This is a genomic window from Mesorhizobium sp. CAU 1732, assembly GCF_039888675.1.
In the GTDB taxonomy this organism is placed as follows: Bacteria; Pseudomonadota; Alphaproteobacteria; order Rhizobiales; family Rhizobiaceae; genus Aerobium.
In genome coordinates, this window is record NZ_JBDQQR010000004.1 from 339,746 (window position 1) to 396,765 (window position 57,020).

Consider the following 57,020-nt stretch of genomic DNA (forward strand, 5'->3'; position numbering starts at 1 on the left):
CAGCAAGGACGACCTCGTCCTGAAATGCTTCGCCCGCAGCTACGAACGTGTTTCTGCAGCCCAAGCGCAAGCGGCGACGTCGACAGGCGTATGGCGTGACCGGTTGAGTCAGGCCGTGTCCGACCTTCTCGCGATCCAGTTCGATGCGCGCTTTCCGCTGCTGCGCACCACCGCGATGCAGGCCCTGCCCCCGGAGATGCGCGCGGACGCCATCGCCGACGCGACCCGGATGGCAAACAGCTTTGCCGTGATGCTTTGGCGGGGCGTGGCCGATGGCTCGCTGCGCCCGGTCAACCCCGGTGTCGCGAGTCACTGTCTTCTCGCTCTTGTCAACTCCGCCTACGACTTCCATCAGTGGGCAGAGGCCATGCCGTCGACCGAACGAGCGATGGAGGTCTATGCCTCCACGCTGGCATTCGGTCTGTTTGACGACAGACAGGGCTGAAGCCACTTCTGGGATCATTCGGCCGCGTCGCGCATGCCGCCGTCGGCAAGCTGGCCGGCTGGCAGGGCAACCCGCTCGCCATGACTGAACCTCAGCGTGCCGTCATCGACCTTGCCCCGCTTGAGTGTCTTTCGATCCCAGAAATAGTCCTGCTCGTGTATCCAAGGGAACGCCTTGCCATGCTTGGGCAGGCGCGCGGCGGCACGCACGACGTAGCCGGATATGAATTTCAGGGCACTGTTGACATTTTGAAGGTCTGTTTCGGTCGCGGGCGGCACAACCTGGCTATACCCCTTCCGCTTCATGAAATTCAGCAGGCGGCACGCAAAGTCGGCCACGAGGTCGACCTTCAGTGTCCAGGACGCATTCGTATAGCCGGTGAAGTACACGAGGTTCGGGAGGTTCGAATACATGAACCCCTTGTAGATCAGCAATTTCGACCGATCGACAGGCTGGCCATCAACCTCGACGTTCATGCCGCCGAGCGATTCCATCACCAACCCTGTAGCGGTGACGATGATGTCGGCGTTGATCTCGCGCCCGTCCTCCATCTCCAGGCCGGTAGCAGTGAAGCGACGGATGTGCCCCGTCACCATTGACGCGCTGCCATCGGAGAGAACCTTGAAAAAATCGCCGTCCGGAACAGCGCAGATCCGCTGCTGGCCAGGCATGTAGCTTGGTACGAAATGGGTCTTCCAATCGTAATCCTTGGGCAGCGCCTGGGCCACCGCGCCGATCAGCATCTTGCGCGTGCCTTCCAGGTTCGCGGCCATCCGCTTGCGCCTTTGCGCGCCGCCTAAAATCGTGCGCCATCTGGTGATCGAGTATGCCAGCTTGTCGGGGAGCCAGCGACGCAGCCTGTTGGCGAATACATCTTCGCCGGGGCGCGAAACCACGTAGGTCGGCGAACGCTGTATCTGGTAGACATGGGCAGCCTTGTCAGCCAGCGTCGGCGTCAAGGTAACTGCTGTCGCCCCCGATCCAATGACGGCAATTGTCTTGCCCTCGTAGTCGAGATCTTCCGGCCAGAACTGGGGATGAACGAGGGTGCCACGGTAGTCGGAATAGCCGGGCCATTCCGGCAGATAGCCCTCATGATGCCTGTAGTATCCGGCGCATGAAAACACGAAGCGGCTGGTAAGGCGCTGAACCTCACCCTCATGTTCGACGTCCAGGGTCCAGAACTGATCGGCCGAAGAATATGACGCAGCCTTTACGGCATGACCGAAACGGATATGCCTGACGAGATCGTTTTCTTCGGCAGTCTGGCGAATGTAACGCAGGATGGCGTCACCGTCGGCGATGGCCCTCGCCTCGGTCCACGGCTTGAACGCATAACCCATCGTATGCATGTCGCTGTCCGAACGAATGCCGGGATAGCGAAACAGATCCCAGGTGCCACCGATACGCGACTTGCTTTCCAGAATGGCGAAAGTCCTGCCCGGGCAACGCACCTTCAGGTATCGCGCGACCCCGACCCCCGACAGCCCGGCTCCAATGACCAGCACATCAAACTGCGGCTTCGACATAAAAACCCTCTCCCATCCAGCGCTGCATGTTCTTCGTATCAAAAACATACTCGAAACTCAAATTATGTTTGAACAGTCGGCGGTTTTTTGTTTCTGTCGCTCATGCACCCATCCACGACCTGAACAAAACACTAAGGAGGAAAAAACATGCCGAGACTGCAGACCGGCGAATTTTCGCTGCACTATGAAATCTCTGGAGAAGGCAATCGGCAAGATATTGTCCTCATCAGCGGCATAGGCACCCAGCTTACCTGGTGGAGCGAGAGCTTTGTCGCTGCACTGACAGACCGCGGATTCAGGGTGATCCGCGCGGACAATCGCGACGTCGGCCATTCCGACGGTTATGACCACCTTGGCATACCCAACATTCAATCCATGATTTCCGATCGAATTGCGGGCCGGCCGTTACACCCTCCCTATCGTCTCGAAGACATGGCTTCGGACATCTGCGCTCTCATCGGCGGACTGGGCATCGAACGCGCACATATCGTTGGCGGATCGATGGGAGGAATGATCGCGCAACTCTTTGCGCTCAACCATCCGGAGAAGGTGGCCTCGCTGGTATCCATCATGTCGACGACTGGAAACCCGGCATTGCCCGCTGCGACGCCCGCCGCTCAGGCAGTGCTTTTGCGCGCTCGCCCATCGCCACAGGCCGATCGCGAAGCGTATCTGCAGGCAGCCGTCGAATCTGCGCTCGTTCTGGGAAGCCCTGCCTACCCGGAAGATACTGGCAAGCTCCGCGCCAATGCAGAAGCAACGCTGGACCGGGCCTATCGTCCTGCGGGCTTCGCTCGTCACTATGCGGCAATTATTTCCTCGACAGACCGGCGCGATCGTCTTCAGGGACTGAATCTTCCTGTGGCGGTCATACATGGCGGAGAGGACCCGCTGGTGCGACCTGAGGCCGGCCGCGATACGGCGGCCAATATTCCCGGCGCAGAATATGTTGAGTTCGAAGGGATGGGTCACAACATCCCCACTGCGCTCGAAGGCGAGATCGCAGACGTGATCGCCCGCACCGCCGCACGCGCCTAGCCACGCTGCGAGGCATGCGGGACTACGCGTCCACGAGTGGATGGTGGCATGCCACCATCTGCCCCTGGCGCACGGCCCGCATCAACGGCACCTCGGCAGCGCAACGTTCCGTCGCTTTCGGGCAACGGGTGCGAAAACGGCAACCGCTTGGCGGATTCATTGGCGACGGCAGTTCACCTGGAATCAAATGAACCGGGCTCGGCTCGATATCCGGATCAGGCCGCGGCACGGCACTGATGAGCGCGCGCGTGTATGGATGCGCGGGCCTGTCGTAAATGGCATCAGCTTCGGCAAGCTCGCACATTGCGCCCAGATACATCACCGCGACGCGGTCCGACACATGGCGCACGACGGCGAGGTCGTGGCTGATGAACAGCATGGTCAGACCAAACTCACGACGGATGTCTTGAAGGAGATTGAGTATCTGCGCCTGGACCGACACATCCAGAGCAGACACCGCTTCGTCGCACACCAGAAGTTCGGGGCTGAGGATGAGCGCGCGTGCGATGGCAATACGCTGGCATTGCCCGCCGGAAAATTCGTGCGGTTTGCGCTCCAGAGTCTGCGCGCCGTTCAGCCCTACGCGCTCGAGCATACTTGTCAGCCGCGCATCGCGCTCGGCGCGTGTTTCGCGAATGCCTGCAATTTCGAGGGGGGCGGCCAGGATCTGGCGGATGGTGTGGCGCGGATTCAGTGCTGCAACTGGGTCCTGAAACACGATCTGAAACCGCCGCCTTGCCTGCTGCAGGGCCCGACCGCGCAGACTGGTCAGTTCGGTCTCGCCCAGCGTCACCTTACCCTCGCGGGGACGGGGAAGCTGCATGATGGCGCGCGCCGCCGACGACTTGCCGCAGCCCGACTCTCCGACCAGACCGAGCGTTTCGCCCTGGTTCAGCTCGAAGCTGAGGTCCGACACGGCCTGTACCTCACGACCGCGTCCCAGCAGATATGTCACGCGCAACTTGTCGACGGTCAAAAAAGGTTCAACGGTTCGCACGGGGGCGTTCATCGAGGCTTCCGTAGTCAGAGGGGATGCCAGCAGGCAAAATGATGGTGGCCGGTGACTTCCAGCGGCGGCGGCGACACGTCACACCTTGCGGAACCAAAGCGGCAGCGCGGGCGAAAACTGCACCCGGACGGGGGATCGACCAGATCGGGAGGTCGGCCGCCGATTGCCTCCAGCCGACCTCGGCTCCCACCATCGATCTGGGGAATGGAAGCAAGCAGAGCCGACGTATAGGGCATGCGCGTATGGCGAAACAGGTCGCGCACCGGCGCGCGCTCTACGATGCGCCCCGCATACATCACCGCAACTTCGTCAGCCCGGGCCGCGACGATCCCCATGTCGTGCGTAATCAGGATCATCGACATTTGCCGTTCACGGACCTGGCGCTGCAACAAGTCGAGAATTTCCGCCTGGACCGTGACATCGAGGGCTGTCGTAGGCTCATCCGCGATCAGCAGGGACGGCTCGCAGGCAATCGCGATTGCGATGGCAACCCGCTGGCGCATGCCGCCTGAAAGCTGATGCGGATATTGATCGACCCGCGCGCCAGGCTGGGGCATGCCGACGGAGGCCAGAAGTTCGATCGCCCTGCTACGCGCCGCGGCCTTGGCCAGTCCCATATGGAACGTCAACACCTCGACGATCTGAGCGCCGATAGTCATGGTCGGGTTGAGCGACGTCATCGGGTCCTGAAACACTATGGCCGCCTGCCGTCCACGCAGCTTGCGCATCGCGCGTTCCGGCAGCCGCGTCAGGTCGCTCCCGTTCAAAATGACGCGACCTCCAGGACCGGTCTCAGCGTTTCTGGGCAGCAGATTCAGGATCGAGCGCGACAATACCGATTTGCCGCTGCCGGACTCGCCGACGATCGCCAGCGTCCGTCCTCTCTCCAGCGCGAAGGACACGCCATCGACCGCCTGCAGCATGCCGCGCGCCGTCGGAAATGCTGTGCGCAGGTCGTGTACCTCGAGCACCGGGGGGTGGTCATCCATCATATTGCTCCGGTGAGTCCACCGGACACGCGCTTGCGCATCGCATCGCCGGCCAAGTTGAAACTCAGCACCGTCAGAAACATCACCGCTGTTGGGATGAGACTGAGATGAGGCGAGGCTTCGAGGTATTCGCGTCCTTCCGAAATCATCCCGCCCCAGCTCGGGGTCGGCGCCTGCACCGAAAGCCCGAGGAAGCTCAGTGAGCCCTCGACGACGATGGCAATGGGAATATCGATCATCACGAAGGCCAGCAGCGGCCAGATGATGTTTGGAAAAACCTCCCGCGTGATGATGCGGAAATCCGATGCGCCGAGTGAACGGGCCGCGATCACATATTCGCGTCCCGTACAGGTCAATGTCGCAGCACGGGTGATGCGCGCCGCTGAGGGAATGAACAGCAGGCCAAGAGACAGACAAACCATGAAGAGGCTGCCACCGTAGAGCACCGAAAAGAGCAGTAGGATGACCAGCCCCGGGATGGCCAACCAGCTGTCGATGGCTATGCCGATGACTTCATCGGCCCAGCCACGGTAGTAACCGGCGACCAGCCCCAGCACGAGGCCGATGCCTACGCCGATGGCTGGTGCGGTGAAGCCAACGGTGAGCGATACGCGCGCTCCGTAGATCACCCGGCTGAGAACATCGCGCCCCAGAGGGTCGGTTCCAAGAATATGGTTTTCTGAGCCGATCGGCACTCTAAGCGCCGCCCAGTCGGATTCATCGGGAGCAGCCAGTCCCAACAAGGGCGCGAAAGCGGCAACGAGGATTACCAGAATGAGCCATGCCGCCGACAGCCAGAAAACGACGCCAAGCTTGCGAGAACGGCGATGCTCGGCGATAGCGCGGGCGTTCCGGTCGGAAGGGGCCGCTTCTCCACTGCGTTCGGCGGCCCGCGACTGAACAAGGTCAACCATGGGCTCGAGCCTCCCTTACACGCGGATCCAGCCAGGCATAGGCCAGATCGACAAGGAAATTGACGATCACATACGTCAACGCGAAGAACGTCACGCAACCTTGAATCACGATAAGGTCGCGCGTGTAGACGGCGTGGATCAATAGCCGTCCGATCCCCGGGATGCCGTAGATCTGTTCGAGGATGATCGTGCCGCCGAGGAGACGCGCCACCTGCAGGCCAAGAATGGTGACCAGGGAAAAGCTGGACGGGCGCAAGGCGTGAGCAAGCAGCACACGCGTGGTGCTCATGCCCTTCGCGCGGGCCAGCGCAATGTAGTTTTCCTGGAGCGTGGTTATCATTTCAGCGCGCAAAGTGCGCATGAGTACCGTCCACTCCACCAGCGCCAGGCTTAGCGCGGGCAGGATCATCGGCTTCAGGTTCGCCCACAGACCTGCGCTAAGCGGCTCATAACCGGTGGCGGGCAGCCATCCCAGATGGAGCGAGAAGAAGTAGATCAGCAGGATCGCCGTCATGAAGCCGGGCATGGAAACACATGCGAACCCGAGCGACGTGATGATCCGGTCGCCCCAGCCGTTCGCGCGCCAGGCTCCCAGAATGCCAGCCGGAACGGCGATCGCGAGAGCCATGACCTGCGCCAGAAGCATCAGCTCCAGCGAGATCGGCACGCGTACAATAATCATTTCCCAGACGGATTCGCCCGTCAGCAGCGACCGTCCCCAGTCACCTTGCGCTAGCCGGGCTAGCCACTCCAGATAGCGTATCACCACGGGCTTGGTGAGCCCAAGCTCCTCACGAATATCGGCGATCTCGGATTCGGAGGCATCCATGCCGCCGATTTGATAGGCCACGTCGCCCGGTAGCACGCTCACTAGCAGGAAGGTGGAGAACGTAACGATCAATAGAACGATCAGCAGGCGCTGAACCCTGCCTAGAAGGTACCGCATCGTCTCCCCTTCCCGCTTCTATCCGGAAATCAATCGCCGAGGCTGACGCGGGTCACATCAATGATGCCCCGCCACGGCTTGGGGAGGTTCTCGACACGCTGGTTCGTGAACACATGATACCGCCCGCCGCCGCGATACATGACCGCGACTTCCTCGTTCATGTGGCTGATGACCTCGCATTGATACTTGAGGCTCTCTTCGCGGGTAGCGGCAAGGCGCATCTTCTCTGCCGCGTCGTCCATCTCCGGCGTCGAGACGCCGCTCTGGTTGGTGTCCGAGCTCGAATGAACGGCGGAGAACAGCTGTGGGGCCATGTCTGCCGAGTCCGGGAACCGCCAGCCCATGATATCGTAGTCGTGGGTGTAGTAACGGCGCATGAGGGTGGATTGATCGACGGGCTCAAGGACGACGGGAATCCCGACCTGCTTGAGCATCTGTTGCATGATTTCGCCGAGTTCGCGCCCGCGTGCCGTGGCGGTGTGGACGAAGTTCAACGAGATCTGCTGGCCATAATCGGCCATGAGCGCCTTGGCCTTTGCCGGGTCGAACTGCCGGTAGTTGTCCGGGCCGCAATCGACGTTCTGACCAAGAGGATGGCTGACCACAGGACGGGTATTTTGCCAAGACACCTGCACAAGCGCGGCCTGGTTCCACGCATGGGCGACGGCTGCGCGCACGCGCTTGTCGTCCAGCGGCGCCTTTCGCGAATTGAGCACGATGGTTTCAGCGCCCGCCCCATCAACGATGTAAGCTTTCAGCTTGGAGTCTTTTTCCGCCTCATGGATTGTCTGGCCACGGTCGGTCCATATTACGTCGATCTCTCCCGACTTCAGCGAAGCGAAACGCGTCTGCGTATCGGGGAGGAAGCGAAAGATTACCGCATCGAGGCTGATTTCGTCCGCCGCCCAGTAGTCAGGGAATCGCTCCGCAACGATGCGGTCGCCCGACGACCAACGCGCCATGCGGAACGGTCCGGTTCCAACCGGATTCCGGTTCTGCTCGCCGCTGTCCACCGCCTTGTGGGAAGGAATGGGACCGCTCATGCCGGTATTGGCGAGCACCAGCGGCAGCGATGGCCAGGGATGCTTGAGATGGAACTCGACGGTGTGCGGATCAACTTCGATCACCTTGGTGATGACCGACAGCGTGGCACGCGAAGACGATTTCTGCTGGGGATCCAGTGCGCGGTTGAAATGATGAGCGACGTCCGTGGCCGTGAAGTCCTCGCCGTTGTGGAACTTCACACCCTCGCGCAATCTGAATGTCCATACGGTCTGGTCGTCGCTGATTTCCCAGCTAACCGCGAGAAGCGGTTCGGGCTCGCCCTTCTCGTAATTGTAGCGCAGCAGCGGCTCCTGGATCGCACGCATGGTGATTTCACCCGCAGGATCGAGCGCGCCGCCATGAACCGTGTCGAACCCGCGCAGTTCGGATTCCAGACCAACGGACAAAGAGCCACCGGCGACGGCAGATGACGGCGCCATGGCGAGTACGCCGCAAGCAAGAAAGCCCGCGCAGAGCTGCTGCGAGAAACGGTTTACGGCTGGCCAGCGAACGCCTGCCCAAGCTGCAGAATGCCTTGACATCAGATAGTCCTCCCAGACTTCCCATTCTCAAACGGGATCATCCCCACGTTTACGCAATCACGCCAGAATTGCTATACCCAATCTTCAAAAAAATATCTCAACACGAAAACCGGCAGCGGATCTAACAGGAATCTCCACTGCGGATCCCGTCCACGCCCTATAATCTTCAATTGATGATGACTATCCAACGCCAAATCTCGTATGCCGAGAGCAGCTCAAAAACATACCATCTCTTCAATCAGAGATGCCGGCGAGGCGGATCACGCGAAGACTAAGGTCAGGCTGCCAGTCCGCCCGCATCAGCCAATCGATCAAGGTGATAGTCGAGATCGCCAAACGTGATCTCGATCATCGTCAATCGCTTGAAGTAGTGGCCGACCGCCAATTCCATGGTCATACCTATTCCGCCGTGGAGCTGGACCGCAGTCTGTCCAATGCTTCGCGCGGATCGGTTTATCTGGACTTTCGCTGCGGACAGGGACCGCTCGCGCAGGGCATCATCGGGCTGAGTGCAGTTCATTGTTGCGAAAAATGCCATCGACCGCGCCTGTTCCAACGCGATGACCATGTCGGCGGCCTGATGCTGTAATCCCTGAAACTTGCCGATGATTGTTCCAAATTGCTGGCGGGTCCGCAAATATTCGACGGTCTGATCCAGGCAGCTTTCCATCGCGCCCACCGCCTCTGCGCAAACGGCAGCGAGCGCCATCGCATGTGCCCGGTCGAGCAAAGCGCCGGCATCGTTTGCTTCCAGCCGCAGCGCCGCCGCGCAAGCGAGCGCGATTTCAGCGCTTCGACGTCCGTCCTGGGTTGGATATCCCCGACGGGTTACGCTTGCCCCCGCTCCTTCAACGAGAAAGATTCCTAATCCGTGCTCCGTCTTGGCAGGCAGGATCAGCCAATCCGCCTCTCCTCCCCACGGCACCAGCGATGCGTCGCCCGACACACGCCATTGACCGTCCGACAAGACCGCCTGCAGCGACGACGACGCCTCCTGTTGAGGGACGACGGCGCAGATCGCGTTGCCTTCCATGATGTCGGCACGCAGTGCAGCGACGACGTCGCTTTCGTCTTCACTGAGCAGTACGGGCGCAAGTACGCAGGTCTCGAGAAATGGTTCGGCAGAAAGCGCGCGCCCAAGCTGCTGCATCACCAGCATCGTGTCCACAGGGCCGCCGCCTATGCCGCCATGCTGCTCGCCGAACGGAAGCGCAAGAAGGCCGAGATTGGCGAATTCGGTCCATAGTTCGGGACTCCAGCCCGGAGCACGGGATGACAAGCGTCGTCGTGTCTCAAAATCCGCATGGTCTGCCAAGAGGCGCGCCAGTGACTCGTCGAGCATCCGCTGTTCGTCGCTTAGATCGAAATTCATGGTCGGCTCACAGTCCCAGGATCAGCTTGGCGATAATGTTCTTCTGCACCTCCGTCGCGCCCCCATAGATGGAGACCTTGCGGAGATTGAAATAAAGCGCAGGTGCAGCATCCGCCCAGGACGGCCCCGGCGTCGATGCGCGTAGGCTCTCATCCCCCTGGGGCCAAGGCAACGCGGCCGTGCCGGCAACGTCCAGCATCAACTCGGAGGTGCGCTGCTGAATTTCCGCCCCCTTTATCTTGAGCACCGAAGAGGCGGGATCGGCCGTCGTGCTGTTGCCACGTTTGGCCTCAGCGGCAAGCAGCCGCAAGGCGGTCAGTTCCAGTGCCTTCAGCTCCACTTCAAGCCCTATGAAACGATCGAGGAAGCGCGCGTGTTCGATCAGCGGCCGGCCGTCTCGAACAGAGGCAGATGCAGCATCGCGGATGAGACGCATACGGCCCTTGGAAATGCCGATGCGGGCGATGCCGACACGCTCATTGCCGAGCAGAAACTTCGCGTAGTCCCAGCCCTTGTCCTCCTGCCCGACAAGCGCATCGCCCGGGATACGCACATTGTCGAAGAACACCTCATTGACTTCATAGCCCCCGTCGATGGTCTGGATCGGCCGCAAGGTGATACCGGGCGTGTTCATGTCGATGAGGAAGAATGAAATTCCTTCCTGCTTCTTCGTCCCCGGATTGGTGCGGGCAAGGACAAAGATCATATTGGCGTACTGGCCGTAGGTGGTCCATGTCTTCTGGCCATCGATGACCCAGCCGTCACCGTCACGGACCGCACGCGTCTTCAGCGAGGCCAGATCCGAACCAGCACCCGGCTCCGAAAACCCCTGACACCACCAATCTTCCATCGACGAAATGCGCGGCAGATATCTCGCCTTCTGCTCAGCGCTGCCGAAGGTGTAGATCACCGGCCCGACCATGTTTACGCCGAAGCTTAGTAGATCAGGCGCAGGCGCGGCCTGGCATTCCTCGATGAATATGTATTGCCGGACGGCATCCCAGCCCGGCCCGCCATATTCCGCCGGCCAGCGCGGCGCACCCCAGCCGCGGGCATGCAGTATCCGCGACCACTCGACAATCATGTCGCGGGTCGGCGATCTGAACTGCTCCATGTGGCGGCGCGTTGTTTCGGGCAGATTGTCCTTGATGAAGCTGCGTACTTCCTGGCGAAAGGCATCTTCATCGGCGGTAAAACTCAGATCCAACTGGCTCTCCGTCAGTTCGAGGTCGTAGCGTGGCGGTCACGTTCCTGCTCGCGCAACTCCAGCCGCGATGTCTTGCCCACGGCCGTTCGCGGAAGGGCAGAACGGAATTCGAGTTGTTGCGGCATCTCTTGGCGGCCCAGACGATCGGCCAGGAATTCGCGCAGCTCTTCCAGCGAGAATTCGGCTGCGCCTTCGCGCAACACCACGAACGCCTTGGCGGCCTCGCCGCGATATGGGTCGGGAATCCCGATAACGGCCACGTCGACAACGGAAGGATGCTCGTGCACGGCCCTCTCGATCGCAACCGGATAGACGTTGAAGCCGGACGAGACGATCATGTCCTTCTTGCGATCGACTATGTAGAAGTAGCCGTCATCGTCCATATAGCCGATGTCACCGGTCATCAGCCAGCCATCCACGAAGGCGTCACGCGTCTCTTCGGGGCGATTCCAATAGCCTCTCGTCACACTGGGGCCGCGCACCCGAAGCTCCCCGCGCTCGCCGGGACCGAGCAGCCTGCGCGGGTCGTCAGCGGCAACAATCTGAATATCGATGCCCGGGACCGGTATTCCGACGGTGCCGTCTTTTCCCGGCGGCAGCGTAGCCGGAATGTTGATGCCGACCGGTGATGTTTCGGTCATGCCCCACCCTCCGCGAATGTTGACCCCCATCAACTCCCTGACACGCCGAGCCACGGCCACGGGCAACGGCGCTCCCCCGGATATCGCATAGTTGATCGATGACAGATCCTTGGTCTCAAGGTCGGGCTGCTGGAGCAGTCCGATCCACATGGTCGGCACACCTCCGAAGGTGGTTATGCGTTTCTCGTGGATCAGATTCAGCGCCTCAGCCGCGTCGAAGCGCTGCCGCAGGTAAATGCCCGCGCCTTCGGACAACCGGCGCAGGAGGCTCGTTGTGAGACCGAATATGTGGAAGAGCGGCGTGTAGACGAGAGCCCGCTGGTCCGGCCCGAATTGCGGCTCGCCGCGAAACAACTCACTGTAGCTCTGAACCGCCGCGGCAATGTTTCGCTGGCTCAGTATTGCAGCCTTGGGCAATCCCGTCGTACCGCCCGTATATTGAAGCAGCGCAATATCGTCGGGAGCGACCGGAACATCCGGCAGCTGCGCGCCCTTATGATCGGCAACGAGATCGGCGTGCCGCACTGCGTGATCCGGCACAGTACCCGTCGGTGTCATCGCATCGTCGCACGTCACAACGACAAGATCGGGAAACTGTTGCTTCAACGTCGCAACTCGCGACAGGTAGCTATCGCCATCGACGCTGACGAGCCAACGCGCGCCACTGTCGGCCATCTTGTGCGTCAGCTCCCGAGGCGCATCGAGCGGCGAGAGATTGACCACAGTTGCGCCAGCAGCCAGCACCGCCAGGAACCATACCGGCTGCCAGTTGGTATTCGGCAGATAGAGTGCAACGACGTCGCCACGCGCAATGCCGCGGGCGCACAGCGCTGACGCAGTTTGCGCGACACGCGCATGCAGATCGGCATAGGTCCACTGCTCGCCGTAGTATTCGATAGCGAGCCTCGACGCGTGATCGACCCAACCCGGCGCCATCAAAGCGTTCAGGGTTCCGACAGGTGGGCGGTAATCGGCGGACACCCCAGATGGCAGCAGATGCGACCACGGCCTCAAGCCCCCATCGCCCTCCATCAGACTCGCCCCCCGGCCGATCCCGAATGCAAAAAACAGCAAATTCCAATAATGGGTATGCTTGCAAATTTGTCCAAACCAATCCTCCCCTCCGGCGCAGTTCAACATACAGGCCGTATCAGGGCCGCAACTTCACTACCCTGACAACCAGACGAAAGCGCATAAAAATTCCTGCCTTCGCCACACCACCTACCCGGCAGGATGACTGCGCGCCATTTGACAAAAACCAGTATTGCGTGCGATTTCCCTTGTCAATCGGCCATACGGTAGATTAGAGCCCCCAAAAATCGCGCCATCCGCACGGCGACGAACGAGACTGCCCTGCCCAAACGAAATCACCCAATGGCGACTGCGTGCACCAATCTGCCAACGGCGATCATGTGGCGCATGACCAACTCAAACCTACGGCAAATCTTCCCTGCTGATAAATATTTGAGTATCAGGTATGTCAATTTTAGAGCGATGCGATTGTCAGGCGGTCTTGATGAAACGATTGCGGCTTCTTTGGGGACACACGCATTCCCGCGCTGTATTTGCCACCACCGTGCTGGCCATTGCGGGCGGTGCTTTTGCAGCATGGTTGAACCTGCCGCTTGCCTGGCTTCTCGGATCAGTCGTTACAGTCGGGCTGGCCGCCGCGCTTGGCATCAGGATCGGGTCCGCTAGCCTCGACCTCCCTCCACTGGCGCGCGCGATAGCCATCCCGCTCATAGGCACTGGTATCGGCGCGGGGTTTACTCCGGCAGTCGTGGCGGAGATGCCACGATGGTGGATCACCATTCTTGCTCTGGTGATCTTCCTGCCGCTGCTACATTACCTTGTCTACCGGCTGCTTTTGCTATCACCGCACATCTCACAACAAACGGCATGGTATTCAGCAGTGCCCGGAGGCCTCGTGGAGTCGATTGAGCTCGGCCAGGCCGCCGGGGGTGACGTGCAGATGATGACCATGCTGCACGTGCTGCGCATGATTGCGTGCGTCATACTGGTACCGCTCGGACTAGCTTTGGTGACGGGATTGGACACGGCCGGCGTGGTGGTGGCACCTGGTTCCGGCAGCGATCTCGTGTGGTGGCGCAACATGTTCGAGTGCATCGCCATAACATTGGTCGGTGTAACGGCGGGCCGGCTGATGCGCCTTCCGGCTGCCAGTTTTTTTGGGCCGCTGCTTGTCAGCGCGGTCTGTCATGCCAGCGGGCTCTCTTCAGCCACGATCTCCGTATGGGTCATAATCGCGGCCCAAATCATCATAGGCGCGAATCTCGGCGCACGGTTCGAGGGCATGCCGCCCCGCAAGCTCATCCTCGCCATTCGGCTCATCATTATCAGTTCGACTGCCACCTACGCGCTCACCGCGTGCTTTGCGTGGATGGTGGCGCGACTGAGCGGGATGGATGTGTACGCGATATTTCTCGCATACGCGCCAGGGGGCATCATCGAGATGTCACTGATAGCCATGGCGATGCAGCTTAATCCGATTTTCGTTTCGACCCATCACCTGTTGCGAATTATGATCGCGATTATAGTCATGCGCTGGGTTAGACCCTGATAAGTCAACCCTGACGCTCCTTTGGCTGACGTCAATTTCAAGCTGATTGTCCTATCCTCGCTTGTGGAGGGGAAAGCGCTCGATCTGCGACGCCGAAGGATCTTGTATCGCATGTCCTGCCGCGCGACGTCGATCTGGAGGACGAGGGCTATGACCTCATGCCCGAGGTGCTGGAATCTGTTGACCGAGGAAATGCTAGCTCAGGTGGATTCGATTAGGTTCGATGCGGGCAATATCGGCGGCAATAGACGGCAATCGGCGGTATTTGGCGCGCCATTTCAGAACAGAACTATGAACGCCGAACACCGCCGTTTCTACGCTAGAAGCGGCGACCAGCGTTCGCAGCAGTTCCGACTTCGATCCCATGATGCGAACCTCGTCGTCGGCGACCTCGACGCGCTGCGCCAGAGCGCGCAGATGGTCGCGTCGGTAGCCGCCATCATCGAGTCGTATCCGTTCGCGGGCTTTGCGGGCGAAGCCCTTGAGCATATCGGGGCTGACGCCCTGATTGCCTGAACTGTCGAGCGCGAGCTGGGTGCGCTCGGCGTCGGCGGCGGCCTGATCCCGCAACGCCTTTAGGCTCACCATGCGCTCTTTCGCCATGGCGTCGTCCTTGTCCACCATGCCCGCTTCGATGGCGTCAAAGAGACGGCCGAGCCGCTGGTCGGCTTCCGTGATTCGCCTTTGAAGCTCGGCAAGATGCTCGCGGCGGCGCTCGGCGCGCTCCTGCCGCCGGTCGATGACGCTGGCGAGGACAGTTTCCAGTCGCTTGGGCTGGAGCAGCCGATCCCAGATATGATCGGCGACCAGATGGTCCAGCTTGTCCATCGGGATCGTGCGGCCCTTGCAACCGGTCTTGCCCTGCCGCGCCTTGGTCGAGCAGGTGTAATAGCGGTATGTCGCTCCCGTGCTGCCTTGGCCGGTGCGCAACGTCATCGCACCTCCGCACTTGGCGCAGAAGCAAATGCCTGTCAGCAGCGTGGGGCCGCTGGAGACACGCGCAGGCGTCACCATGGGATTGCGGGATTTGAGGCGGGCTTGCACCGCATCGAAAATCTCGCGCTCGATCAGGGGCGGCACCGCCATGATGGGGACCTCGCTCTCCGGCTTCTTCTCCCGGTCCTTGTGCGAGCGCGTGTTGAACCTGTGCTCGCCGATATAGGTGGTGCGGGTCAGGATGGCGTGGATTTGCGCCAGCCCCCATCGTCCGCCGTCGCGGGTGAAGAAACGGCGCTCGTTGAGATAGGTGGCGATGGCCTTGACGCCCATCGCGCCGCGCGTGCCGTCGCCTTCAAGGAACAGGCGATAGATCATCCGCACGGTGTCGGCGTGCAGCGGGTCGATCTCCAGCATCTTCTTGGTCTTCGATCCCCGCTGCTCGGCCGCGACGATGCGATAGCCGATAGGCGGCCGTGCGCCGTTCCAGAAGCCTTGCCGGGCGTTCTCGTTCATTGCGCGCAGGACGTGCTTGGCGTTCTCCTTCGACTGGTATTCGTCGAACAGCGCCATGATCTGTCGCATCATCTGGTGCATGGGATCGTCGCCCATCTCCTGCGTGATGGACACCAGCTTGACGCCGTTCTTCGCCAGCTTGCGAACGTAGAACTCCATCTCGAAGTGATCGCGGAAGAAACGCGAGAAGCTATGCACCACGACAATATCGAAGGGGGCGGGCTTGGACGTGCCTGCCTCGATCATGCGCTGAAACTCGGGGCGCTTGTCGTTGGTGGCGGTTGCGCCCGGTTCAACATACGTCTCAACGAGCTGGAAGCCGCGTTGCTCGCAATAGGCTTCGCCCTGCCGCTTCTGGTCAGGGATGGAAATATCGTGCTCGGCCTGCCGGGCAGTCGAGACGCGCAGATAGAGGGCGGCGCGGGCAGTAACGGTTGGGCTGTGCATGTTCATGGCCGATCTCCCATAGCCTTCCTTGGCTTCGGACGGTCGATCAGGGGCAACGCCAGTTCCACGCGGTCATGCACCACCTTGGGCGCGAGCTTGCGGCCGTGGCCCGGCTCAAACCGCACAAGGCCGTAGCTCTCCATGGTTTTCAGGGTGCGTGACAGATTGGAGCCGGCCCGGCCGGTAATTTCCGCCAGTTCCTCCAGCGACGCCGGGGCTTTCTCGGCGATGATGCGCAGCAGCTCGCGGTTCCCGGCCGACAGCACCTTGGCAAAGGATTCGGTCGAGGTGAACCACACCTTCGGATCGCCGGGCGCGGGCTTTTCCTCGCCTTTAGCGATCCGCATGGTGCGGGCCTTCATTTCTTCGTAGTCGGCAATCCCGACTTTCAATGTAGTCATAGGGCACCTCGCTCCTTCAACACCGCGTCAACCGCCTGCCAGAAGTCGGCCAGCAACGTGGCCGCATCCTCGTAGGCGTAGGGCTTCACGGTCTGGAGGCGGTGCCGATGGTCCATCGGCTCGCCCCTCCTGCCTCGGCCGACCGGATGGGCGTTATCGAAGCCGACCAGCCGTTCGCCCGAAGGCCCGTGAAGCGTGAGCGAGTAATCGAGGCCGTGCGGCTTTTCCGGCGATGCCGGAACGCGGGTGACGACGAACTTCGAAACCAGCGGCAGCTATGTGCTTTGTGTGCCCGTATGCCGCCGGAGATCGCCAATCGATGCTGAGCATGGCGTCACCTCCCCAAGCCGGGATGCTGGGCAGCGCCCGGCAAAAAGAGGTTCAAGGATCACCGGAAATATAGAAGCCGCTCAAAGCAGATACCTTGTGCGGCTAACTCGATCATTTTTGGTATTTAGGGGTTGGCGACAGCCGGAGATTCCGCGACGCCTGCCCGTATTGGCACGGACAGGCAGTCATGTTTTCACCTGCTGGAAAACACATGCACTTCGCCATGCGCGGTCTCAATGGTGAACAGGTCGCCGCCCATCTCGGCGTCGCGCGCCATCGCGTCCCAGTTAACATAGTGGCGCAGCGCCTCGGGGATCATGACGCTTTCGGCGGTCAGTTCCTCCATATAGTCGGCGAGGCTGGCGAACTGACCATGATAGCAGTCCTGCAAAGCGGTTTCGGCTTGGTCCATGTCGCCGCTGAACTGCTCCAGCAGGCGCGCGCCGAGTGCGCCATGCTCTGCAATGAAAGCGGCCATCCGCGCCACGCTGTCGATGCCGGCATATTCGGAGATGCTGACGCCCTCGAAGCCCTCACAGTCGTGAATGGCGTATTCCTCCGAGTGCTCGACAGGAGAACGGGCAAGCATCGCGGCAATCTGGTCCCTGATCTGGTAGGCGTCCTGATCCGCGTCGATCCAAGCCCCATGTAGATAGCCATTGTTGTACGCGGCAAGGCAGGCAACATAGATGCGGAGGCTGCTGTCGGCTGCGATGGTCATGTCTCTGTTCCTTCGGGTTTGGGGTTCAGAGCAGCGAAGCGCCGCTCCTGAACCCTTGCCCGTCGGCGAGACCGGGGTAGTAAGGTGCCAGACAACTCTTTGGCACCGTGGAATAAATGGAGGGGACCCGCTTGCGGGGAGCGGGCCGTTTATGCCGCGAAAGGCCGAAGAGTTGTCTTTGCGCTGCGCGAGGACAGCGCCCTTAGAATTAGGTATCAGATGGGACGCGGCGAAAGCCGCGCCGGCCCGCAGGCGAACGCGCTCACAGATTGCGTGGTAGAGAGCTGGACGGTCGCTAGACGAATTCCCGGTGTTTGCTGGCGGTAACCATATCCTCAGGGCTGGTTTTTGTGTATCCGCCGGATACACTGCGAATTATGAAAAAAGACACTGGTATGCGAATCAGGATCGAGCGCGAGCTGCGGGATGAATTCCTTGCAGCCTGTCAGGTTCTGGATCGGCCTGCCGCGCAGGTCATACGGGAGTTCATGCGCGATTTTGTCCGTAGGAACAGCGCGTCGTCGGACGCGCAACCCGCAACGAAACCGAACGTGACGCCGCGCTAATGGAACAGGCACGAATGCCGGTTCCGGCGCAACAGGTGAATGCCCGAACAGGGGCTTGGGGGAAGACATGGCCGAACAGACGCTGCAATCGCTTTTGCAGACCTACCGTGATGCAGCGCGTACCGAGCGGGAAAAGGGAACGTATTTCGAGCGTTTCGCCATCGCTTACCTCACCCATGATCCGATCCAGCTTGAACAGTATGAGCAGGTCCAGACCTTCAAGGATTGGGCCGACGCCAACGGCTGGGATGCCCGCGACACCGGAATCGACCTTGTAGCCAAGCTTCGCGACGAAGACGGCTTCGCCGCGATCCAGTGCAAATTCTATGATGCTGCCTACCGCATCAGGAAAGAGGACATCGACAGCTTCATATCAGCATCGGGCAAAGCCCCGTTCAAACGGCGCGTCATCATTGACAGCACCGAAAAGGCTTGGAGCGAGAACGCCGAAACCATGATCCGTGGACAGGCCATCCCCGTCCTTCGGATCAACCTGTCCGAAATGCAGGAAAGTCCTATCCGTTGGGGAACCTTCGCCGCCAAGGGCGAAGTGGTGCTGGCCGACAAAAAGAAACTCCGCGAACACCAGCAGGACGCCTTGCGTGAGGTGCGCGCCGGACTGGCCGAAGCTGATCGCGGTAAGCTCATCATGGCTTGCGGAACAGGCAAGACCTTCACCAGTCTCAAGATAGCCGAAGACGTTGCAGGGGAAGGAAAGCTTGTCCTGTTCCTTGTGCCGTCCCTTGCCCTGATGTCGCAGACGGTACGCGAATGGACGGCGGACACCGAAACCCCGTTGCGATCCTTTGCGGTATGTTCCGATACGCAGGTCGGCAAGCGTCGTCAGAGCAATGATGACATTGCCGAAATCGACGTACTGGACCTCGCATTCCCTGCCACGACCAACGCCGCCAAGCTTTCCGAAAGCGCGGGCGAGGTCGTGCCGGACAAGATGACCGTGGTGTTTGCGACCTACCAATCTATTCAGGTTGTAGCAGACGCGCAGCAGAAGCATCGCCTGCCGGAATTCGACCTCATCGTTTGTGACGAGGCTCACCGTACCACCGGCGCAACACTGGCGGGTGAGGACGAATCCAATTTCGTCAAAGTCCATTCCAACGACATTATTCGCGGCAAGAAGCGCCTCTATATGACGGCCACGCCGCGCATCTTCGGCGACAACGTGAAGAGCCGTGCCGATGAAGCCGACGCTGTTCTGGCTTCCATGGATGACGAGAAGCTGTTCGGCAAAACGCTGTTTTACCGTGGCTTCTCATGGGCAGTGCAGAACAACCTTTTGACCGACTACAAAGTTGTCGTGCTGGCAATGGATGAAGGGCTTGTCAGCTCGGCGATCCAGAAGCGGCTTGGCGACGGCAGTTCCGAGCTTGTCCTTGATGATGCGACCAAGATCATCGGTTGCTACAAGGCCCTGACCAAAGCCGACATGAAAGCCGATGTCGCCGCCGATCCGCATCCCATGCGCCGGGCATTGGCGTTCTGCAAAGACATCCGCAGCTCCAAGCTGATCCGTGACGAGTTCGGCACGGTTGTCGATGAATATCTCGACTACACCGACGAAGATGACGCCGAAAACAGATTGTCCCTGCGGTGCGAGATCGAGCACGTTGACGGCACGTTCAATGCCAAGTCCCGTGGCGCATTGCTCGATTGGCTGAAAGCCGATGCAGGCGACGATATCTGCCGTATCCTGACCAATGCGCGCTGCCTGTCCGAAGGAGTGGACGTTCCGGCGCTCGACGCCATCATGTTCCTTCATCCGCGCAAGAGCCAGATTGATGTTGTGCAATCGGTCGGGCGCGTGATGCGCCGCGCCGAGGGTAAGAAGATGGGCTATGTCATCCTGCCCGTTGGTGTCCCCGCAGGCGTTCCGCCGGAACAGGCTTTGAACGACAACGAGAAGTATCGCGTTGTCTGGCAAATCCTCAACGCCTTGCGCGCCCATGATGATCGATTCGATGCGACCATCAACAAGGCATCGCTGGGGCAGGATGTCAGCAATGCGATCGAGATCATCGGCGTTACCCAGAATGCCGAATTGCAGGCGGTCACTGCCGTTGTGGAAGACCTGCCGACGCGCTCGAAACTCGAACGGTCGGGCATCGGCACACCGGGGCGCGATCCGATCGTCACCGGCGAGGTGCAGGGCGAGCTTGCTTTCTCCGTTGATGAATTCTCCCGCGCCATCATGGCGAAGATCGTCAAGAAGTGCGGCACCCGCGACTATTGGGAAGATTGGGCGACCAACATTGCCGAGATCGCCAAGAACCACATCAGCCGTTTGAAAGGCATCCTTGCCGATCCGGACACCGAAGCCCGCCGTGCCTTCGATGAATTCCACGGGGAGCTGAAAGACGATCTGAATGACAGCATCACCGAAGATGATGCTGTCGAAATGCTGGCGCAGCACATCATCACCCGGCCGGTGTTTGAGGTGCTGTTTGAAGGCCACCAGTTCACTAGCGAGAACCCCGTCTCCCGCGCTATGCAACGTGTTCTGGACGTGCTGGACGAAGCCAATCTCGACAAGGAATCCAAAGACCTTGAAAAGTTCTATGCCAGCGTGCGGTTGCGCGCATCAGGCATCACCGATCCGCAGGCCAAGCAGCGGCTTATTGTCGAGCTTTACGACAAATTCTTCCGCAAAGCCTTCCCGCGCACGACCGAGAAATTGGGCATCGTCTATACGCCGGTTGAAATCGTGGACTTCATCATCCAGTCGGTGAACGAGGTTTTGCAGCAGGAGTTCGGGCAGACATTCGGTTCCGAAGGCGTCCATATCATCGACCCGTTCACGGGGACCGGTACGTTCATCACGCGTTTGCTGCAATCAGGCCTGATTGCGCCGGATCAGATGGAACGCAAATTCCGGAATGAAATCCATGCCAACGAGATTATATTGCTGGCCTACTACATCGCCGCCATCAACATCGAAGCCGTCTATCACGGCATCATGGGTGGCGACTATGTGCCGTTCGAGGGCATTTGCCTCACCGACACATTCCAGATGTACGAAAGCGATGACCTAATTTCGCACTATATGCCCGACAACTCCGAACGCCGGAAACGGCAGAAGGCGACGGATATTAAAGTTATTGTTGGCAATCCGCCATATTCGGCAGGGCAAGGCAGCGCAAACGACAATAACGCTAATGTAGCCTATCCGACTCTTGATGGTCGCATCCGTGATACATATGCAGCGCGATCCACTGCCACGCTAAAGAACTCACTCTACGACAGCTATATCCGTGCGTTCCGCTGGGCATCCGACAGGATCGGCGATGCGGGTGTTATGGCCTATGTCAGCAATGCAGGCTGGCTAGATGGAAACGCAGCGGACGGGATGCGTTCCTGCCTAAAGGATGAATTTTCCGACGTCTATATTTTCCATCTACGGGGGAATGCACGCACATCTGGTGAGAAACGACGTAAAGAAAAAGGTAATGTTTTCGGCGAGGGAACGCGCACCCCAATATCAATCAGCGTACTTGTTAAGAACCCCGACGCAGAAGAACATGGGCGCATCCATTTCTATGATATCGGTGACTACCTCGACCAGAAGCAGAAGTTAGCCATCATACAGGATTTTGCTAGCATTCGCGGGATAGGTAGTTGGTTAAGTATCGATCCGAACGAACACAATGACTGGATCAATCAGCGCAATGTAAGCTTTGATGATTTTATCAGAATTGGGGACAAGAAGGAGAAGTCGCAGCAAGTTTTGTTTGAAAACTATTCGAGTGGAATAAAGACAAATCGTGATGCTTGGGCATATAATTCGTCCAGAGATTCTGTGGCTCGCAATATGGAGAGGATGATCGATTTTTATAATTTTGAAGTTAGGAGATTCATGAATGCTAATGGCGATAACGATCGCTCATTTAATGAAAGTATCATTGACGAATTTATTGACAAAGATGCATCGAAAATTAGCTGGGATCACGCTCAAAAAATTGGAATTCTTAATAATAATTACGGTGAGTTTCGCGATCAAAATATTCGAGTAAGCTTGTATCGTCCCTTTACAAAGAGCTACGCTTATTACGATAGATTTTTTAACAACCGTGTTTATCAGATGCCGCGTATCTTTCCGATGGGAGAGGCCGAGGCGGAAAATAGCGTAATACAGATTGACGCCAAGTATGACGGTCAGGGGATGATCGCCATAATGAGCAAGCTATTGCCTGACCTGCATTGCAATGGCGATGCTCAATGTTTCCCGCGCTACCTCTACGATGAGGACACGGCGGACGACCCGCAGGGCAGTTTGCTTGCCGGAACCGCACCAGGCGTGCGGCAGCGCCGGAATGCTATCACAGATATGGGGCTGGCCCATTTTCAGGCGGCCTACCCCAATGAAACCATCACCAAGGATGACCTGTTCCACTACGTTTACGGGCTTCTACATTCTGAGGATTACCTCGCCCGCTATGCCGATAACCTGTCCAAACAGTTGCCGCGCATTCCGACGGTCAGGACGGCAGCGGACTTTTGGGCGTTTGTTACGGCCGGCCGGGAGTTGGGCAACCTGCACGCTGACTATGAAAGTGTTGAACTGTACCCGGTCACTTTCAAGCAAGGTGATTTGCGCCTTGCAAACATCCCTGATCCGGAAGCGTTTTATCGCCTTACGAAGATGAAATTCGGCGGCAGCAGCAAAGCAAAAGACAAATCCGTTGTCATCTACAACGCCAACATTACCATGCAGGATATCCCGCTTGAGGCGTATGATTATGTCGTTAACGGCAAGCCTGCCCTCGAATGGGTGATGGAACGTCAGGTGGTCAAGACCGACAAGGCCAGCGGTATCGTCAACGATGCCAATCGCTATGCCATCGAAACCGTTGGCAATCCGGCCTATCCGCTGGAACTTTTCCAGCGCGTCATTACCGTCAGCTTGGAGACGATGAAAATCGTCCGCAGCCTTCCGGCGTTGGATATTAGCGAATGAGTATGTTTGTCGTGTTGGGATCAATACAAATGTAAGCAGCCGCAACAGGCTGCGTCGGGAGGGGCGCGGGGATGGTGCAATCGAAATCAAGAAGGGATGGCGCGCTTGCCATCCTGCCAATCCATTTTGATTTACCGGCCCATGCCATACCCCTCAATACGTTTGTGCGTACCGCCGAACAGGCCGAAGCCATCATCGCCTCTTTGAACAGAGAGCTTTTCGATGGAAAGCTGAAATATGAGATTCTGGTTCTTCCGCCGCAGGAAGGCTCCTTCAAAAGCAGTATCGGCGTCTATTTACTTGGCGGCTGGATCGCTGTTTGGACATTTACGGAAAGCGATATCGGTCAGGCCTTCATCCGTGGTCTGACATTACATGAACCGGCACACTGGGCGGAGCAGGCAGGTTCGGCGATCAGGGAGCAGATCGTTTCTGATGAGGATGACGGGGTCATTGAGGAAGCGGACGAAGCGCCAGAAGACGACGACGCGAAATGCCTTGCCGCCGCTGAATTCCTTGTCGAAACAACAAAATCCTTCCTTCAAACAGATGTCGCCGAACTGGAATCGGTCGGGATAACTACGACGCGCTTCCGCGATGGATTCGCCGCACGGAACGAGTTTTACGAAGCTTGCGCCGCCACACCTGATATCCGTGCAGTTGGGTTCGAGGACGAGCCTGTTTTCCCAATCGACCGAAGCGACTTCGCACGCCTACAGGTTGTTCTCCCGCCGGTGAAGGACGAGAACGACGAGCCGTGGCAAACGGCCATTGTTGACCTCAAGGTCACGTCCCCGAATTGGGAAAGGGAAGATCGCCAGCGTGCTTGGAAGGCGAAGGACGCCAAGGGCCGCGAGCGGCTTTTCCGGATTGAAGATGAGCAGTTCTGGGGTTTGGTGAAAGCCGAACAGCTCAACATCCACATCATGGACACGATCAAGGTGCAGTGGGCTTTTCAGGGAAAAGCCAATTCACCCAAGAATATCAGGGTTCTGCGCGTTCTAGAGTTCAATGGCGATGCCCTGTCTGAGCCTCTGGACGATAATGCTCTGTCTGCGGTTTTGGGTGCATTTAGCGAAATCGACACAGATCAGGGGGACCTTTTCGCAGGCAGAGAGGGTGGCGATGAGTAGCGGACATCATTCGACAATAAAGACCATGGCCGTGCGATCCGCCTCATGAGATCCCCTAGATTTGACATACGTGCGAAGAAGCTGCGAACGATATTTTCTCCACAGAACATCGAAAGGGTCTGGAAAGAGAAAGTTAAAGTCTCAATGCGCGATCAGTTCATGTGCGATGGAATAGAGAATTTCGACTTCCATGTGTCACGCAAAGTAGAGAGCCAAAAACTTTCGCATTTGATATTATCAGGTGATTATGTACCGCAGAAAGCGCAACGGATCCTTGTCGAAAAAAGCAAAGGGCTTTGCAGGCAGCTCGTCATTCCAAGCATACGAGATGCCATCGTCTTGCAGTGCCTATCTGATGCTCTCTATTCTGAAATCAAAGGTAAGGCGCCTACGAGCAAGGCATTCTTTGAACCGAAGGACCACAAGTTCTCGTCACCACCGAGTGGTTACGGGACGTTCGCAGCTTGGTTGAATTTCCAGAAGGAGCTGTTTGAGTTTTCAAAGACGCGCAAGTTCGTCGTCGTAACAGATATCGCCAACTACTACGACAGTATTTCATACGTTCATCTCCGCAACGCCATTGCTTCGATCAGCGGCGTCGATGAATGTGTGATTGATATGCTTATATACGTCCTCAGTGATCTTCTTTGGCAGCCGGATTACACTCCTCGCATCGAGGTTGGGTTGCCCCAGATCAATCTTGATGCACCTCGCTTGTTAGCGCACTGCTTCCTCTACGAGCTAGATTCGTACCTTGCGAGCGATCCCGGACGAGACTTCGTGCGTTACATGGACGACATCGATATAGGTGTAGACACGATCGTCGATGCCAAACGGGCATTGAAGACCGTCGATCTCGTCCTTCAGACGAAGCAGGTTCGTTTGAACAGCGGCAAGACAGTCATTCTTACACGGTCCGAGGCTATCCGACATTTCCGAATTTTCGAGAACGCGCGGCTAGATTCAGTTCAGGCAAGCGTCGATCACCGCGTGAAACACGGACTTCCGCTGGACCGGCAGCGATCTCATGTTGAAGCCAGAATCAGGCAAGGACTTCGTAAAAAATCATTTGACGCAGGGAACGGCGAAAAGGTTCTGAAGCGATGGCTGGGTCTTGCGGCTAAAACCGGCGCTATGGTGAAGCCTGAAGCCCTCGAAGATCTTGTCAAAAGAAGACCATCGGTTCGACAGAATGTTTATTCGTTTATAAGAAGTCGCCCCCTTACTCCATCGATCGCGGGCATTCTAGCAAGGGCAAGTCAGTCAGGTCTTCTTGTTGATGACGCCGCGATGGTGGAGATGTCAAACTATCTTGTCGAAACATTTGTCAAAAACAAGCGATGTCACGCAATGCTTGAGGCTGTCATCGCGAGCAATGATCCACAAAGCTACTTTGGGCTCTATTCAAGGCTTTGGCTGCTGTCGAAATATGGGACGCCCGCGCAGATTCTCACAACTCTTCGAGATGCCCGAAACGTTTGGTCACCGCATGAGCGGCTGGGTCGTCTGGCGGCTTCGTTCATTCCCTTGTTTCACGGTTCGCCCGAAGAGACGCCTCTTAAGCGTCTTCTCGGGGATACCTTAAATTCCGGTGTGCGCGACACATACAAATTCCATATGAAACTTGCGACCGATCTTCCAACATTTAAGTCAATGTTTGACGCGTTAAAGGCACCAAATCCATCCCGTGGAACCGGCATTACGCACGCGAAATTTCTATGCCTCCTATCTGCACTGAAAAATCCTGCCGCACCTGTCGCTCAGATTACAACCTTAAGAGCTAATCACTCCCGAGCCTTCGAGGACGCTTACTACAAAGAGATAAGCAAGCGAGTCGGTGTCTAGACTAGCTCAAATGCGAAGAGAAAGCGGCGGCCACCTGCCGCCGTTGTCACGCTTACCCGATCTCGCCGAAGGCCGTTGGCGCAGCAAAAAAGGCCACCGAAACCACCTGTGCCGATAGTCAGGCCAGTGAGCAAGAAACATCCTTAATTTCAGAGAAGTTACTCCCTGTCAGCGAAGGCACGTTTATAGGGCAATAGCGTAAACGTAGTTGTCATCTTCACCCGGTGCGGCGCACCGAGAGGGATTCGAACTCCGCGCTGACGCGTGCCCGTATCTTTCGCCGAGGCACCCTTCCGCCATACCCGTCGTGGCGATCTCTATCTGCTCGAACCGCAGCGCGATCCCGAACAACACGATGGCTGAAGCTTAGGGTTCTATGCCGTATCTATTGTCAAAATCTTCGAAGGCATCCGCGACAATTGCCTCGATTTGCTGCACCTCTTCATCACGCAGCTTCTCAAACTCGCTGGCGCGGCGGCGCTTGCTGAGAGACCCGCCGTTCTGGCGGATATGCATGATGAGGTCCTGCGCCATGCGGTCAGGCATTTCGACCAGGTTCATGATGGCGGTCAGCGCCTGATCGCGGCATTTTAGGTAGTCGATCTCGCGCGGCAGATCGACCTCTACGGTTTGCTGCACGCAGCTAAACAAGAACTCAGCCTCCTCGGTGCAGTCGAAATAGCGATAGAGGTCCGCCGTGTCATTGGTCACCTCGACATTGTGAGTGGGCTGGGCGCGCCAGTCGATGAACTCCATCAGGAGACCGGAATGCCGCTTCAGGGTCGTGACGTAGTCGTCGATGCGATCCAGCATGACGGCGGAAACGGGAAATACCATGCCTGGCGGGGTGTATTTGCGCTCGGCGAGCACGTGGTGAATGAGACAGCGATGTAGGCGCCCGTTGCCGTCGGCCAGCGGGTGCACATAGACAAACCCGAACGCGATTGCCGCGGCCTGCAGGACAGGATCGACGTCTGAGGTCCGCAGCCTGTTGTTGCATTCATTGAGGCCGCTCATGATCTCGGGAACATCCTGAGGACGGGCACCGATGAACTCGGGCAGCGGATCATGGTTATGGTCCCGCTCGCCCAGAAACACACCCTCGCTGCGATATCCGATCTCGGTGAACCGGTCGTCGCCGATGAGGATGCGGTGCAGGCGGTAGATCTCGGTCTGGTTTAGCGGACGCTTGCCGGCCTCCAAAACAGCACGCCCCCAACGCTCGAGCCGGTTGGCCGGTGCGCCTTCCCCTTCGATTTCAAAGCTCGCGCGGCTGTCGGCGAGAAGGAGAAAGCTCGCGGCCCGGGAAACGACATGTGCGCCCGTTCGGCCGATGGTCTCCTGCGCCTTTCTGGAAAGGTCGAGGGCCAGAAATGCTTCCAGCTTTCTCGTGCGCCTGATGATCGGACAGAACGTACCCGTGCCAAGCAAATTGTTACGCACGCGATGGCGCAGAGACAGCGACGCGGGGCCGGTGAAATAGACTTCGGGATCGAGTGCGTCGACGGCGGTGACTGTGGGGGCGTCGTCGATATCGAGGCGCTTGCCGCTCAGAATTTCATAAAAGAACCACGCGCGCCGCGTCACCGCGCCGGTCGGTGTTCGCTGGATGAAATCTATGAGGTCCTGTTCCGGCAATGCATCGAGGATGCGTTTGAGAACCAGAAGATCGATCGGCTCATGGCGCAGGGCAAAGCCGAGATGGGCGTCCAGGGTGTCGTCCGGTTGATATCGCTTGTCGTAGACTTCCCAGATGCCCTCCTGCCGGCGATTGCCGCGCACATGGCGTTCGGAAATGCAGGCGGGGCTTCTCACGGGCGCCTTCACGTCGAGCACGTGGACGAGAGCGGCCCACCCTGCGAGCCGCGTGCCCTCTGGAACGGGTTCGTTCTGAAAATGGGCAGGAGTCCCGATATCCAGTTTCATGTCGGCTTTCTCTCATGATCGTCGAAAAGCAATCATGCATCGCACATTCTGTCGAAGGGAATTTACAGCTCAAGGATTGAAAATCAATCACCGATGTCGAAAGTCGCTCATGAAAAGAGATAGGTGTCGATAGCAAGACGAAGGGTGCCCGGCGCCATTGACCAGAAAGGAGCCCAAATGTCGTCAAATGAGCTCTCGCGCGAGGGACTGTTCGCGCTGGTTTGGGAAAAGCCGACGCAGGGGTGCCCGGGAACTTGGCCTGTCGGATGTCGCAATCGCTAAGCTATGCGCCCGTCTTCAGGTTCCCAAACCGCCACGAGGCTACTGGGCCAGGGTTCAATCCGGGCAGACGCCGAAACGTCCGCCCCTTGCGGCGTTCCGGGAAGAGGGCGATCGCAGGCGGCGACGACGCTGGATGTTCCTGCTCGCGCTTCCGGCCGGCGCGCTAGCCGACATCGTCGACCGCCGCGGGATGCTGATGGCGGCGCAGCTGCTAGGCCTTCTCGCGGCCGCCCTGCTGGCGATCCTGACCTTGCTCGACCTCGTCACTCCCGAAGTGCTGCGGGCAGGGACCTTCATGCTCGGCATCGCCGCGGCGCTTATGCGGGCGAAGTCAGTACCGACGTGGCACCATTTGATCTGCTGCGCACAATCGGAAACCTTTGCTTTTGCTACCGGGCTGGAGCTGCGCATATCGAACTGATGATGATGATGCTGTTGCTGGATGGCCTGGACTACAGCGCGGCCATGCCGAAATAACCTATATCGCTACGAGGCGCGTGGGCGCTATTCCAATGAAACGTTATGGCCTTTGGAATGCAACAACGCCTCGCCAATGGCCCCGCTCGACGCTATCCTCGCAGGAAACGACCTGACCTCTCATTATCCTAGGGCGTCATGACCAAGTCATTCGATGCGATCATCGTAGGTGCGGGTCAAGCCGGCCCGCCTTTGGCGGGGCGATTGACAGCCGCCGGCCAGACCGTAGCGCTGATCGAGCGAGAACAGGTCGGCGGCACCTGCGTTAATACCGGCTGCACCCCGACCAAGGCATTGGTGGCCAGCGCGAAGATCGCGCATTCGGTTGCCCATGCGCAAGAACACGGCGTCACCGTCGGCGCAACCCCAGAGGTCAACTTCAATGCCGTTTTGCGCCGGGCGTTGGCCATCAGCGCCAATTCCCGCAATAGTGTCGAATCCTGGCTGGGCGGCATGAGTGGGCTGACGCTGGTGCGCGGGCACGCACGGCTTGAATCGCCCAGCCGCGTCAGGCTGGGTGACGACATCTACGTCGCAGGCCAGATTTTCCTCAATGTCGGTGCTCGCGCTGCCATTCCCAATCTGCCAGGACTCGATCAGGTCGACGTCCTGACCAATTCGGATATTTTCAAACTGAACGAGCGCCCTGACCATCTGGTGATCGTCGGTGGCAGCTACATCGGGCTTGAATTCGCACAAATGTTCCGGCGTTTTGGGTCTCGTGTCACAATTATCGAGCGCGGTCCGCGTCTGGCTAGCAAGGAAGATCCCGAGATTTCCGAGGCGATCCGCGAGGTGCTGGAAGCAGAAGGCATTGCGGTGCGCACCAATGCCGAGTGCATCCACTTTTTGCATTCAGAGACCGGTCCTGTCGTGGGGGTGGTTTGTACCTCAGGCGAACCCGAAGTCGCCTGCTCCCATATCCTGCTTGCGGTCGGCCGCCAGCCAAACACCGACGATCTAGGCCTGGACCAGGCGGGGGTGGAATTCGACAAACGCGGCTATATTCGGGTCAATGATCGCCTGGAAACGAGCATTCCCGGCATCTGGGCCTTGGGAGACTGTAACGGGAGAGGCGCCTTTACCCACACCTCGTATAATGACTTTGAGATTGTGGCGTCCAACTTGCTCGAAAGTGGCGACCGCAAGGTCTCGGACCGCGTCATGAGCTACGGTCTCTACATTGACCCGCCGCTTGGCCGGACGGGGCTGTCGGAAACCGAGGCTCTTGCGAAGGGCCACAAAGTCCTGATCGGCAAACGCCCGATGAACCGAGTGGGTCGTGCCGTCGAAAAAGGTGAAACGCAGGGTCTGATGAAGATTGTCGTCGACGCCGACACCCGCGCGATCCTTGGCGGCGCGATATTCGGGCCCGGTGGCGATGAAGCGATCCATTCCATCCTGGGCATGATCCAGTTGGGGGCAACGGTAGATGTCCTCACCAACACCATGCATATCCATCCCACAGTCGCTGAATTGGTTCCGACCATTTCAGGCGAGCTGGCGCCCGTTGCAGATGCATAGCGCGATTTTTTCAGCAATCAACGAGATCGCACCTCGAGACAGGTGCAAGTGCGGCAGAGCGATAACCAATTAGAGGGGCCTCACTCTATCCGGCAGCCCTAAATTCGCAAAGAGGCAGCCGCAGAAGTACTCAGATGTCTGACAATGGGCATCTTGTCGATACTGCTGCGCCCCCTTTTCATTCTTTCGCAGCCAATTTGGGGATGGCCACAAGCAGCCATCACCGTTTATGTCACTGAGCCTGAGGCGCAGATGCGTCGTGCCTATCCGCGCCATGGTTTATCGAACTTCGTCCACGGACTGCGCCGCAAAGAGCGTCGGCTCCGAATTGGCTCCAATTTCTGCCCTCCCTCGCTCTGTTCCATGGTTCAGGAGCGGATCTACCGCAACGGTGCAGAAAGCGCGGACCCGATCGCGATGCTGTTCAACAAGGGCGATTTCATCTACTGCCGCCCACCCGGAACACGTCGTCTTGAAGACGGACATTACATATGGACGGACTTTCGTGCGTCTTACGGCGGTTACCCCGCTGATCGAAACCGGACGGCCCGGGCGGGTGAACCGCTGCCGTGGGAGGTCGAGCTCTACGAGCTGACACGCGGCCTGACGGTCGAGCTTGCCTCTTCAATCCGGTCGGGAAGGGAATGTTGTGACGTCTACAATGACTTCCGGAGACTCTGGAAGGATGCGGGTCTGGACTGTCACTACGGAGCCATCTCGCGGATAGGCCATGGCGGCGGGCTAGATGTGACGGAGCCACCTTCGATCTCCGTCACCGACACAACGGTGATCAGGTCTGGCATGATCCTGCATTTCGAACCGAAACTTGAGCATCAGCGGTTTTCCAGTTTGAAGAGATCGTGGCCATCACCCCCGACGGCGCCGAATTCATCAGCGAACTTTCCCCCGAACGCATGCCTGTTGTCCGTTAGCTACGCATCGCCTTGAACTCAAGACAGGTACGATATTGACGCTGAGAGGCACCGCCTTCATGCTGGTAATATGATGACTCGATCGCCGGCCTACCTGTGACTTCTGACCCGCTAGATCGAATCCGACAGCGTTTCCTTGAAAGGTGCCGGTCTGAACTTCGTCATCTTCGAGAATTCAGATCATCTGGCGCCTATGGTGGCGATGCGGAAGCAATATCGGTCCTGGCGGGGATCGCGCATTCGCTTGCGGGTACTGGCGGAACGCTCGGCTTCCCCGAGATCAGCAACAGGGCATTTGAGATGGAGTCCGTGCTGATCGAAGGACTGGGCGGCGATCAAGCCACTGCGGCGCTGGACCAACTGATCAAGGCATTAGAGATGGCTTCCGACCCCGCGAGATGATCGCGATCAGCCTTGCTTCGAAAAGCCTGTTCGGGTCATCTCGCCCCAATTGTTATCAGCGCGCAGATACTGCCAATATCCCTTGACGCGCCAGAAATTGTTGAGCTGACGATACCCGAAATTCTCGGCAACCGCCGCTAGCGTCAGAATCGCGAGGTCTCGGGGGCGCGGAAAGCGCTTCAGCTCCAACTCCTCCAGGATCAGTGAGGCGACGCTTACGAAAACGCCGTAGACGAAAACGAGCGCGGTGTAGGCAAGCATGTGTTCCGTAGAGAGCACTCCCATCAGCCAAAAGAGCGGCATCAGGATGTAGCCGAGCACTTCCATGATCGGCCCTAGCACGTCAACGACCAGAATGTGGCCGAAACCGAGGAAGCCCACGCGGCCGTATCTGGGATTGAACAGCATGCTCCGATAACGGAAGAACACTTCCAGTGCCCCGCGTTGCCAGCGCGAGCGTTGCCGGGCCAATACAGCCAGTGTTTCCGGCGCCTCGGTCCAGCAGACGGGCTCGGGAATGAACTCGATCCGGTACTCTTTCTTGTTGTCCAGCATGTAGCGATGAAGCTTGATGACGAAATCGAGGTCCTCGCCCATGGAGCCCTTGGTGAACCCGCCGACCGCGATAGCCTCCCTCCGTCTGAATACGCCGAACGCGCCCGATACCAGCATGAGCGTGTTGACGTGACTCCAGGCCAGGCGCGCCATCAGGAAGGCGCGCAGATATTCGACCACTTGAAAGAGCGGCAAAATTTTCTTTGGGAGGCGAACCGTCTTCACACGCCCGCTTTCTATCGTCGAGTTGTTCGCGATGCGGATGGTGCCGCCGACGGCGATCGTTCGTTCCGGGTCCTCAATGAACGGCTGCACGGCTCTCAGCAAAGCATCCGGCTCGAGGATAGAATCGCCGTCGATGACGCAAAAGATCGGTGCGCGCGAAACGTTGATGCCGGCGTTCTGGGCATCGGCCTTGCCGCCATTGGATTTGTCGACAACAAACAGCCGATCGGATCGCGGCGAGGCATAGATCCCTCTGATCGGTTCATGCTTGAGGGTTTCCTCGAAGGGCCGCCGGACAGATACGAGTTCGAAGGCGTCGATCAGCCGCTTCAGCGTCTCGTCCTTGGATCCGTCATTGACGACGATGACCTCGTAGGCGGGGTATTCGAGCGACAGCATGGAATGGACGCTCTCCACTATGTTCATCTGCTCGTTATAGGCGGGCACAACCAGCGAGATCGGGGGCGCAATGTCGCCGTAGCGATACCACAACAGGCTCGAGCGAGCGACGGGCGGGCGCCTGGAGAGTGCGTAAGCCGCAATCACCAGCTGCAGAAGATACACAGCGGTTTGTATCAGCCCGAAGACGATAACGATCCAGGCGATCACGCCTGCCACGTTGAGCAGCAGACCGTACCAACTGTCGGTCATGCGGCCAGCCCCTCTGAAAGGATGAGCGAAGCGGTGCGCTGGCTGCGCGATGTCTCCTCCACTGCCGTCCGCCGAAGCGCTTCCATCCCGGTCGCTCCGATTTCCTTGAGGGATTTGCCCGCTGCGTAGCGGACGGCCCACTCGCCATCCCCAAGTAGCGACGTTAGTGATTCTACCGCTTCTGCGATGCCGATGCGGCCGGCCGCCTCCGCAGCCTCCCTGCGTACCTCCCAATCCCCGCTTCCCAAGCTCGCGAGCACGGTTCCCGCCGCCGCCGGATGACCAGATCGGCCAAGCGCGCGAAGAGCGGCCGCGGCGACTTCCGGCGATCGGTCGCGTGCCAAGACTTCCACCTCGCGCAGGAAACGGTAGTCTTCCGTGAGCGAGAGCGCCTCGATGGCCGCTGCCCTGACGAAGGGCGAGCCGTCCTCCATCAGCGCATTAGCGAGAAGTTCGCCGCTGCGGTCCGCGGGAAGGCTTTCGAACAGATCGATCAGCCGGCGGGAGCGCAAACCTCTCGGACCAATCCGCTCGAGCACGGTCTGCAATGCCGGAAGCGCGCCGAGCGCGTTTAGCGAGATTGAAGCGGCGATGCGGACTTCCCGGGAGCGATCGTCGAGCGCTTCGAGCAGGGCCTCCACGCTGGCGGTTCCCGGAAACGCAGTGAGGATTTCGGCGCTATGAATGCGTTCCGCTTCATTGCCCTTGCGCAGACGTCTGCGGGCAAACTCAGGCAGGCGCGTTTCCCCGAAAACGTCCTCGATTCTCTGGCGTTCATCCCCGCGCAGCAGCGACAGGAATTCGAATCCGGAATCTGCCACGATTGCCGCGGGTATTTCACCGAGTACCGCCATCAGCGCATCCCGTTCGCCATCCTCGCTGAAGCGGATCAACGAGGTCATCAGCTTACGGCGCAGGATTTCGTCGCGCGCGTGGCGTCTTTCGTGAAGGATTCTGAGGACGACCAGCACTATCATGATCGCCAGCGCGCTCGATCCGATGACAATCGACAATGTCCAAATGTAGAAGAGCATGTCAGAACCGGACCGCAAGGCCGAGGCCGAAAATGTTCCTGTCGAACGTTTCGCGGTGTTCGTAGGCGTAGTTCGCCCGCAGGGTCAGCGTATCCGACAAATCGAAGGAAATTCCCGTGAACCCGGTCTTGGTGTCGATCAGCGCTCCTTCAGAAATTTCGGGAGCGTCGCTGTAGCCGGCGAAAAAGCGCAGCCTGTCGGTCGCCGCGAGGTCGGCGCGAATTGCGTAACCGTTGGACGAAGTGCCCTCGTCGTTAGCCGAGTGTATCCAACGGACTTGCAACCCCAACCGTTCGTCGAAGAAGAAATACTGCGCTGCGGGAGAAACCGTGGTCACCGACGTGTCGTGGAAAACGTCGTGCCGGCCATCGAGGGTGAGCAACAACGGTCCCAGTGGGCCAGCAGGAGCGTAGACGCGCCAAGCCGCCCCGCCGCCCACAGAAAAACGCGCTAGGAAATCGGCGTCCGGTGTGCCTGCCACGATGCCGTAGGAGGAAAAATCCTGCGAAAACGCATGGTCGATGCGCGCCTCGATCTGGACGTCGGTTTCGCCATATCGAGTCGCCACCCGAGTTCGGGCTCCAACGGTGGTCCCCGGCTGCAGCGTGTACATGAGGCCGAAAGCGCTGTCCGTCCATGAGGACAGCCCTCCGGTGAGGTCGCTCACCTCGGTGCCGATGTCGACCCGCCACTTCTTCGGCGGCGGCTGGTTCAGGCGCTGCTGAATGTCGGCTGAGGAGGGTTCGAGCACCAACGCCCTGCGGTAGTTGATCCGGGCCGCGCGATCATCGCCAGTCGCGCGTTGCGCATCGCCAAGGCCGAGCAGGGCCTCGGTGTCATCTGGTTCCCGGTCCAGGACGGCCTGAAACTGCGCCTGGGCCGCCCGGACGTCGCCTTCCTGCAGGCTAATGCGGGCGGCAAGTATCCGGGCCTCGGTGCTGTCGGGGTGATCCGCCAACACACGGCCGACAAGAGTCTTGGCCCCAGATCGGTCGCCACGCCACATTGCGACGCGAACAAGCCCCAGACGCGCGTCGAGATAGTCCGGCGCTCTTTCCAGAGCGGCCCGAAAAAACGTTTCAGCGTCGTCGAGTTTCTGCTGGGACCCGGTAACCAGCCCGAGCGCGACCAAGACGTCGGCATTGCCGGGCGACAATGCAAGCGTCTCGCGATATATGGTCTCGGCTTCGGTAAAGCGGCCTTCCTCGCGCAGCTTCCGCGCCTGCTGAAGCGTGATCTCCAGCCGGCTCGGCGCCGGCTTGGCCCGTTTGGCGAGTTGCCTTGCGATGTCTGGTTGCGGTTCGGCCTGCTTGGCCGTTTCCGCAGCCTCTATCGATCCGAGCAGTTGCCTCGCCTCGGCGTTCTCTGGCTGCGCGCCAAGCACCGTTTCGGCCAGCTTTCGCGCTTCGGCGAAATTGCCGCTTCTGAACGCGATCTGCGCCAGGCCGAACCGTGCGTCCTCATAGGATGGTGCTAGCGCGAGCGCTTGCTCGAATGCCTGGCGCGCGGCGGGGTTGTTTGCGAGCGCTAGTCGGGCGAAGCCAAGCTGAACCAATACGTCCGCATTGAGGGGATCAAGCGTCTTGGCGCGATCGAGCAGCGAAACAGCATCTTTAAAACGCTGTTCCATGCGCGCGGCCGATCCTTCGCGAAGAAGTTCTTCGGCCGTCTGCGATGCAGCCTGTTCTCCACCACCGACGGAAAGCAAGCCGGTTAGCAAAGCCAGGGCCAGAACGCGACGCGGCTTCATTATTGTCTCGACGCCTGCCGCGCCAGAAGCTTGGACAGGCGCGCGAGCAATTCCTCGGGGATGAACGGCTTGACGAGATAGTCGTCCGCACCGCGCTCTAGAGCCGACACGATATCCTTTTCACCTTTGCGCGCGGTGAGCATGATGACGGGGATGTGCGCCACGCCGGCGTCGCTCTTCATTCGCGAGAGCACTTCGAAACCGTCGAGGCGGGGCATCATCGCATCGAGCACGACCAAGGAGGGCTGCTCGCTCGCAACCTTGGAAAGAGCCTCATCGCCGTCCATGGCCGTGATCACGCCGAATCCCTTCGCCTTGAGGCGAAAACTCATCAGTTCAATCAACAGCGGGTCGTCGTCACAAATCAGGATTCGGTGCTTGGGGTTCATCGACTCTGGCCTCCGGCATTGGGATGCGCGGGCCCCCAAGACCGCGATCCGTTTCATCCAGCGCGTGGATCATAAGACCGTCGAAGGACGGCCACGCGGCAAGCAGACGCGAGAGTTCGGCTCGCGCAACCGCTAGTTTATCCACATTGTTCATAAAGCTGATTCGCGCTGGATTGACACGCGTTTCACGTTGAAAGGCATATGCCAACGCAGCTCCTCGCGCCGCGACCGGTTCCGAAAACAGCGAAACGGTTGCCGTCCGGTCTCCCATTCTCAGCAGCACACTGCCCGTCTTGGCGCGAACGAAGGTCCGATGCACCTCAATGTCGAGCGGGCCGTTTTCGATGGCGACCCTGACGGGAACGTCGTTGAGCGCTCCCCAGGCGAGCCATGGCTCGCTCAATGAAGTCACTTCGCCTATCTCCGTGCGGTATGCCATGACCGTGAGGTCGGAAATGGCGGGGCGCGCCGCGGCAATCGCTGCGGCACCAGCGTCAGCATCGAGCATCCAGAATGGGACGACAATGGACACCGGCTCGCCCCAAGCCGAGGAGAGTGCCTGGATCGCCTCTGCCCATCGGCTCCAGAAGCTTACGGGATCAAGCGCAAAATCAGCCAGAAGATACGGCTCGATATCGAACTGCAGGCCCGCAAGACGCCCAGCCGGGGGGCCTGCCAATTGATAGCGGCGGATTGCGGCGACGCGCCGCAACGCGTGGCTGAGCCCGTCGGCGGTGACCATTGCCGGATCGCCTTCGACCGCATGGACCGAAATACCGCGCCTGGCCAGGCGGCCCACAAGATCGGCGAGAGCAGTCCCGCCTGTTACCCCGCCATCGTCGATCTTCAGTTGCAGGAAGACGCGGTCGAGCCGCGCAGACACTGCCCATTCTTCAATCTGCACCGGCTGGGCCAGCCATGCCTTGGCATTCCAAAGCCATGTTCCGGTGCGCGAAGTCTGGCTGGTTGTCGGGCCGGGCTCCAAGCTGAGAGAATTCAGTCGGAAGCTGGCCTGGCCTGGCGGGCAGTTGACTACCAAGTCTCGAGGATCGTCCGCTGGGCTCGGAGGGATTTTCAGGCTGACGCCATCGGAGCCGGTCAGCGCCTGCGGTGGCGCAGGCGCATCGCCCCCTCCTTCGACAATTGACAGCCCAAGCGGCTCGCCCGAACCGGCGCCTGCGGCGACGAGCCTTAGGCGCGCCGCGCGCGGAAAATGAGAAGCGCCTGTTTTCAGGACGATACCGGCCGGCGCGATTCCTTCACCACAATGAATTGTCAAACCCACTTTAGACCGCATGATCTGGACCCGCTCCTCGCCGCCGAACAGCTGCGGTTCGAGTTGGTCGAGCAGGTTCGTGCCAAGAGGAAGCGGCGCCGTCGAGGTTTTATCTGACTTGTCATCCGGGACACTGACCGTCTGCGGCACGAAGCGGCCATCGATCTCAGTGCCTTGTATGGTGACGCGGGACGGTGAAGGCCCTCGGACAGCTACGGACCGGCTCCAAAGCGCGGATGGCTCGCCGTGCTTCATTTCGCCGGGTGCCTCAGCCGAGATGTTGGCGGCATGGCTCGGCACCATAGTGAGAGCGATGAGAAGGATTTGTAGTCCATATCTCCTGCTCATGCATCTCATCGTTCAACGGGCCCGTCAAGATAGCGTCGCGCCTGCGCGGCGAGTTCCATCGGATCGAATGGTTTTGCAATGACCCCGATTGCGCCGAGCGAGAGGAAACGTTCGATCTCGTATGCTTGGGTCCTGGCGGTGATGAACACGATTGGAATAGCCGTCGTCTGCCTGGCTGCTTTCAATTGCGCCAAGGTTTCCGGACCGTCCATCCCCGGCATCATGACGTCGAGCAGAATGAGATGGGGCAGCCAGGCAGCAGCGACGGCAAGCGCCTCCTTGCCCGACGCGCATGTCCGGACGTCGAGAGCGGGATCGAGTGTAAGCGACATCGCGGCTACCTCACGTATATCCGCCTCGTCGTCGACGTAGAGCACGCGCAAGGTCGCCATTGGTCTATCCTTTCTGTTCCGGCGCTGCGACGAACTTGCCAGCTCGCGCCGAGGTTAGTTTCCGAACCAGTTCGGCGATAGCGATCTCTGATGTCTTTGTTTTCGTCAGAGCCAGTTCGACCTGCGCCGCCAGATGTTCGTCGATTTCGGACGCAGAAAAAATGACAACTACAGTGTCGCTCGGTATGGCGCTAAGTAGCTCGGCCCCTGACCCATCCGGCAGAGTCAGATCCAGTATCACGAGGTCGAAATGCTTCTGCTGCAGCTCGAACCGGGCCTCCTGCACGTTGCGCGCGGATGTGATTGCGATAGCGTTACCCAGACCGGCCGACATGACCGCAAGAACGCCCTCATCGTCCTCGACATGGAGAACGGTCGGCATACGTCTGAATGATCCCTCGGTGGATTTCTCGACCGCGGCGCGCAGCCGATCCATGTCGATCGGCTTTTCCAGCCAATCGACGATGCCAAGGGCAGAACCGTTTAGGGATTTGCGAGCCTCGTCAATGAAGGCGGAGATGATGATGACGGGCAGGTCCAGGCCCTTGGCGGTGTTTCGCAGGTGATCGTAAAGTGTGAGGCCTGACCGGCCTGCGAGTTTCATGTCTAGGGTCATGGCGACATAGCGATTGCTCGCCAGTAGATTTTTGGCCGTTTCTATATCGGGCGCGATGTCGCTTTGCAGTCCGTCCTGCGCAAGTGCGACCGCGATGATATCGGCAATGTCACTTTCGTCCTCGACAACAAGCACGCGGCGCGGCGCGCTCTGGCCATCCGTCGAAACCGTGTCGCGGGACACTGAACGACGGTCGCTGGCTTCCGGGAGGTCTACATGGAAAGATGTTCCTGCTTCCGGCCCTGTCTCAAATGACACGAGGCCGCCCAACCGCTCGACAATAGCCTTCACGATGCTCAGGCCTAGCCCCGTGCCACCTTTTTGCCGCGAGTCGGACGAGTCCGCTTGCTCGAATTTGCCAAAGATCCTCGACTGGAACGCAAGGGGGATACCAGGGCCTTGATCGACCACGGACACGCGGATCATGTTTTCCTGTCGCGTCAGGCGCACCTCCACTCGACCGTCCTGTGGCGAGTATTTGATCGCATTCGACAGCAGGTTGAGCATCACCTGGTGCAGCCTGTCTGGATCAACTGCAGCCAATGCACCAGGCGCCTGGTCGTCCAGAATGATGGAGACGTTGCGGTCGGCGAGGTAGTTTCCGCTGCTTTCGATCGCCTGCTCGACGAGCAGCCGGAGAGCCATCGGCCGAGGATCGAAAGGCATCCGTCCGGATTCGATCTTCTCGATGTCCAGAATGTCGTTGATGAGCCTGACAAGGCGCTCGCTGTTGGAGTGGGCTATTTTGATCAGCCCGGCAACCTTCTGCGGAATCTCGCCAGCTGCTCCTGCCGCGACAAGTCCCAGCGAGCCGCGGATTGACGTAAGCGGCGTCCTGAGTTCATGGCTCACCGTCGAGATGAAGTCGTTCTTCATCTGCTCGCTACGTTTCCGCTCCGTGATATCGAAGAGCGACCCGTCCCAAACCAATTCACCACGGACATCGATCCGCGGCTCAGCCGCCGCGCGCATCCATACCTTCTCCCCGTTCGGCTTGGTGAATTCGGCCTCCAGCGACCAGGCCTGGCGGGTTTCGGCCGAGCGTATGAGGTGGCGTTCGACCTCGGCCAGTGCCTCACGAGAAATCATGCGCGAGATGGTCCCAGGCTTGTCGACGATGTCCTCAGCCGGGACGCCCAGGACACGTTCCGCGCCGCCGGATACATAGGAAAAGCGCCCGACCCCATCGGGCCCGATAAAAAGCTGGAAGAGGACGCCCGGCGCATTGCTGGCGATGGCCTGCAGCCGGGCCTGACTTTCGGAATAAGCCGACACCGCCCAGCGGCGCTGCTGATCGTTGATGATCAGGAAGCCGAGGAGGAGAACGCCTATGAAATTTGTGGGCACAGTCAACGCGATGAGGTTTTGGAACACCTCATTGCCTGAAGCGTCACCGAGGCCCAGCAAGGCAAGTGGAGGAAGCACTGCGGCCATCGTTGCGAGAACAAGCACGTGTTTCGGTGCAAGGTGCGCGTGCCCTCGAGCGTGTAGCCAAACCCACATTGCCGAAGAGAAGGCGGCCACCAGCCAAATGCCAGCAAGCGCGGGAGCTAAGCCCGCGCCACCCAGACTCATCCGCATGCCGGAAAGCGTGGCGGCCGTAATGATGGCACTCACAGGTCCGCCAATCGTTCCTGAGAACGCCATCACGACATTGCGCCCATCTGCAAAAAAGCCTGGCGCGAACTCGACGGGCGAGACCATGCTGATCAATCCGGTCGCGCCGAAGACCATACCGACGACGATGCTCTTGATCCAAAACGAACGATCTAGACGACCACCGAGAAAGGCGAGGAAAAGCGCGGCGAGAATAACGACCGCCCCGCTTTCAATCATATTGATGACTGACATCATTCCGTCGTCCGTGACAGTTGGAGCAGCGCTTGACGGTACCGTATGTGTGATCGAGTTAACGGTTAAATAAGGATTTGGCACCTCGGTTGATGATTTCGGCACCGGAAACCGTTAGTCTGCGGTCGTCCCAAAGATGCCTTGCTTCTTTCTACATTCAAACAAATACCACGACGCGACAACGATAAGCGCCGCACTCAAGGCAATTGTCATGAATACTTAGTGCGGGCTGGGCATAAGCCAAAACGTTGGTCTCGGTCCTCGGCCGTGACCGTGCTCGAGCAGCCTGCGAGAAGCAAACCGACGACATGAGCGACCGGTGTTGGTCTCATTGTGATGTTCTTTGTTCGCAACATGTAGTGGGTTGTCGACGACTATCGCTTCTTCCGAAATCTGAATTGGCGGATTAGATGCTGCGATGGAGCCGGGCTCAGCCTTGGACTCGTTGTCCACACTGCGGGAGTTGGTGGTCGCGTTGTTTGACCTTGGCCCCCCAGTGCGGATTGCTTCGATACCATTGTTGGCGGTAATCCACGCTGCAACGCAATCCGCGCTGACTGGGGTTCGGTTACGAAAACGAGAACGGCGGACTGCCCCGCCGTTCTCCGATTTTATTGCTCGCGAAAGAAGATCGTCCCGCCTCGGTTCAACTCGTTCTCGTTGACGCACTCAGCATCGCCTCGAAACCCGTATCGTCCGAGTAGTCGATCATGTCGCTAAAGCTTTAGCGACAAAAGCCCCTCGCTTCCGAAAGCCCTATAAACTGCTGCCGTTGACTCAGCGAGAGTAGCGTTCATGGCCTGCACCGGTTCTGCCATCCCCACAAAGTCCACGACGGTTCGCACCGGACGCTGGCCCGCCAGTAAATCGACCAGAATTCGAATAGCATTGGCAACTTTGGCGGGATCCTGCTCAGGTTTTGTATCGAGCATGGCGTCTATGGCTTTCAATGTTTGTTCGGGTGCTTCGGCAAATGCGCCATATCCAGCCAGAGCCACGGTGTCGGCAGGACGAACAAGGTGATCGAGCCAAGTCGTTTTGAAACCACTTGGCTCAACCAGCACCACATCCACGCCGAATTGCGAGAGCTCTGCTCGGTAAGTGTCGCTCATCGTCTCCAAGGCAAACTTCGTGGCGCTGTATCGCCAGGGCGGCATCAACTTCCTCGGTGTGTTCCAGAACGCTGCCGCACAGATCGAAAACCGATACGGGAAAGAGACCGCGCGCATCTGGAAGAAGGCCGTCGTACACACGATTTATCGCGGTCTGCCCGATACCGACACACTGCGAGATATCGAGCATCGCTCTGGCCGCACGTCCGTCATGGTGCGCGGCTTCAACGTCAACATGAATCAGGTGAACGGCTCCGGCGATAGCCTGGCCGAACAATCCCGCCCCCTGCTCCAGGTCGAAGACATTCGCCGCGCAACTGGCGGCGACAAGGGCCTGCTCGACTCCCGCGATCACGGCTTCTTCACGCTCGATATGCCGAACTATTGGGAGCGGCCCGAACTCTCGGGGTGCCTGCGCGATGTGCGCGACAAGCTGGACAGATACGCTTGGCTCGACAATGTTAATCCGGCCCTGTTCGCTCCGCCCCTCAAGAATGCCGATGCCGACATGGAGGCCATCCTCACTCGATTGCGCGGTGAATCAGAAGACGCTTGAGTTATAGAAGTGGTTTCTATGCCTCATAAGGTGGGTTTAGCCTGCGCTGAACTCCTGCCCTTCGGCGAGAATGGGGGTGGCGTGGGCAAGGATCAACGCGGCGGGCGCACAAGCCGAAGCGCGGAGCCTGGGAACCATGCCCTTTTCCGCGCCGGGGGCGAAGCCCAGCCTTCTTGCGCCAGGGATCGAAGCCGCAAGGTCGAGACTTTTAGGCTCGGTTTACGAGAGCCTGACCGTTTTAGCCGATGCGCAAAATACCGCCAATTTTGGGTATTTATGGGTATCTTTGCGGGCATCCCTAGCTAATCGTTGCTGATATGGGTATTTTCGGGTATATTTTTGGGTATGGCACTCAAGATCGATTCCCTGCAACTCACCAATGAAATCCTCGCTCTCGTCTCAGAGATCGACGAATTCAAAGGGGCGTGGCGCGCCCTTGGAACGCTGGCACCGGAGCGGCTATCGGCTCTGCGCCGCGTCGCCACGATTGAAAGCATCGGTTCATCCACCCGCATTGAAGGCGGCAAGCTTACTGACGCCGAAGTGGAGCGACTGCTCTCTAATCTCGACATCAAAACTTTCGACTCTCGTGATGAGCAGGAAGTCGCGGGATATGCGCAGGTCATGGAAACCATTTTTGCGCATTTCGGCGCGATCGACCTCACCGAGAACCACATTACGCAACTCCACCGTGACCTTCTCGCTTTTAGCGATAAGGACGAGCGTCATCGTGGCGCATATAAGACGCTCGCCAATCATGTGAGCGCGTTTGATCCTGACGGAAAGGAAATCGGCGTTATCTTCGAAACGGCAACGCCTTTCGATACCCCCGGTAGGATGCAAGAGCTGATCGATTGGACCCGCAACGCGTTAAATGAGCAAAGCCTCCATCCTTTGCTCGTCGCCGCAATCTTCACAGTGGTGTTTCTGGAGATCCACCCATTCCAGGACGGCAACGGAAGGCTGTCGCGTGCCCTGACGACGCTCCTGCTGATGCGCAGCGGCTACGCCTATGTGCCCTACTCCTCGCTCGAAAGTGTGATTGAGAACAGCAAAGAGGGCTATTATCTGGCGCTGCGTCAAACCCAGAGAACAATTCGAAGCTCGAAGCCAAACTGGCAACCGTGGGTCGTCTATTTCCTGCGCGCATTGCAGCAGCAAAAACGCCGCCTGGAGAAGAAGATCGAACGGGAGCGGTTTGTCCTAGGCTCGCTGCCCGAACTCTCGCTCCAGATCATCGATGCGGTCAAAGAACGTGGGCGCATCACGATTGCGGAAATCGTCAACCTAACCGGTGCGAACCGAAACACGGTCAAAAAGCACCTGGCGAAGCTCGTCGAAGCAAACCAGCTGACCCAGCATGGAGCGGGTAAGGGAACGTGGTATGGTAGACGTTAACAACAAAACTAAAATATGTAATTCAGCGCAAGAAACGCACCATGCCCATATCCCTTGAACAGCATATTGAAACTTAAAGAGCGCTCTTTCCGAACTTAATCCCACGGGTGAAAAAGGGTTTGAGGGGCTGATCGCCGCCGACCTCAACGCAATTACTGGCATTCCGTTTCGGCTTGCCAATAGCGGATATCAGCGTGGAGTCGATGGCAAGCCCGCCTTTGAAGGCGCGGCCGCATTCGAGTGAAAGCTCTACACGAACGACCTGCCGCGAAAGGACGTTCTATCTAAGATTCCAGACTTCGTCCGCCATAACGATCATGCCGATCTTGTCTGGATTTTAGGCGCGACTTGCACGGTCCCGAGCCAGCTCGCAGATGACCTACGTACCGACGGCGCCAAAGAAGGAATCAGCGTGCTGATTCTCGACTGGGTTCCTTCTGAATTTCCACGCCTCGCCGTGGCGCTTGCGATGGGTGGCATCCAGGTTGAGAATTTTCTCAAAGCCAATCTCAAATCGTATGATGCTCGTAAGAGAGTGGTCTGACCCCATAAGGTGGTCCGGTTTCAGTCTTAATGCATGACGGGTTTAACAGCCATCTGGACGGCCGATGATGGAGTTGATCCCCCGTGTGGTGCAGGCCAGAGAACGGCCTCCGGTGCCGGTGGTTTGTATCCGAGCGACGAGTGTGGCCGCTCGGTGTTATAGTATCGCCGCCATGCCTCGATGATGACCTTCGCCTCGGCCAGGCTGTAGAAGATCTCACCATTGAGCAGTTCGTCGCGCAGCTTCGAGTTGAAGCTCTCGCAGTAGCCGTTCTCCCAAGGGCTTCCCGGTTCGATGAACGCAGTCTTTGCGCCGACAGCTACGATCCATTCGCGCACTGCTTTTGCAACGAACTCGGGACCGTTATCCGATCGAACATGGCCGGGAACACCGCGCAGGATGAACAGGTCCGACAGGACGTCAATGACATCGCTCGAGTTGAGCTTGCGATCGATGCGGATTGCCAGGCATTCCCGGGTGAACTCGTCGATGATGTTGAGCATGCGGAACTTCCTGCCATTGTGGGTCCGGCCCTCGACGAAGTCGTAGGACCAGACATGGTTGGGATGCTCCGGCCGAAGCCGGACGCACGATCCGTCATTCAGCCAGAGACGGCCTTTCTTCGGTTGTTTTTGGGGAACCTTCAGCCCCTCCCGCCGCCAGATCCGTTCGACGCGCTTGGCATTCACCGTCCAGCCCTTGGACCGCAGCATCGCAGTGATCCGGCGATAGCCATAGCGGCCGTAGCGTGAGGCAAGACGGATGATGTCGGCGGTCAACGCTTCTTCATCCGGCCTGCCTGTGCGCTTCTTGCGCTGGGTCGAGCGATGCTGGCCGAGGACCTTGCAGGCAAAGCGCTCCGAGACGGAGAACTTCGCCATGACATGGTCGATGCAACGGCGGCGACGGGCGGGGCTTAGTAGTTTCCCGAGGCGGCCTCTTTCAGGATCAGCTTCTCGAGCGTCAGGTCCGACACCGCCTTGCGCAATCGGTCGTTCTCTTTCTCGAGCTCCTTGAGGCGCTTCACCTGGTCGCAGTTCAGGCCACCAAATTCCTTTCGCCACCGGTAATACGTGAACTGCGTCACGCTGATCGAGCGAACCGCTTCGCCAACCGATCGGCCTTGCGACAACAGCACGTCGACCTGGCGCAGATTCGCGACGATCTCTTCGGGCCTGTGCTTCTTCTGGGGCATTCCAACGTCCTCTCCACGGCTCAACAGCCTACTTCAGGGAGGACCACTTTTCAGGGGGCAAACCACGGTTCAAAAGCCTGACGCCGAGGTCCGCCTCCAGTCTCGAAGCCAGTTTGGATGCCTGGCCGGAACTGGTTTTCAGCCGTTCAGAAGCGCTGGCGAACCCCCCGGTCTCCAGTGCCGCGATGAACATCCGGTCGCATTCGAGGCGGTCCATTGCTTCCTCCCTGCGACACAAGGAGTGTCGTGTGGGACTATTATAGCTCGCTCAGGCAGCAGTGACGACGGCAGCCTTCGGCTACGGCGAACAGAACCCTTGCCGCCGCAGCCGGTTCATCGTGCAGCCAAGCCCTCAGCCAACGAGCACGTTGCGGAACTGCCAGGGATCCGATGCATCGATGTTCTCCGGAAAGAACCCGGGCCGGCCGTCCAGCGGCGTCCAGTCGGTGTAGGTCCCGGCCACCTTGCCGAGATAGGGCGTCTGGATTTCCAGGCAGCGACGGAAGTCGAGCTCCTCAACCTCGACGATGCCCGCCGACGGGTTTTCGAGCGCCCACACCATTCCGGCGAGGATGGCGGAGGTCACCTGGAGGCCCGTCGCATTGTGGTGAGGGACGAGCGCGCGGGCCTCTTCAATGGAAAGCGTCGAGCCATACCAGTAGGCGTTCCGGTCGTGCCCGTAGAGCAGCACGCCCAGCTCGTCGACACCATCGGCGATCTCGTCCTCGCCGAGGATGTGGAAGGTCTCCTGCGGCGTTCCAGCCTTGCCGAACATCTCGTGCAGCGACAGTACCGCGTCGTCGCATGGATGGTAGGCGTAGTGGCACGTCGGGCGGTAGGCAGCAGTTCCGTGCTCGTCGCGCACGGTGAAGTAGTCCGACAAAGTGATCGCCTCGTTGTGGGTGACGAGGAAGGCGTACTGGGCTTCGGCGGTCGGGGTCCAGGAACGAACGCGCGTGTCCGCGCCTGGCTGGAGAAGGTAGATCGCGGACTGCGAGCCCTTCCCGTGCCTGCGGCCGTTCTCCGGCATCCAGGTCTCGTGCGTGCCCCAGCCGAGTTCGGCCGGCTGCAGGCCTTCGGCGACGAATCCTTCGACGGACCAGGTGTTGACGAACGTGCCGGCCGGCTTTGGCGACAGCGAACGCTGGGTGTCGCGCTCGGCGATGTGGATGCCCTTGACGCCGACACGCTGCATGAGCGCGGCCCATGCATCCCGCGTCTTGGGCTCCGGACCCTCGATGTCCATGTCCTCAGCAAGGTTCAGCAGGGCCTGCTTGACCAGCCATGAGACGAGGCCCGGATTGGCGCCGCAGCAGTTTACGGCCGTAGGGCCACCAGGGTTTTCCGCCTGCGCCTCGAGGATGATCTCGCGCAGGGCGTAGTTGGTGCGTGCCTCCGGGCCGGCGCTCTCGTCGAGGTAGAAGCCTGCCCAGGGCTCTGCGACGGTATCGATGTAGAGTGCCCCGACTTCGCGGCAGAGCTCCATGACGGCACGCGATGAAACGTCGACCGACACGTTGACGCAGAAACCCTGCCCGCCGCCCTCGGTGAGCAGCGGTGTCAGGAGGTCACGGTAGCCATCGTGGGTGACGGCCGTGTGCACGAAGCGAATCCCATGCGCGTCGAGAAGAGCGCGGTCCGCGTCGTTCGGATCGATGACGACGAAGCGTGAGCGGTCGAACTCGAAATGGCGCTCCAGCAGGTGCAACATTCCTTTTCCGATCGAGCCGAACCCAATCATGACGAGCGGCCCCGTAATCCTGCCGTGAACCGGCCATTCGTTGTTGTTCATGAGACTGTCCAATCTTCAATTATGCGCCTGTTCGGCGCGCTGTTCTTGCTCGGAGCGCAGGGAGCTCGCCAGACGCGGAATCGCGTCGTGGTTGTTGCGCGTTGGCGCGATCGGGGAGTTGAGACACTCGTCGTGACGGGACCGTTTCCGGCCTACGTCGTGCGGTGACCGCCCCACGCCCAAGGCGCGTCGACGGTTCTGATCATCGTGTTAGGGAAGGAGATTGCAGGCGCGGCCTCGATCGACCGCCACCGGCATTGTGCCCCGCAGCCAGGAGCAACGCGTCCCGACCGGGGGCTAGTTGCCCGCGATGGGACACACCCTGAAGAGATTTCCGTTGAGGGGAAAGACGCTGGTCATCCCCCAGAGGTGGGCGATATCGACATGCTTGTCAAGCAGCCGTAGCGGCAGCGATAGGCAGGCGCAGATGAGAGTGCGGAATTCACCTAGCTTGACTTTGCGTCCGGGGTATCCCACGTTCTGCGGCATGTCGACCGATCGCTGCATCCTCCCGCTTGAACGGGCGTTCCCCATCGCGGGCACCTAACCCCCGGCTCGGTCGCGTCGCGCCCCGGCCGCGGGGCATAGGCCTACACGCGCTACGAAACGCGGCGATGTAGGTACGGCGACAAACCAATCCACACAGACAATCTTTAAGCCGTTGGTGCCGTTGTCGCGCCCGCGGTTCGATCATTTTGGAAGAGTTTTGAAAATGGCCACCACCATGGGCCGGCGCAAGCCTGCAATCACCATCACCCGCACCGATCACGAGAAGCTGGTGCGCCTCGCCGAGATACGTGCTGCCAAGGGTTTCGAGACGGCCGAGGAACTTCTCGCCGAGCTCGACCGGGCTCGCATCGTCGATGACCGACGCATTGCATCCGGGGTCGTGCGGATGGGATCCGCAGTGAGCTACAGCACCGATGCAGGCGAAGCCAGAACCGTAACGTTGGTGTTTCCCGGCGAGGCAGACATCGCTGAAGGCAAGATTTCAGTCCTCACGCCGATCGGCGCGGCCCTTATCGGCCTGTCCGCTTCACAGTCGATAGACTGGACGTCGCGCGACGGCCGCATCCACAGGCTGACCGTGGAGAGCGTCGAACAGACGGAAGTCGTCCAGCTTGCACGGCCGCAACCCGAACTGCGGACGGCATGACCATGTCGATGCCGCTCAGCCGCCTCTCGCTATACGGAGGATGTCTCATCGCAGGATCGTAGCCCCCTGTGCCGCATGCATGCGGCCAGGGGTTCTCCACCAGGTCCCGACTTACCGCTCCCAGGCGGAGCAATGGAGAACTACGATGTCAAAAGAAACCTGCATCCTCACCACGAAGGACTTCACGATCGTCGAAGTCATGCGCGACAGCTGCCTCGGCCAGGACGATCCGCTCGTGCCGATCCTCAAGCGGAAGATCGAATCCGCCATCGTCATGTTCCGCGACGACGTTCCGGACGATGTCGCCACCATGAGCAGCCGCGTCACGTTCAGCGTGAACGGGCGCAATCCCGATACCAGGATCATCTCGCACGACAGGATGACGTCCACGGTGGGCATGTTCCTGCCCGTCACCACCTTGCGCGGGCTGGCGCTTCTCGGTCTCGCTGAGGGCGAGCAGTTCGTGTTCACGAATAGCGACGGTGACGAGGAGCGGATCCTGCTCGAGAAGGTCCAATATCAGCCGGAGTCCGCGAGGCGTGAAAAGGAAGCTCTGGAGAGACACTCGATGGGACAGGCCCTAGGCAAACCTTCGCTGAGGTTAATACGCGGAGCTTTCTACGACCGGGCGCCGCTTGTCGCCGTCTCCCCGGACGGGTTCGACAATCCCGGCCCTTCGGCTGCGTGACGGCGTCGCCGTAGCTTCGAGAGGCACACGATGACCGAGTATCTGCTTTTGGCCGTCGCGGCCTTCCTCGCAGGCATGCTGAACACGGTGGCGGGCGGAGGCACGTTCCTGACCTTCCCCGCCCTCGTCTACACGGGCGTGCCTCTGGTGGCCGCCAATGCGACAAGCGCGGTCGCCGTCTTTCCGGGGTATCTCGGCGGGGCGGCGGGTTTTCGCCGGGAGATCAGGGCACTCGACCGCGGCCGGCTGTTGAAGGCTACGGCGGCCACGGCGGCAGGCGGTCTCGTCGGATCGCTGCTGCTTCTCGTGTCGTCCAACGAAGCCTTCGCGGTCGTGGTCCCTTTCCTTCTGGCGCTGGCCACCCTCGTCTTCGCGTTCGGCGACCGCCTCAGGAACCTGATGGAGAAGCACGCCGCCGGAGCGGGTGCCACCACCGGGGCCGTAGGGACGATCGTCGTCGCGGTCTACGGAGGCTACTTCAACGGCGGGCTCGGGATCATGCTGCTTGCGCTGTTTTCTCTGTGGGGAATGCGCGATCTCAACCAAATGAACGGGCTCAAGAACGGCCTGTCGTTCATCGTGTCGGCGATCTCGGTCGCCACCTTCGCGGCCGCCGGTCTGGTTGTCTGGCCACAAGCGGCCGTGATGATGGCGGCCGCGACGATCGGCGGCTACCTCGGCGCACCTGTTGCAAGAGCGCTTCCGGCGTGGATGGTGAGAGCCGGGGTCATCGCCGTCGGCGCCGCGATGAGCGCGGCGTTCTTCTGGAGGCTCGTGGCATGAATGGACTGACGGGATGTTCCGGACGTACGATCAGTGGACCTCGGCGGGGGGCAGGGCCGCATTCGCACGGCCCTGCCCTATCCGGAGCGCTAGCGCCGCTTCGCTCCAAGTCCGGGCTTGGCTATCGCCGACACTGTCGACGCCGCCTGAACCTGCTTCTCCTTGGGCTGCTTTGGCTTACGGCCTTCGCGATTGCCTTTTCTGGTCGCCATTTCGGTATTCCTTCATCCAACGTCCCATCGATCGGGCCGCGTGCGAACGCGCCAAACGCCTGGATGGGAATGCTTCGAACTGTGTAATGGGCAGCCCTGGTCCTGGGTGCTCGCCGCGGACCAGGGCTAGAGGCCTGCTTTGGGCCGCCGCCGGAAAGAAAGTCCGTATGAAGGAATTCTATTCATGGCGCCATCATGGAGAAGATAAAAATAAAGTCAAACGTAATAAGAACACGTCCAAGAGCGGCGCAAGGCCGCACTCAAGCTTTGTCGCTTGAAACATCTATCTGAAGTAATTATATTATTTGCATGTTAAACTTCATTCAACAGAACAACTGGTTCGCTTTCTTGGCGCCATCCTTGACCCGCTCCTAGCCCCGAGCGGCTAGAACGCACGCGTTCGCCGCCTCGGGGCTCACAAGAAGACAATCAAGCATATCGCGACGGCGCGCTCCTCCCGGAAACGCCCCCGACGCCATGCACGCCGTCTGCATTTTCTGGTGCGGACGGCTCGATCAACGCTGTGAATGGAGCGGCAATCATGTCCGAATTGAATCAATCAGGAACCCATCCCGCATCGGGCCTGCGCCCGGGTATTGGCGCGACAGTAGCGGGTATCGTCTCCCGCGCGATGGAGCGATGGCATCGCGGCCAGGCGGCCGCCACACTTCGTCGCCTCGACGACAGGCAGCTCGAAGACATCGGCATCTCGCGGAACGACATCCCCCACGTCGTGGCAGGTCTCGTGCCCTCGAAAATCGAGACCTCAACACAAGATGCCCGGATCTCGGCGCATGCCGCCAGGCTCCTGCGGGCGGCCCGATTGCAGTGAGGGAGACCGAAATGGATATGACGACGAGGACGATCGTGGCCGTTGGCCTTCTGAGCATGATGATCATCGCCTTCCTGGTGATCTGAAGGAGACAACCCTCCGGCGACGGCATCCCATTTCGAGAGGCAGGCAGGTGAAATATCGCCATGTGCACTGAAACGTTCATCAGGATTTCGAGGCTTGTCGGGACAGGCCGAATCCCTCGCCGGAGCGGGCAGCCTCACCCTGAATCCCGCATGTAGCCCTCCTCCGGCACTACCACCGACGATGCGGTTCATTCCCGCGGCGCCACCTCGCCGCACGATGGAGCGTGACATGAGAATATTCCGGACGAAGCACGTATGCCTATCCTGCAACCGATCCCTGCCGAGAGCGGCGTCCCGTTGCCCGTGGTGCATCGATTCGATCGTCGTGCCGGCGGCGCTGCTGGGCCGCCCGATCCCGCACCGCGATCCGCGCGGGCGCGACATGGCACCGAGGCTGTCATGAAGCTCAGCGAACTCCTTGAGGAAGAGGATTTCCTGCTGGGCGCGCCATCGAGGGATAAGCGATCCGCGCTCGAGGCGGTCGCGTCCATGCTGGGCCGCAGGACAGGACGATCACAGGGGGAGGTCCTGAACGCGCTTCTTCGCCGCGAGCGTCTCGGGTCGACCGCGACGGGTGACGGTCTCGCGATGCCGCATGCCGCGCTTGCAGGCATCTGGATGCCTGCCGCGGTGATCGCGACGATGAAGCATCCGGTTGCGTTTGACGCGCCGGACGACGAAGACGTCGACATTTTGCTCGGCCTCCTGTGGCCGAGCGACGTAGGAGGTTTCCTTCTCACCCTGTCGCAATCCAGCCGCCTGCTTCGCCGCCCTGGCTTTCGGGATTTGCTGCGCCAGGCGACTTCCCCGGCCAAAGCCTTGGCCGGGATCGAAGCGATGGAGAGGAACTACGCAGCAGCAGGCCATTTGGCCTCCGCCGGCGCAGTGACCTGATGAGGGTCCTGACGCGCGCGAAGCGGATCGCGCGTCCGGACAGATCAGGGCACTCGGTCGTTGGCGACGATCCCTCCTTCGCCCTCCAGACGGGCGATGCGCTTCGCTTCCGATTCCGTGAATTTGCGCCGTACGCCGATGCCGCCACCGTTCTCTTCAATGAACACCGCGCCCAGTTCTTCCAGGGCTACCTGGAGCGCCGCGATGGTCCTGTCGTCGGGCTCGTCGAGCTTGCGCTCGAAGTCGTGGATGACGGCTTCATCGATACCGGAGTGGATTGTGAGCTTGCCGCGGGTGATCTCGACGAGCGCCCTCGCAGCCCGGCATTGCGAACCAGTGATCATTCTCTTCTCCTTCGGTTCTTATGGCGGGCCAGTCTTCGCCTGCCGCCGTCCCGAAGCAAGGGCGCCGAGGCCGGGTTGCGGCGGTCACGTGTCGCCGGAAGGCTGGCCGTAGCGTGGCAGCGCCCAGTTCCAGTGCAGGGCGCCGAAACGGATCGCGACGGTTACGACGAAACCAGTCACGATCGCGGTCTCGCGTGGCACGCCCGCTCCGGAGAGCAGCACGAATGCTACGGCTCCGGCGAGCGCCGCCGTGGCATAGACCTCGCGGCTGAGTATTGCCGGGCTTTCGCCGCTCAGCACATCCCGGATGATCCCTCCAAAGGTAGCCGTCACGACACCCATCGCGACTGCGGCGACAGGTCCGGCACCGACAGCGAGAGCCTTCTCCGCGCCCAGTATCGCGAAGAGCGCCAGGCCGACCGCGTCGAAGCGGAGCAGCAAGAATTCCCGGGACTGCGGTACATGGGCGAGAAAGAACACGGCGGCCGACGCCGCCACGCAGGCTAGCAGATAGCCGGGGCTGGTCACCCAGAAGACGGGGGTGGCTCCGATAACGGCGTCGCGGTTCGTCCCACCCCCGATCCCGGTCGCCGTGCCGAGCAGCACGAACCCGGCGATGTCCATCCGCTTCCTTGAGGCCGCAAGCGATCCCGTCAAGGCGAACACGACGACTCCGAACCAGTCGAGGAAGACTACGGCAGCGTCGATCATCGTTCCCTCCTTCACACGAGGCCGGGCGTGACGGCATCCGCCGCCAGCACGACGATCGGAGAGCCGGACCGGACGTTGTCGTGAAGGTGGATCACGTCCTGATGCAGCAGCCGCGCGCATCCTGACGAGACCGCCTTGCCGATGGTCCATGCTTCTGCAGTACCGTGAATACGGTAGAGCGTGTCGACGTTGCCCTGATGGATGTAGAGCGCCCTCGCGCCGAGCGGATTGTCGATGCCGGGCGGGCGGCCATGCCGCCACTGTTCCAGCTGAGGCTGGCGATTGATCATGTCCGAAGGATTCGTCCAGACGGGTCATTCGCGCTTGTAGGCGATATGCGCACGACCGGACCACTCGAAGCCCGCACGTCCGATCCCGACGCCGTAGCGCGTCGTCAATCCGCCTGGCTGGATATGGTAGAGGTAGCGGTTGACCGTATCGACGACGACTGCTCCGGGCTCTTCGTTCGATGGATAGTCGACCACTTCCCGGAAGAAGCGCGGATCGAGGCGCGCGAGATTAGCGGCCGGGATCGGGAATGCCTCCTCCGGCATCGCCCGGTACATCAGGAGCGCGTGGTCAGGGTGTTTCGGGCTGGAGGGAGAGCCGGCACTGTGCGTGGCGTGGGAGCCGTAGTCGCGCATCCCGCAAGCGTCAACGCGAGAACGCTGCCGATGGAGCCGAGCACGGCTCGGCACCGCGCAATGGGTGATCTGCTTTCGGGCCGCAGCGTCCTTGTCGTAGAAGATGAAATGCTGATCCTCATGATGATCGAAGACATGCTGGCCGACCTCGGGTGCGCGTCCGTGACCGCTGCCGCCACAATTGATAAAGCCCTCGCCTTGATCGAAGAGCATGTCTTCGACGCGGCGATGCTGGACATGAACCTGAAAGGCGACGACAGCTTGAAGGTCACCGACGCGCTCGCCGCGTGGGGCGTGCCGTTCGTCTACTGCACGGGCAACAACGGCCATGGCATGAGGGTAGATCCCGCCAACACCCCGGTTCTTCGCAAGCCGTTCAGTTTCGAGGAACTGACTGCGATCCTCACGCGCCTTCTCTCTCGCTGATTGCCTGCTAACCATTGTGGAGCAGCGGTGTTTGCCCGACACAGCCCCATATCCCCACGGCCGGAAGTGGCCCGGAGGGTGCGACCATCGGCTCTCAAAAGGACTAATTGACCTGGGTCGATTCGAGCCGTTCAGCATTCCCCACTTAGGATGGCCGCTCATCGCGCGACCGAGCCGACGGAGGCATCGGCTCGGATTTGCCGCGATCAAGCGTTCTACGTCTCAATCGGGTGGTGAGCGGGCGCATCCGTAATTGCGTGCCACGGCAGGACTTTGGGCAAAGCAGCCATTCGCCAGTCAACGCTGCCATGTCGCCGGTGGCCTAAATCGGGTGGCCCGCTGCCTGCCCGGCCGCTAGACAGCCATGACGCAATGTTCAGGAGAACCACGTCATGGAACTGAAAAACAAGTCGATTATCATCACCGGGGCAAGCAGCGGAATCGGCGCAGCGGCGGCTCTACTGTTCGCAGCCGAAGGCGCCAACGTGGTCCTTGGCGCACGCCGGGCGGCGGAACTCGAAACCCTTGCGGGGGCGATCAACCGAGGCAACGGCAGGGCCTTATACCTGGCAGGCGACGTGAAGGATGAGGGCTACGCCGATGCTCTGGTCGATGTGTGCATGAGAGAGTTCGGTGGGGTGGACGGCGCTTTCAACAATGCCGGCATCGTGGGAGAGATGGGTCCGGTCCCCGATATGGCTAACGGCAATTGGAACGATGTCATCGCGGTCAACCTGACAGGCGCCTTCATGGCCGCCAAGGCGCAGATACCGGCCATGAAGAAGCAAGGGCAAGGCTCGATCGTCTTCACGTCGTCCTTCGTGGGCTTCAGCAACGGCGGAATGCCGGGAATGGGGGCCTACGCAGCGTCCAAAGCTGGGTTGATCGGCCTGGTGCAGTCGCTGGCATCCGACCATGCCATAGACGGGATCCGTGTCAACGCGCTGTTGCCAGGAGGCACGATCACACCGAGCGGAGGGGAAGGGAATGCGGCCGCATTGGAGTTCGTCGCGAATCTTCATCCAATGAAGCGGATGGCGACCGGGAAGGAAATTGCGCAGGCAGCTCTCTTCCTGCTTTCCGATCGGTCGAGCTTCATGACAGGAAGCCCGATGATCGTTGATGGCGGTATGTCTGTACGGCTCACATAGCGACCGTACACACTCCCTGTGAATGACTATCATGACCATTCGGGGAGGCGTAAGCGGCGACCTCTATCATGGTCTCCAGCGATGTCTCCTTTCACGCAGGGGCGAAGCTGACCTCTACGGCCGGAATGGGGCGCGTAGCTGTCGAAGTGCAGCGGCCAGCCGAATGGCCGCTTTCCCAACTCCGCCGCCCAGAAGCGGTCGGGCAGAAATCCACCCCCCAACTCGCCATTCTCGAACTGCGTGTACGAACCGGCAGGTGTCGACCCGTTTCGGACATTGGCCTCTCGATTTCAGTTCTCTAAAAGCTGACGCTAGGTTGCGTTTGAGAGAGAGCTGATCGATATCGCCCCCTCCCGGATTGCTTGGCGATTAGCGGTGGGCGGGGACCCTAGTTGTCACCTCGACCAGGGCCGTCACCGGCTGGCCATCGACCAGAATGGGTTGGTGGTGGTCGTCCGCAAGCAGGACGCCGATTACGTGGCTGCCTGCGGGATTGGGGCAATGACCAAAGCGCCCCTTAACGAGGTCACCGCCGAAATCGCTGTTCATGCTGTTATAGGGCCTGCCGGGAATGTCGCAGGTGTTTCCTTCAGGATCGATCTTCATATGGATATGGCCACATCGCGCATTGTTACCACACGCGCCTGCTGGCAGCAGTTCGAAGTTACTTTTCACGATCACACCAATAGCCATCTCTGGGTCTGAACCGAGCTCGATAACCGTCCCGGCTTGCGGCCAGACGACTTCGAGCGTCGGCCGGTCTTGCGCCATGGCTCCGGTGGACATCAAAAACACGGCAGGTACGACAAGCAGGTTGCGCAGCATGATCTTCTCCATCTAATCGGCGCTTAGATGCGCCATTGATCATGGACTTTTGAGTGTCGATCAAGCAAAATAAGCACTGATTAGATCGCATTTACGTGATGAGGGTCGAATGGATGTTCCAAGCTCCGCAGGCAAGACCAAGCCATACCACCACGGCAATCTTTTCGAGGAGTTGCTCCGGGTCGCCATCGAGATCATCGAGGAAAAAGGTGCCGATCACCTTTCTATGAGGGAAGTAGCAAGGCGCGCAGGCGTCTCACCTGGGGCACCCTTTCAACATTTCCAGTCCAAAGGTACACTGCTCACCGCCGTTGCCGAACAAGCCATGCAACGTCTAACCAACTCAGTTTCTGATGCCGAGGCCGCCGCCGGCGACGCCACTCCTTTGCGGCGTCTTGAAGCTATTGGCCAAGGCTATCTGCGCTGGGCTATGTCCAATCCCACTCACTTTGAGGTGATTAGCTCGCGCAAGCTGATTGACTTCGCCGCGTCAGAAACCTTGCGGGCGCAGAACGAAACCATTCGCCGGACCATGGTTGACCTCGTGACCCGCGCCAAGGTCGAAGGTAGTCTGGCACCAGACAGCGACGTTAATCAGGTGGTGCTTGCCGCTCGTGCCTACGTGTACGGTCTAGCGCGTATGGTCGTGGATGGTCATTTCCCTGAATGGCAAGTCACCGAGCAAGCGGACGCAACGGTCCTTGGCGCCTTGCATATGTTTATGACCAGCCTGAGCCGTGAACGCTAAAATGATCCAAGTGCCATGCGACATTGTCTGCTCTCAGCAGTTTCGAGCCGAAAACCGCCAGTCCGCTGTCCACCCGCTTCTACCGTTGACGGCACCTTAAGGGATTGCGGTGGGGAGATGATTTCCCGAGGCAGATTAGGGGCCGTCTGCTGACTGTCCGGGTCCGGCC

General features: G+C 59.6%; 51 protein-coding genes (1 of these 51 cut by a window edge). 20 read left to right on the plus strand and 31 right to left on the minus strand.

Annotated elements, in window-relative coordinates; all coding sequences use genetic code 11:
* Positions 1-445 carry the end of a TetR/AcrR family transcriptional regulator gene (locus AAFN55_RS25440; protein ID WP_347801791.1) on the plus strand. It extends 782 nt beyond the left edge of the window, so only the last 445 of its 1,227 coding nucleotides appear in the window; the start codon falls outside the window, past its left edge; it ends in the stop codon at positions 443-445.
* Between the two features lie 14 nt (positions 446-459).
* Here the strand turns inward: AAFN55_RS25440 and AAFN55_RS25445 are convergent, their stop codons facing one another.
* Positions 460-1,974, minus strand: a complete 1,515-nt coding sequence (locus AAFN55_RS25445) for an NAD(P)/FAD-dependent oxidoreductase (protein WP_347801792.1) — start codon at positions 1,972-1,974, stop codon at positions 460-462.
* 147 nt (positions 1,975-2,121) lie between these two features.
* Here AAFN55_RS25445 and AAFN55_RS25450 point away from each other — a divergent pair, with 147 nt between their 5' ends.
* The gene (locus AAFN55_RS25450) at positions 2,122-3,012 is read left to right on the plus strand and encodes an alpha/beta hydrolase (RefSeq protein WP_347801793.1); all 891 of its coding nucleotides are present in this window, start codon (positions 2,122-2,124) and stop codon (positions 3,010-3,012) included.
* Between the two features lie 22 nt (positions 3,013-3,034).
* Here the strand turns inward: AAFN55_RS25450 and AAFN55_RS25455 are convergent, their stop codons facing one another.
* The 8 genes from AAFN55_RS25455 to AAFN55_RS25490 all read right to left on the minus strand — a co-directional run bounded on the left by AAFN55_RS25455 (position 3,035) and on the right by AAFN55_RS25490 (position 12,816).
* Positions 3,035-4,021: an oligopeptide/dipeptide ABC transporter ATP-binding protein gene (locus AAFN55_RS25455; protein WP_347801794.1), complete on the minus strand. Its 987-nt coding sequence runs from the start codon at positions 4,019-4,021 to the stop codon at positions 3,035-3,037.
* A gap of 14 nt (positions 4,022-4,035) precedes the next feature.
* Entirely contained in the window at positions 4,036-4,944 is a 909-nt protein-coding gene (locus AAFN55_RS25460) for an ABC transporter ATP-binding protein (RefSeq protein WP_347801795.1), read from the minus strand.
* Positions 4,945-5,009: 65 nt separating this feature from the next.
* The gene (locus AAFN55_RS25465) at positions 5,010-5,924 is read right to left on the minus strand and encodes an ABC transporter permease (RefSeq protein WP_347801796.1); all 915 of its coding nucleotides are present in this window, start codon (positions 5,922-5,924) and stop codon (positions 5,010-5,012) included.
* Positions 5,917-6,870, minus strand: a complete 954-nt coding sequence (locus AAFN55_RS25470; RefSeq protein ID WP_347801797.1) for an ABC transporter permease — start codon at positions 6,868-6,870, stop codon at positions 5,917-5,919. Before AAFN55_RS25470 ends, AAFN55_RS25465 begins: the two co-directional genes overlap by 8 nt.
* A gap of 29 nt (positions 6,871-6,899) precedes the next feature.
* Positions 6,900-8,354, minus strand: coding sequence for an ABC transporter substrate-binding protein (locus tag AAFN55_RS25475; protein ID WP_347801798.1), 1,455 nt, complete (start codon positions 8,352-8,354; stop codon positions 6,900-6,902).
* A 379-nt stretch (positions 8,355-8,733) separates the two neighbouring features.
* Positions 8,734-9,828: an acyl-CoA dehydrogenase family protein gene (locus AAFN55_RS25480; protein ID WP_347801799.1), complete on the minus strand. Its 1,095-nt coding sequence runs from the start codon at positions 9,826-9,828 to the stop codon at positions 8,734-8,736.
* Between the two features lie 7 nt (positions 9,829-9,835).
* Positions 9,836-11,035, minus strand: a complete 1,200-nt coding sequence (locus AAFN55_RS25485) for an acyl-CoA dehydrogenase family protein (RefSeq protein ID WP_347801800.1) — start codon at positions 11,033-11,035, stop codon at positions 9,836-9,838.
* A gap of 11 nt (positions 11,036-11,046) precedes the next feature.
* Positions 11,047-12,816, minus strand: a complete 1,770-nt coding sequence (locus AAFN55_RS25490; protein WP_347801801.1) for an AMP-binding protein — start codon at positions 12,814-12,816, stop codon at positions 11,047-11,049.
* Between the two features lie 376 nt (positions 12,817-13,192).
* Between AAFN55_RS25490 and AAFN55_RS25495 the strand changes: the two genes are divergently transcribed.
* Positions 13,193-14,257: an AbrB family transcriptional regulator gene (locus AAFN55_RS25495; RefSeq protein WP_347801802.1), complete on the plus strand. Its 1,065-nt coding sequence runs from the start codon at positions 13,193-13,195 to the stop codon at positions 14,255-14,257.
* 195 nt (positions 14,258-14,452) lie between these two features.
* Here AAFN55_RS25495 and AAFN55_RS25500 read toward each other — a convergent pair whose 3' ends face one another.
* The 4 genes from AAFN55_RS25500 to AAFN55_RS25515 all read right to left on the minus strand — a co-directional run bounded on the left by AAFN55_RS25500 (position 14,453) and on the right by AAFN55_RS25515 (position 17,608).
* Positions 14,453-16,162: a recombinase family protein gene (locus tag AAFN55_RS25500; RefSeq protein WP_347801803.1), complete on the minus strand. Its 1,710-nt coding sequence runs from the start codon at positions 16,160-16,162 to the stop codon at positions 14,453-14,455.
* Positions 16,159-16,557 carry a helix-turn-helix domain-containing protein gene (locus AAFN55_RS25505; RefSeq protein WP_312165127.1) on the minus strand — a complete coding sequence of 133 codons (399 nt, stop codon included), beginning with the start codon at positions 16,555-16,557 and terminating at the stop codon, positions 16,159-16,161. The genes AAFN55_RS25500 and AAFN55_RS25505 overlap by 4 nt, the downstream gene beginning before the upstream one ends.
* A complete protein-coding gene (locus AAFN55_RS25510; RefSeq protein WP_347801860.1) occupies positions 16,554-16,832 on the minus strand; it encodes a DUF6516 family protein in 279 nt (92 codons plus the stop codon). The genes AAFN55_RS25505 and AAFN55_RS25510 overlap by 4 nt, the downstream gene beginning before the upstream one ends.
* A gap of 248 nt (positions 16,833-17,080) precedes the next feature.
* A complete protein-coding gene (locus AAFN55_RS25515) occupies positions 17,081-17,608 on the minus strand; it encodes an antirestriction protein ArdA (protein ID WP_347801804.1) in 528 nt (175 codons plus the stop codon).
* A 633-nt stretch (positions 17,609-18,241) separates the two neighbouring features.
* Between AAFN55_RS25515 and AAFN55_RS25520 the strand changes: the two genes are divergently transcribed.
* The 3 genes from AAFN55_RS25520 (at position 18,242) to AAFN55_RS25530 (ending at position 26,124) form a co-directional block, all read left to right on the plus strand.
* On the plus strand, positions 18,242-23,146 hold the full coding sequence (locus AAFN55_RS25520) for a type ISP restriction/modification enzyme (RefSeq protein WP_347801805.1): 4,905 nt from the start codon (positions 18,242-18,244) through the stop codon (positions 23,144-23,146).
* Between the two features lie 71 nt (positions 23,147-23,217).
* A complete protein-coding gene (locus AAFN55_RS25525) occupies positions 23,218-24,279 on the plus strand; it encodes a hypothetical protein (protein ID WP_347801806.1) in 1,062 nt (353 codons plus the stop codon).
* 144 nt (positions 24,280-24,423) lie between these two features.
* Positions 24,424-26,124, plus strand: coding sequence for a hypothetical protein (locus tag AAFN55_RS25530; protein ID WP_347801807.1), 1,701 nt, complete (start codon positions 24,424-24,426; stop codon positions 26,122-26,124).
* A gap of 366 nt (positions 26,125-26,490) precedes the next feature.
* Here AAFN55_RS25530 and AAFN55_RS25535 read toward each other — a convergent pair whose 3' ends face one another.
* Positions 26,491-28,050 (minus strand): Fic family protein, encoded by a 1,560-nt coding sequence (locus tag AAFN55_RS25535; RefSeq protein ID WP_347801808.1) that lies wholly within the window; start codon positions 28,048-28,050, stop codon positions 26,491-26,493.
* A gap of 415 nt (positions 28,051-28,465) precedes the next feature.
* Between AAFN55_RS25535 and AAFN55_RS25540 the strand changes: the two genes are divergently transcribed.
* From AAFN55_RS25540 to AAFN55_RS25550, 3 genes are all read left to right on the plus strand, one after another.
* Positions 28,466-28,753, plus strand: coding sequence for an MFS transporter (locus tag AAFN55_RS25540; RefSeq protein WP_347801809.1), 288 nt, complete (start codon positions 28,466-28,468; stop codon positions 28,751-28,753).
* A gap of 194 nt (positions 28,754-28,947) precedes the next feature.
* Positions 28,948-30,333 (plus strand): FAD-containing oxidoreductase, encoded by a 1,386-nt coding sequence (locus AAFN55_RS25545; RefSeq protein ID WP_347801810.1) that lies wholly within the window; start codon positions 28,948-28,950, stop codon positions 30,331-30,333.
* 144 nt (positions 30,334-30,477) lie between these two features.
* Entirely contained in the window at positions 30,478-31,281 is an 804-nt protein-coding gene (locus AAFN55_RS25550) for a M24 family metallopeptidase (protein WP_347801811.1), read from the plus strand.
* 392 nt (positions 31,282-31,673) lie between these two features.
* Here AAFN55_RS25550 and AAFN55_RS25555 read toward each other — a convergent pair whose 3' ends face one another.
* The 8 genes from AAFN55_RS25555 to AAFN55_RS25590 form a co-directional block, all read right to left on the minus strand.
* A complete protein-coding gene (locus AAFN55_RS25555; protein ID WP_347801812.1) occupies positions 31,674-33,056 on the minus strand; it encodes a glycosyltransferase in 1,383 nt (460 codons plus the stop codon).
* 38 nt (positions 33,057-33,094) lie between these two features.
* Positions 33,095-34,132 carry a HEAT repeat domain-containing protein gene (locus tag AAFN55_RS25560; protein WP_347801813.1) on the minus strand — a complete coding sequence of 346 codons (1,038 nt, stop codon included), beginning with the start codon at positions 34,130-34,132 and terminating at the stop codon, positions 33,095-33,097.
* A 1-nt stretch (position 34,133) separates the two neighbouring features.
* Positions 34,134-35,882: a YaiO family outer membrane beta-barrel protein gene (locus tag AAFN55_RS25565; protein ID WP_347801814.1), complete on the minus strand. Its 1,749-nt coding sequence runs from the start codon at positions 35,880-35,882 to the stop codon at positions 34,134-34,136.
* Positions 35,882-36,271 (minus strand): response regulator, encoded by a 390-nt coding sequence (locus AAFN55_RS25570; protein WP_347801815.1) that lies wholly within the window; start codon positions 36,269-36,271, stop codon positions 35,882-35,884. Before AAFN55_RS25570 ends, AAFN55_RS25565 begins: the two co-directional genes overlap by 1 nt.
* Positions 36,240-37,895, minus strand: a complete 1,656-nt coding sequence (locus tag AAFN55_RS25575; protein ID WP_347801816.1) for a hypothetical protein — start codon at positions 37,893-37,895, stop codon at positions 36,240-36,242. Before AAFN55_RS25575 ends, AAFN55_RS25570 begins: the two co-directional genes overlap by 32 nt.
* A gap of 5 nt (positions 37,896-37,900) precedes the next feature.
* Positions 37,901-38,287, minus strand: a complete 387-nt coding sequence (locus AAFN55_RS25580; RefSeq protein WP_347801817.1) for a response regulator — start codon at positions 38,285-38,287, stop codon at positions 37,901-37,903.
* Positions 38,288-38,291: 4 nt separating this feature from the next.
* A complete protein-coding gene (locus tag AAFN55_RS25585) occupies positions 38,292-40,757 on the minus strand; it encodes an ATP-binding protein (RefSeq protein WP_347801818.1) in 2,466 nt (821 codons plus the stop codon).
* Between the two features lie 713 nt (positions 40,758-41,470).
* Positions 41,471-41,866, minus strand: a complete 396-nt coding sequence (locus AAFN55_RS25590; RefSeq protein ID WP_347801819.1) for a hypothetical protein — start codon at positions 41,864-41,866, stop codon at positions 41,471-41,473.
* 19 nt (positions 41,867-41,885) lie between these two features.
* Between AAFN55_RS25590 and AAFN55_RS25595 the strand changes: the two genes are divergently transcribed.
* The 3 genes from AAFN55_RS25595 (at position 41,886) to AAFN55_RS25605 (ending at position 44,364) form a co-directional block, all read left to right on the plus strand.
* Positions 41,886-42,422 carry a TraM recognition domain-containing protein gene (locus AAFN55_RS25595; RefSeq protein WP_347801820.1) on the plus strand — a complete coding sequence of 179 codons (537 nt, stop codon included), beginning with the start codon at positions 41,886-41,888 and terminating at the stop codon, positions 42,420-42,422.
* A gap of 345 nt (positions 42,423-42,767) precedes the next feature.
* Positions 42,768-43,820 (plus strand): DUF977 family protein, encoded by a 1,053-nt coding sequence (locus tag AAFN55_RS25600; protein ID WP_347801821.1) that lies wholly within the window; start codon positions 42,768-42,770, stop codon positions 43,818-43,820.
* 412 nt (positions 43,821-44,232) lie between these two features.
* A complete protein-coding gene (locus tag AAFN55_RS25605; protein ID WP_347801822.1) occupies positions 44,233-44,364 on the plus strand; it encodes a hypothetical protein in 132 nt (43 codons plus the stop codon).
* 26 nt (positions 44,365-44,390) lie between these two features.
* Here AAFN55_RS25605 and AAFN55_RS25610 read toward each other — a convergent pair.
* From AAFN55_RS25610 to AAFN55_RS25620, 3 genes are all read right to left on the minus strand, one after another.
* Positions 44,391-45,559 (minus strand): IS3 family transposase gene (locus AAFN55_RS25610; RefSeq protein WP_347801823.1). Its coding sequence is split into 2 segments (ribosomal slippage): positions 44,391-45,295 and positions 45,295-45,559, totalling 1,170 coding nucleotides; the frame shifts between segments, so codons are not numbered across the junction.
* A gap of 28 nt (positions 45,560-45,587) precedes the next feature.
* Positions 45,588-45,776 (minus strand): LysR family transcriptional regulator, encoded by a 189-nt coding sequence (locus AAFN55_RS25615; protein ID WP_347801824.1) that lies wholly within the window; start codon positions 45,774-45,776, stop codon positions 45,588-45,590.
* Positions 45,777-45,911: 135 nt separating this feature from the next.
* Entirely contained in the window at positions 45,912-47,351 is a 1,440-nt protein-coding gene (locus AAFN55_RS25620) for a saccharopine dehydrogenase NADP-binding domain-containing protein (RefSeq protein WP_347801825.1), read from the minus strand.
* A 712-nt stretch (positions 47,352-48,063) separates the two neighbouring features.
* Between AAFN55_RS25620 and rnk the strand changes: the two genes are divergently transcribed.
* From rnk to AAFN55_RS25635, 3 genes are all read left to right on the plus strand, one after another.
* Positions 48,064-48,507: a nucleoside diphosphate kinase regulator gene (gene rnk / locus AAFN55_RS25625; protein WP_347801826.1), complete on the plus strand. Its 444-nt coding sequence runs from the start codon at positions 48,064-48,066 to the stop codon at positions 48,505-48,507.
* A gap of 145 nt (positions 48,508-48,652) precedes the next feature.
* On the plus strand, positions 48,653-49,195 hold the full coding sequence (locus AAFN55_RS25630; protein WP_347801827.1) for a nucleoside-diphosphate kinase: 543 nt from the start codon (positions 48,653-48,655) through the stop codon (positions 49,193-49,195).
* A gap of 30 nt (positions 49,196-49,225) precedes the next feature.
* Complete coding sequence (locus AAFN55_RS25635) at positions 49,226-49,978, plus strand: sulfite exporter TauE/SafE family protein (RefSeq protein WP_347801828.1); 753 nt, start codon at positions 49,226-49,228, stop codon at positions 49,976-49,978.
* A gap of 89 nt (positions 49,979-50,067) precedes the next feature.
* Here AAFN55_RS25635 and AAFN55_RS25640 read toward each other — a convergent pair whose 3' ends face one another.
* The gene (locus AAFN55_RS25640) at positions 50,068-50,190 is read right to left on the minus strand and encodes a hypothetical protein (protein ID WP_347801829.1); all 123 of its coding nucleotides are present in this window, start codon (positions 50,188-50,190) and stop codon (positions 50,068-50,070) included.
* A 541-nt stretch (positions 50,191-50,731) separates the two neighbouring features.
* Here AAFN55_RS25640 and AAFN55_RS25645 point away from each other — a divergent pair.
* Together AAFN55_RS25645 and AAFN55_RS25650 are read left to right on the plus strand one after the other, a co-directional pair.
* A complete protein-coding gene (locus tag AAFN55_RS25645; protein ID WP_347801830.1) occupies positions 50,732-51,022 on the plus strand; it encodes a DUF1127 domain-containing protein in 291 nt (96 codons plus the stop codon).
* Between the two features lie 341 nt (positions 51,023-51,363).
* The gene (locus tag AAFN55_RS25650; RefSeq protein WP_347801831.1) at positions 51,364-52,002 is read left to right on the plus strand and encodes a PTS sugar transporter subunit IIA; all 639 of its coding nucleotides are present in this window, start codon (positions 51,364-51,366) and stop codon (positions 52,000-52,002) included.
* 44 nt (positions 52,003-52,046) lie between these two features.
* On the opposite strand, the gene AAFN55_RS25655 is transcribed toward AAFN55_RS25650, so the two are convergent.
* The 4 genes from AAFN55_RS25655 to AAFN55_RS25670 all read right to left on the minus strand — a co-directional run bounded on the left by AAFN55_RS25655 (position 52,047) and on the right by AAFN55_RS25670 (position 53,701).
* A complete protein-coding gene (locus tag AAFN55_RS25655; protein ID WP_347801832.1) occupies positions 52,047-52,346 on the minus strand; it encodes an XRE family transcriptional regulator in 300 nt (99 codons plus the stop codon).
* 84 nt (positions 52,347-52,430) lie between these two features.
* Positions 52,431-53,057: a trimeric intracellular cation channel family protein gene (locus tag AAFN55_RS25660; protein WP_347801833.1), complete on the minus strand. Its 627-nt coding sequence runs from the start codon at positions 53,055-53,057 to the stop codon at positions 52,431-52,433.
* An 11-nt stretch (positions 53,058-53,068) separates the two neighbouring features.
* A complete protein-coding gene (locus AAFN55_RS25665; RefSeq protein WP_347801834.1) occupies positions 53,069-53,347 on the minus strand; it encodes a L,D-transpeptidase in 279 nt (92 codons plus the stop codon).
* Between the two features lie 24 nt (positions 53,348-53,371).
* Positions 53,372-53,701, minus strand: coding sequence for a hypothetical protein (locus AAFN55_RS25670; RefSeq protein WP_347801835.1), 330 nt, complete (start codon positions 53,699-53,701; stop codon positions 53,372-53,374).
* A 60-nt stretch (positions 53,702-53,761) separates the two neighbouring features.
* On the opposite strand from AAFN55_RS25670, the gene AAFN55_RS25675 reads away from it, so the two are divergent.
* On the plus strand, positions 53,762-54,127 hold the full coding sequence (locus tag AAFN55_RS25675; RefSeq protein ID WP_347801836.1) for a response regulator: 366 nt from the start codon (positions 53,762-53,764) through the stop codon (positions 54,125-54,127).
* A 392-nt stretch (positions 54,128-54,519) separates the two neighbouring features.
* Positions 54,520-55,278 carry an SDR family oxidoreductase gene (locus tag AAFN55_RS25680; RefSeq protein ID WP_347801837.1) on the plus strand — a complete coding sequence of 253 codons (759 nt, stop codon included), beginning with the start codon at positions 54,520-54,522 and terminating at the stop codon, positions 55,276-55,278.
* Positions 55,279-55,647: 369 nt separating this feature from the next.
* Here the strand turns inward: AAFN55_RS25680 and AAFN55_RS25685 are convergent, their stop codons facing one another.
* Positions 55,648-56,103 (minus strand): hypothetical protein, encoded by a 456-nt coding sequence (locus tag AAFN55_RS25685; RefSeq protein WP_347801838.1) that lies wholly within the window; start codon positions 56,101-56,103, stop codon positions 55,648-55,650.
* Positions 56,104-56,212: 109 nt separating this feature from the next.
* On the opposite strand from AAFN55_RS25685, the gene AAFN55_RS25690 reads away from it, so the two are divergent.
* Positions 56,213-56,851: a TetR/AcrR family transcriptional regulator gene (locus AAFN55_RS25690; RefSeq protein ID WP_347801839.1), complete on the plus strand. Its 639-nt coding sequence runs from the start codon at positions 56,213-56,215 to the stop codon at positions 56,849-56,851.
* The last annotated feature ends 169 nt before the right edge of the window (positions 56,852-57,020 follow it).

What these genes read in the sequence shown, in the direction of transcription:
- AAFN55_RS25445 (WP_347801792.1), bottom strand. Translation starts at nt 1,974, where the DNA reads ATGTCGAAGCCGCAGTTTGATGTGCTGGTCATTGGAGCCGGGCTGTCG.
- AAFN55_RS25450 (WP_347801793.1), top strand. Translation starts at nt 2,122, where the DNA reads ATGCCGAGACTGCAGACCGGCGAATTTTCGCTGCACTATGAAATCTCT.
- AAFN55_RS25455 (WP_347801794.1), bottom strand. Translation starts at nt 4,021, where the DNA reads ATGAACGCCCCCGTGCGAACCGTTGAACCTTTTTTGACCGTCGACAAG.
- AAFN55_RS25460 (WP_347801795.1), bottom strand. Translation starts at nt 4,944, where the DNA reads ATGCTGCAGGCGGTCGATGGCGTGTCCTTCGCGCTGGAGAGAGGACGG.
- AAFN55_RS25465 (WP_347801796.1), bottom strand. Translation starts at nt 5,924, where the DNA reads ATGGTTGACCTTGTTCAGTCGCGGGCCGCCGAACGCAGTGGAGAAGCG.
- AAFN55_RS25470 (WP_347801797.1), bottom strand. Translation starts at nt 6,870, where the DNA reads ATGCGGTACCTTCTAGGCAGGGTTCAGCGCCTGCTGATCGTTCTATTG.
- AAFN55_RS25475 (WP_347801798.1), bottom strand. Translation starts at nt 8,354, where the DNA reads ATGGCGCCGTCATCTGCCGTCGCCGGTGGCTCTTTGTCCGTTGGTCTG.
- AAFN55_RS25480 (WP_347801799.1), bottom strand. Translation starts at nt 9,828, where the DNA reads ATGAATTTCGATCTAAGCGACGAACAGCGGATGCTCGACGAGTCACTG.
- AAFN55_RS25490 (WP_347801801.1), bottom strand. Translation starts at nt 12,816, where the DNA reads ATGTTGAACTGCGCCGGAGGGGAGGATTGGTTTGGACAAATTTGCAAG.
- AAFN55_RS25495 (WP_347801802.1), top strand. Translation starts at nt 13,193, where the DNA reads ATGAAACGATTGCGGCTTCTTTGGGGACACACGCATTCCCGCGCTGTA.
- AAFN55_RS25500 (WP_347801803.1), bottom strand. Translation starts at nt 16,162, where the DNA reads ATGAACATGCACAGCCCAACCGTTACTGCCCGCGCCGCCCTCTATCTG.
- AAFN55_RS25505 (WP_312165127.1), bottom strand. Translation starts at nt 16,557, where the DNA reads ATGACTACATTGAAAGTCGGGATTGCCGACTACGAAGAAATGAAGGCC.
- AAFN55_RS25515 (WP_347801804.1), bottom strand. Translation starts at nt 17,608, where the DNA reads ATGACCATCGCAGCCGACAGCAGCCTCCGCATCTATGTTGCCTGCCTT.
- AAFN55_RS25520 (WP_347801805.1), top strand. Translation starts at nt 18,242, where the DNA reads ATGGCCGAACAGACGCTGCAATCGCTTTTGCAGACCTACCGTGATGCA.
- AAFN55_RS25525 (WP_347801806.1), top strand. Translation starts at nt 23,218, where the DNA reads ATGGTGCAATCGAAATCAAGAAGGGATGGCGCGCTTGCCATCCTGCCA.
- AAFN55_RS25530 (WP_347801807.1), top strand. Translation starts at nt 24,424, where the DNA reads ATGCGCGATCAGTTCATGTGCGATGGAATAGAGAATTTCGACTTCCAT.
- AAFN55_RS25535 (WP_347801808.1), bottom strand. Translation starts at nt 28,050, where the DNA reads ATGAAACTGGATATCGGGACTCCTGCCCATTTTCAGAACGAACCCGTT.
- AAFN55_RS25540 (WP_347801809.1), top strand. Translation starts at nt 28,466, where the DNA reads ATGTTCCTGCTCGCGCTTCCGGCCGGCGCGCTAGCCGACATCGTCGAC.
- AAFN55_RS25545 (WP_347801810.1), top strand. Translation starts at nt 28,948, where the DNA reads ATGACCAAGTCATTCGATGCGATCATCGTAGGTGCGGGTCAAGCCGGC.
- AAFN55_RS25550 (WP_347801811.1), top strand. Translation starts at nt 30,478, where the DNA reads ATGGGCATCTTGTCGATACTGCTGCGCCCCCTTTTCATTCTTTCGCAG.
- AAFN55_RS25560 (WP_347801813.1), bottom strand. Translation starts at nt 34,132, where the DNA reads ATGCTCTTCTACATTTGGACATTGTCGATTGTCATCGGATCGAGCGCG.
- AAFN55_RS25565 (WP_347801814.1), bottom strand. Translation starts at nt 35,882, where the DNA reads ATGAAGCCGCGTCGCGTTCTGGCCCTGGCTTTGCTAACCGGCTTGCTT.
- AAFN55_RS25570 (WP_347801815.1), bottom strand. Translation starts at nt 36,271, where the DNA reads ATGAACCCCAAGCACCGAATCCTGATTTGTGACGACGACCCGCTGTTG.
- AAFN55_RS25575 (WP_347801816.1), bottom strand. Translation starts at nt 37,895, where the DNA reads ATGAGCAGGAGATATGGACTACAAATCCTTCTCATCGCTCTCACTATG.
- AAFN55_RS25580 (WP_347801817.1), bottom strand. Translation starts at nt 38,287, where the DNA reads ATGGCGACCTTGCGCGTGCTCTACGTCGACGACGAGGCGGATATACGT.
- AAFN55_RS25585 (WP_347801818.1), bottom strand. Translation starts at nt 40,757, where the DNA reads ATGATGTCAGTCATCAATATGATTGAAAGCGGGGCGGTCGTTATTCTC.
- AAFN55_RS25590 (WP_347801819.1), bottom strand. Translation starts at nt 41,866, where the DNA reads ATGAGCGACACTTACCGAGCAGAGCTCTCGCAATTCGGCGTGGATGTG.
- AAFN55_RS25600 (WP_347801821.1), top strand. Translation starts at nt 42,768, where the DNA reads ATGGCACTCAAGATCGATTCCCTGCAACTCACCAATGAAATCCTCGCT.
- AAFN55_RS25615 (WP_347801824.1), bottom strand. Translation starts at nt 45,776, where the DNA reads ATGGACCGCCTCGAATGCGACCGGATGTTCATCGCGGCACTGGAGACC.
- AAFN55_RS25620 (WP_347801825.1), bottom strand. Translation starts at nt 47,351, where the DNA reads ATGAACAACAACGAATGGCCGGTTCACGGCAGGATTACGGGGCCGCTC.
- rnk (WP_347801826.1), top strand. Translation starts at nt 48,064, where the DNA reads ATGGCCACCACCATGGGCCGGCGCAAGCCTGCAATCACCATCACCCGC.
- AAFN55_RS25630 (WP_347801827.1), top strand. Translation starts at nt 48,653, where the DNA reads ATGTCAAAAGAAACCTGCATCCTCACCACGAAGGACTTCACGATCGTC.
- AAFN55_RS25635 (WP_347801828.1), top strand. Translation starts at nt 49,226, where the DNA reads ATGACCGAGTATCTGCTTTTGGCCGTCGCGGCCTTCCTCGCAGGCATG.
- AAFN55_RS25640 (WP_347801829.1), bottom strand. Translation starts at nt 50,190, where the DNA reads ATGGCGACCAGAAAAGGCAATCGCGAAGGCCGTAAGCCAAAGCAGCCC.
- AAFN55_RS25645 (WP_347801830.1), top strand. Translation starts at nt 50,732, where the DNA reads ATGTCCGAATTGAATCAATCAGGAACCCATCCCGCATCGGGCCTGCGC.
- AAFN55_RS25650 (WP_347801831.1), top strand. Translation starts at nt 51,364, where the DNA reads ATGCCTATCCTGCAACCGATCCCTGCCGAGAGCGGCGTCCCGTTGCCC.
- AAFN55_RS25655 (WP_347801832.1), bottom strand. Translation starts at nt 52,346, where the DNA reads ATGATCACTGGTTCGCAATGCCGGGCTGCGAGGGCGCTCGTCGAGATC.
- AAFN55_RS25660 (WP_347801833.1), bottom strand. Translation starts at nt 53,057, where the DNA reads ATGATCGACGCTGCCGTAGTCTTCCTCGACTGGTTCGGAGTCGTCGTG.
- AAFN55_RS25665 (WP_347801834.1), bottom strand. Translation starts at nt 53,347, where the DNA reads ATGATCAATCGCCAGCCTCAGCTGGAACAGTGGCGGCATGGCCGCCCG.
- AAFN55_RS25670 (WP_347801835.1), bottom strand. Translation starts at nt 53,701, where the DNA reads ATGCGCGACTACGGCTCCCACGCCACGCACAGTGCCGGCTCTCCCTCC.
- AAFN55_RS25675 (WP_347801836.1), top strand. Translation starts at nt 53,762, where the DNA reads ATGGGTGATCTGCTTTCGGGCCGCAGCGTCCTTGTCGTAGAAGATGAA.
- AAFN55_RS25680 (WP_347801837.1), top strand. Translation starts at nt 54,520, where the DNA reads ATGGAACTGAAAAACAAGTCGATTATCATCACCGGGGCAAGCAGCGGA.
- AAFN55_RS25685 (WP_347801838.1), bottom strand. Translation starts at nt 56,103, where the DNA reads ATGCTGCGCAACCTGCTTGTCGTACCTGCCGTGTTTTTGATGTCCACC.
- AAFN55_RS25690 (WP_347801839.1), top strand. Translation starts at nt 56,213, where the DNA reads ATGGATGTTCCAAGCTCCGCAGGCAAGACCAAGCCATACCACCACGGC.